Here is a 57671-nt window from a genome sequence, read left to right as displayed (position 1 = left end):
GATTTCGCGCAGCTACTCTTTTGAAGACATCCTTGAAACGGATCTGGATCGGGCAAAAGCCGTTATGCAAATTAACGACTATGTCAGCCTGACAATGGAAGAGGGGCTTCAGACAAGAGGACTCTACTTATCCGGATCATTTGGAACGGGGAAGACGTTCCTGATGGGCTATATGTTGCACCAGCTGGCCAAAGTCGGTATGACAGGTGCAATCGTCTATATGCCGGATTTTGCCGAGGACTTGAAGGGGATGTTCCAGGAGCCCTACAAGCTGAAGGAAACGATTGATCTACTGAAGGAAACGGATCTATTAGTTTTCGATGATATTGGCGCGGAGAATTTGAATCCGTGGCTGCGAGATCATGTCATTGGCGCTATCGTGAATCATCGCATGAATCGTATGCCGACCTTTTTCACATCCAATTATGCACTTTCTGATTTGGAGAAGCATTTTAGCTTCACGAATAAAGATGGTGACGAGGAGTACAAGGGACAGCGGATTATGGACCGAATTCGACCTTTTGTCGATGTGGTTGTGGTAACAGGTACGAACAAGCGTGGGAAATAATAAAAAGCTGTGCAGATGAGTTCATCTGCACAGCTTTTTTGACCATCTAATAAAATATAAGTTTTTCCTAATAACAAACGGTATGAAAAACCGCTTCACACGGCGTGCAAAGCGGTTCTCTTCCAGGCCAGCTTGGACATTCCTATTTCATAACTTGAATCACGGTTGCAATGGCTGCAATTAGAAACAAAAAGCCAAAGAAAGCGCCAAAGCCAATGCCTACATCCATGAAATCATTACGCGGTTCTTCGTACACGTGAAGCTCAGGGTGTTTAGGATCGCTCATGTGGTTACCCCCCAACGTCCGACATTCGTATGTTTAAGTTTAGTATACCCAAATTCGTCGAAAGTTGTAAAGCTTATCAAAGTGACAATTGTGCAAACAATAACGGATAGCAGCGGAAAGGTTAAAATAAGACTTGACTCTAACATTAGTGTCATGGTTTACAATGAAATCATCCTTACTTGATCAAGGAAAAGGAAAAAGGTGAAGGCCATGCGGATTAGTGAGTTATCCAAGCTTACCGGAGCCAGCATTCGTTCTTTGCGGTATTATGAGGCGAAAGGGCTAATCGCGACACAGCGTGAAGAAAACGGATATCGGGTGTTCAACCAGATGGCTGTTGAGCGCGTGAAAACCATTCAGTTTTATTTGAGCTTAGGGTTTACGACCGAACAAATTGAAAGCTTTCTGAACTGCGTCATGAAAAATCAGGAGTCGATGTGCGATGATTTGCTGCCACTCTACACAGAGAAGCTCGAAGAAATCGAACAACAGATGAAGATGCTGCAGCTGCTGCAAGCTAATTTGAAGGATCGTATTGCTTATATCGAGCAGCAAAGACTTCAGGGGCTGCCTGTAGGTTTTCCTGCTAAGTAGATCCAACTTCAACCTTTTTGCTAACTTATGGCTTGGTTGAAATGACCCACTGGTGTGGTATACTTTACATGTTGACGTTCATCGGTAGCTAGGTACTACTTGATGTTATAAATTAAATCCATTCTTAGAAGGAGGAACTATCATGTCAATCGTGAATGTTTCTGATAACAGCTTTAAAGCTGAAGTTGAAGGAGAAGGTACAGTACTTGTAGACTTCTGGGCACCTTGGTGCGGACCTTGTAAAATGATCGCTCCCGTTTTGGAAGAGCTGGATAAAGAAATTGAGTCCTTGAAAATCGCAAAAGTAAACGTGGATGACAATCCAGAGTCAGCTGCTCGCTTCGGTGTTATGAGTATCCCAACATTGATCGTTTTCAAAGACGGACAGCCTGTTGATAAAGTGGTTGGTTTCCAATCCAAAGAAGCGTTGAAAAATGTTGTTTCTCGTCATCAATAATTTGTTACAAACTAGAAACAATTGTTCGTGAGAAAAAGTTCTTTTTCTGCTATGCTGAAAAAGAGCTTTTTTTTGTTTTTCGATAATAGGGGAGCGTTTAAATTGGCTGCTGCTTAGACGATTATGTTGTTTGACATGCAACAATTGTTTGAGTGGATGGACAATTAGGAAATGTGTAAGTTTTTGTGCGAGAGGAGATTGGATGCATGACCGAGCATGAGCATGAGGACGCTGGAGTCCGCGAACAGAGTCTGGAAGTAATTAAACACAAGCTGAGCTTATTACCGGATAAGCCAGGCTGTTATATCATGAAAAACCGCGAGGGTACCATCATTTATGTGGGAAAAGCGAAGGTACTAAAGAATCGTGTGCGCTCCTATTTCACGGGGAGCCACAGTGCGAAGACGCAAAAACTAGTCAGCGAAATCCGCGACTTTGAATATATAATTACCTCCTCGAACATGGAGGCTTTGATTCTTGAGTGTAATCTGATTAAACAGCATCATCCGCGGTACAACGTACTCTTGAAGGATGATAAGACGTTCCCGTACATCAAGATTACACATGAAGAGCAGCCGCGCCTAGAAGTCACGCGGCGGGTGTTCAAGGATAAGGGCAAGTACTTCGGCCCTTATCCGAATGCCTTTGCGGCCCAGCAGACGAAGAAGCTGTTGGACCGGCTTTATCCACTGCGCAAGTGCAAGACGATGCCCGAGAAAGTATGCCTATACTATCATATCGGGCAGTGTCTGGCGCCTTGCGTGTTAGATGTATCCGCCGAGACGAACGAGCGGATGGTGCAAGAGATCAGCCGTTTCCTGAACGGGGGACACGACGTTATTAAGGAAGAGCTGACGGCCAAAATGCTGGCCGCAGCGGAGGAACTGAACTTCGAGCGCGCCAAGGAGCTGCGCGATCATATCATGAACATCGACGCCGTGATGGAGAAGCAGAAGATCACGACGGCAGATGCGCTAGACCGAGATGTCTTTGGTTACGCGGTCGACAAGGGCTGGATGGCTGTGCACATCCAGTATATGCGGCAGGGCAAGCTCATTGAGCGGCACGTCTCGCTATTTCCGTATTACGGTGATGAGTACAATGACTTCATCACCTACGTTACTCAGGTCTACAGCGATAATCCGGCGCTGCCGAAGGAGATCTTCCTGCCGTCGATACCCGTGCATGCGGCTGTTGCTCCCATGACGGGGGCAGAAGGTGCTGCGGATACTCTTACAGCTGCTCCTACAGATGCCCTTATTGAAGCCTCCACTGAAGCATCAATGGACATCTCTGCCGAAATCCCTGCGGAAGTTGTGGCTCAAGTAGAGGCCGAAGAGAAGGATGTCCGCGAAGCACTGGAATCCTGGCTCAAGGTCAAGGTGCATATCCCTCAGCGTGGGCTGAAGAAGCAAATGGTCGATATGGCCAAAGACAACGCCCGCAATGCGCTGGATGAGAAATTTCGTTTGGTGGAGCGCGATGAGCGCCGTACGACCAAAGCGGTCGAGAATCTTGGAGAATGGCTCGGCGTGGGAACGATTCGCCGCATTGAAGCGTTCGATAACTCGAACATTCAAGGGACGAATCCTGTTTCTGCGATGGTTGTCTTCGTGGACGGCAGGCCCGATCGTAAGGAGTACCGTAAGTACAAAGTCAAAACAGTCGTTGGCCCGGATGACTACGAAACGATGCGAGAGGTCATCCGCCGGCGGTATGAGCGTGTGCTTAAAGACAATCTCACGATGCCTGACCTGATCGTCGTGGACGGAGGGAAAGGGCAGATCTCAGCAGCTGTCGACGTGCTTGAGAACGAATTAGGCCTGTTCATTCCGATCTGTGGACTCGTCAAAGATGCGAAGCACAAAACAGCGCAGCTCATGATCGGAGATCCCGCAGAAGTTGTGCCATTGCCGCGTGACAGCCAAGAGTTCTACCTGCTGCAGCGGATTCAGGACGAGGTTCACCGATTCGCGATTACGTTCCACCGCGAAACAAGGGCGAAGTCAATGGTTGTTTCACAGCTGGACGCGATTCCGGGCATCGGAGAGAAACGCCGGAAGGCATTGCTTAAGCATTTTGGCTCCGTACGCAAAATAAAAGAGGCTGAAGTCCAAGACTTCAAGCCTCTGGGTATAGGTGAGAAATTAGCTATCGAAATTCTCAAAGCGCTTCAAGGCGAGGCGGCGGCTCCCCAGGAATAAGGGGACCCCGCCTTTTTCCATGCAGCCAGGCTAGGAGCAAGCCAATCAAACCAGGCAGCAGGATGTAGAAAATGCCAGCAAGCACATCGCTTATATGTCCGAGGTAGAAGAGGGACATCCCCATGAGGATGCTGTCCATGCAGGCATGAGCGAATACGGCGGTAATGAAACCGTACTTAAGGAAGACATAACCAAGAATAATGCCTATGATGGTGACCTCGATTAGCCGAGTATAGACTGGATAAATGGGATACTGGGTATGACTAGCCGCCCAGATCACGCTGGGAATAACAATTGCAATGAAGTTTGAGCGAAACAGCTTCTTGAATAGAATGATGCCAAGCAGCCGGTAGGTCGCTTCTTCCGATATGGCAGCAACCCAGGCCATAAGCGGGAAGAAGCGGGGTTCAATCATATTAAGAACAGAATCGGACGGATCATTCACAGCCCAAACATCAAAATTCACTTCACCTGTATAAAAGAGCACCTGCTGAACGCCTAAGATAAAGAGAGCAAGCAAATAGCCGCGCCCCATGCCGCTATAAACCTCAGTCCCAAATGAGGATTCTTTCCAAGCCGGCCATTTCCGCTCTCCGATTGAATGCCACAATCCATTACCTGCTACTAGAGCTAAGTAGAGAGATATGCCGAGCAGGACAGTCACTACATTCATGAAAATAATAGTTGCCCATGTTGCGAATTCATCGTTCATAGCTCCACTCATAGATCTAAAAGCAGGGTACATATTAAAGTTGTTAGTGATATAAATGGCTAAGAAAATGGCTGTCAAAAGAAGGCCTCTACTGAATTTCATATGTTTTCTATAGATAATGGCGAATACAATCGCGGCAATGGTCATGATGAGAGTAAAGCCCATGGAAATCCAAGTCATGATTGATGCGGAGCGATCCTGCTGATCGATCCAGATTTGATGCGACGCCGGTAAGCTAAACAGCACGTTATAACCGGTCAGATTTTTATCATCGAAATCAACTCGAACTTGTAACTTTGCTTCACCAAGCGGTTTCGTTTGCTTTTCATAAAATAAGGTTGTTCCATGTGCTTGATCGTCTTCGGCAGTCCCCTTATCTATGGGTATGAAGTCATCCGGCTCAAATCCTTGCTTCCGAATTTCCTGCTTGGCCAAAATATCTGCTTTCTGCTTACTGATGATTGCCTGATCGGATGGATTTTGCGTTTCACGCCATCCAATAACGGATGCATTCGTGTAATTAATCTCAACTTCAAACTGACGGTTGGTCTTGGTGTCTTCTACGCTTACTCGATAATAATCAATGGGGTAACGCTCCCCATAGTCCTTCATATAGACTTCTAATAAATGCTCCTTTTGCAAATAACCGCTGCGTTCCTTCTTGGATTGATAAACAACAAAGGTTTGCGGGTTATGCACATCGTAGCGCTCACTTACAAATTGAGCTGCGCGATCCGCAGCCTGCTGCTTCGTGATGGATGGATTGTCTTCTGCCGACGTTTCTTCGGCCTGAAGTCCGTATAAAGCGGATATTCCCAAGTAAAGAGCTACTCCAATGCATGCAAGGAAAAGGAGAAAACGATTTAATTTTGGCCTGATCATAGTGAGTTCCCTTCTACATTCTCGATTCTGAAATCACATCTTTCACGTTATCATAGTTTAAAAAGAAAGCCAATTTAGTGGTAATGAATTAAAAACAATTATATAATACCTATCAATTGGATAACGTTCGGAATTTCTAAATAATAACGGGGGAACCCTACCGTTAATGTATTGGGAATCCTTATGTCTTTTTTTGCAAACACAGGAGGCACTATGATTAAAAAAATGAATATTTGGCGATTGACGCCTCCACAAATTCTCGTTCTCGGATTTGCTGCTATTATTTTCTTAGGAGCAGGTCTTTTGACGCTTCCTTTTGCTTCGGCAACAGGACATTCGATTGCTTTCATTGATGCGCTTTTTACAGCGACTTCGGCAACATGTGTGACAGGTTTGGTCGTAGTGGATACAGGTAGTGCCTACACGATGTTTGGGCAAATCGTCATTGTGAGCTTGATTCAAGTTGGCGGCCTGGGTTTCATGACAATGGCGACTTTAATCGCTTTTGCCTTCCGTAAAAAAATTACGTTAAAAGAACGACTGGTTCTGCAAGAGGCTTTTAACCAAGGCAGTATGGAAGGTATTGTCAGACTTATCCGTAAAGTTATTATTTATTCGTTATCGATTGAGGCCATTGCAGCAGTGATTTTAACGATTCGTTGGTCATTTGATATGGATTTTGGTCAAGCCCTTTATTTCGGAATCTGGCATGCGATTTCGATGTTTAATAACGCTGGTTTCGATTTATTTGGAACTGTCGATGCACCATTTGTCTCCTTTACAGCCTATGCCGACGATTTTGTTGTGAACTTTGTTGTAATGGCGCTTATTGTGCTTGGGGGTATTGGATTCATTGTTATGTCCGATCTGATGGACTTCCGGAACAAGAAAAAGCTTACCCTGCATTCCAAAGTTGTTCTTAGCATGTCGGGTTTTCTAATTGTGTTTGGAGCCCTTGTCATCTTTATATTCGAATTTACAAATAACAGAACCATGGGTTCACTGGATATGGGCGGCAAAGTATTAGCTTCTTTCTTTCAATCCGTTGCTCCGCGTACAGCCGGTCCGAATACAGTAGATATTGGAGCTCTTCGTCAAGCATCTCAATTTTTTATCATCATTCTGATGTTTATCGGTGCATCTCCTGGCTCTACAGGGGGAGGTATCAAAACAACCACATTCACAATTCTTATTAGCGCTATCATTACCATGATTCGAGGGAAAGAAGACATTGTTATTTATCGTTACCGCTTGGCGAAAGACCGCATTCTCAAAGCTATTACTTTAACGATGATGGCATTATTTCTGGTAATCTTAGTGACGATGCTATTATCGACAACAGAGGATTCGCAGTTTTTGAAAATTTTGTTCGAGGTCACTTCTGCCTTTGGAACTGTAGGTCTATCTATGGGGTTGACCCCAGATTTAACGACATTTGGCAAGGTTCTCATTTGTATAACGATGTTTGCAGGAAGATTGGGAACCATCACATTAGCTTATGCCCTGCAACCGAAGCAAGAGAAAGAACTATATAGATACCCAGAGGGTAAAATCACGATTGGATAAGGGGAACTACGAATATGAAAAAAAATCAATATGTTGTAATCGGGCTGGGTCGTTTTGGGGCCAGTATTTCCAAAGAACTCATAAAGCTTGGTTATGAAGTGTTGGGTATTGATAAAGATGAAGAAGTCGTTGACGAGCTGAGTTCTGTGCTTACCCATACGGTAGTTGCGGATGCGACGGATGAAGAGGTATTGAAATCACTGGGCGTACGAAATTTCGACTGCGCTGTTGTAGCCATTGGGGATGATATTCAATCGAGTATCCTAGCGGCCATTGTTCTTAAAGATTTGGGGATCAAAAAGGTTGTCGCTAAGGCATTGTCCGAATTGCATGGGAAAGTACTGAATAAGCTAGGTGTTGACCGTGTAATTTATCCGGAGAGAGATATGGGGATTCGTGTTGCACATCAACTAGTATCACCTAATCTTCTGGACTATATTGAGATTTCCAAAGAGTATACGATCGTGGAATTATCTGTGCCTAAGAATCTATGTGGCTTTGCTCTCAGAGAGCTGGATCCTCGTGCTAAGTATGGCTGCAGCATTGTCGCTATCAATAAAAAAAATGGCATTATCATTGCACCTACGGCGGGTGATGTCGTGAATGAGAATGATGTAATGGTCATCATCGGAACCAACAATCAAATTGATAAATTTGAAAGTGAAGTCATCGGGTGATGTAAAATACAACCTCGATCTAATTGAACATGTTATCATTTTACACTTGCTTATTTTGGATTGGGCATGACAAATAAAGCCCGACGATCCCGATAACCTTAATTAAAATAAATCTCTTTGATCGCCATGCGACTTTTCAATTAATAAATTTGCGAGTACATATACAGCAAGAGAATTTCTAACTGAAGGTGGACTCCCCATGTATAAGGTATTAATAATTGAAGACGATGCCATGATCGGCGATATGGTCACTATGTATTTAAGTGAAGAAGGATTTCATGTCATTAGGAAGGCGAATGGGGCAGAAGGCATTGCCGCTGTCACCCAGTTTGATCCAGATGTCATTTTGCTTGATCTGATGCTGCCTGATATGGATGGTCTTGCGTTATGCAGACAAGTTCGGGAAACCTCGAAAATACCTATTATGATCGTCTCGATGAAAAGTAAAGTCGTTGAACGAGTTAACGCTCTTGGTGTTGGTGCGGACGACTATATGTGTAAACCTTTCAGTATGCATGAGATGAGTGCGAGAGTTCACGCTCTCATTCGGCGCTCCAACTTGTATTTGAAATCGAGTGTGAATACCCGACAAGTAAAGGAAGCAGTTGGAGGATCAACAACTGCGGTATTAGAGGCAGTCTTGGATATCGATAAGAAGATTACGCTCAATCCGAATACGCGCTCTATGCGTGTTCATGGTGTTTTAGTAGAGACGACATATTCGGAATTCGAAATTATGAAATGCTTCGTGAATCATCCAGGTCGCGTCTATAGCCGAGAAGATTTACTGCAAACGGTTCGCGGATTTGACTGTTTAGTAACGGATCGGGCCATTGATGTACATATTGCTAACCTTCGTAAAAAGATCGAGGACAATCCCAAAGAACCTAAGTGGATTCGGACGGTTTGGGGTGTAGGCTACAAATTTATTTATTAGAAGATTTGAATAATGATGAAAAAGCGGTAAGTGGGTGCCCCCCCCCCCATTTACCGCTTTTTTGCATTAACCAATGATGGCGTAAGCGGAAACTCCAGAACGAACGGTACGTGTACGGAATAAGTTACCGTCTTCATCGAAAGTTCTAAGAACCAAGGTGCGTGTTGTCGGAGTGTTAATTGTACTGAATACAGCAGTTCCAAAGGCATCGAAATTAGCTGTAGCGATGAGGGTTCCTCCTGTAGATGAGGCTCTACAAGTAAAGCCCGAAGTAACGAATGGAACACCAGCGTTATTTACCCAAAGGACGGTAAACCTGGTTAGTGTTTGTCTGGGTCCGCTTTTTTTGTTAAGAGGAACCCGAGCGTAAGTTTTGCCTCTTAGACCCAAATCTCTACGAGTAGGGACACTTCGTTTTTTGGTTGGCATCTTAGTGATCACCTCCTTTTTCTCTATCTGCTCCTAGTAGATGTCGAAAAAGGGTTGCCCGTGAAGTAGTTTTACCTATTTAATAGAAAATGTATAAATATAATAGAGACAATTAGTAGATTGAGAGGTTTTATTTTTGTTTGGCGAAGTAATTGACCGCTTGAGTTATAAACTTCATAGACGCCATATTATCCGCTGTATGGTCGGAGTAAATGAGGGAAGTCGTTCGTTTCGTCTGTTCTAACTCGACCAGATTACGCAAAATCAATTCATTATTACGAATTAAATCTTCACGTAAATAGGATCTTGGAAGCAAGGTTGCTGTTTTACAGGTTGAAACGAGTCGGATGATGGCTTCGAAGGAATCGATCTCCATTTGCACGTTGGGTAATATGGTAAAACGGTTAAATAACTCATCCATCAAGATGCGATACCAAGTGCCTTTGGAAAAGAGGATCATTGGCAATTCATTTAAATCGTTCATTGTGATGGTGGCGCGATCGATAAGCGGATGCCCCAGAGGAAGCACCAGACATAAGTGATCATCAAATAATGGTTCGCAATGAAGGCTGGAAGCATTAATCTGGGAAGCAACGATGCCGATATCCACTTTATTTTCTTTCGCCATGGTAACGATCTCGTGCGTCTTACCTGTAAGAAGCTTAATTTCCGTCAGCGGGTAATCCTGCAAGTAATCTGTGATAAGATCTGGGAGTGTTGTTTGCAGCGTTGTCAGGCTCGCTCCTATGGTAATCGAAGTGTGGCTGCCAGCTGCTTTGTAGGTTTGGATCGCTTGCTTGAACTTTCGCTCGAGATGACGCAGTTCCAAAGCATGGTCATAGCAAATTTGACCGACTTTGGTCAGCTCCAGCCTTTTACCTTTGCGGATAAATAGTTCTACACCCAACTCTTCCTCGAGCTTCATTATTTTGCGAGAGAGAGCTGGTTGAGAGATGTTTAATAGCTGAGATGCTTTATTGAGGCTTACTTGTTCGACAACAACAGCGAAAACATCCAAGAGTTCCATGCTTCTATCGACTCCTTTTGCGCCATGCATATGTGTGTAAGTTATAAGTGTATATAAAAAAACGGCACTTCCATTATAAGCGTGAAAGAGGTACGATGTACATGTCACTTTTTATTCACATTTCTTGGACGAAGGTGTATAATCATTCACTGGTTTGGCAAAATAGGCTTGGATGATTATGGGTTGACGCTCGTTTGCGGCGAGAGTACAATGATATGTGGCTTGTCTTGTCTGATAATGTCGGATAAATGATGAATAAATTTTTATGAGGGGGGAATTGGTTCAATTATGGGTAATTCGTATTATTTTCGGAAGATCCACTCTTTGCTTGGCGTAATTCCAGTGGGCTTCTTTCTCGTCGAGCATCTGCTCTCAAACTATGAGGCAACAAAGGGTCCGGCTGCTTTCGTAGAAATGGTGATGTGGCTGAACAGTTTGCCGCTAGTGCTTTTTCTTGAAATTTTCGGCATCTGGCTGCCGCTTCTTTACCATGCGGTTTATGGCTTGTATGTAGCGTATCAAGCTCGCAATAACGTGTCGCAGTATGGTTACTTCCGTAATCAAATGTTCTTGCTCCAACGTGTTACTGGTGTTATCACCTTCTTGTTCGTTGCTTGGCATTTCTTCGAAACGCGTTTGCAGGTTGCTTTCGGCAACGTAGCGCATGAAGAGCTTGGCCGAACGATGCATGATATCGCGACGAATCCGGTTATGTTCACGATCTATGTGATTGGTACAGTCTCCGCGGCATTCCACTTCAGTAACGGTATGTGGTCGTTCCTCGTTAGCTGGGGAATCACGGTTGGCCCTCGCGCACAACGCTTTTCCTCGTATATCTGGATGGCTTTGTTTGTCGTGATGTCCATTATGTTTATTATGACTCTGGTCGCATTTACAGATACTCAATTTCAGCAGCTTCCAGTAGAAGCGCATACGGGGAAATAAGGGAGGGTGAACAGAAGTGGCTAATTCAAAAGTTATCGTCGTCGGTGGAGGCCTTGCGGGACTCATGGCGACAATTAAGGCAGCAGAGGCCGGAGTTCACGTGCAATTGTTCTCCTTGGTTCCTGTTAAACGTTCCCACTCCGTATGTGCGCAAGGCGGCATTAACGGAGCGGTGAATACGAAGGGTGAAGGTGACTCCACGTGGGAGCACTTTGATGATACAGTTTACGGTGGAGATTTCTTAGCAAATCAACCACCTGTTAAAGCTTTATGCGATGCGGCTCCAGGTATTATTCACTTGATGGACCGTATGGGCGTTATGTTCAACCGTACACCAGAAGGTCTTCTCGACTTCCGTCGTTTCGGTGGAACGAAATATCATCGTACGGCATTCGCAGGCGCTACTACAGGGCAGCAGCTCTTGTACGCACTTGATGAGCAAGTACGCCGCTGGGAAACAGCTGGTCTAGTAACGAAATTCGAGCATTGGGAGTTCCTAGGTTCCGTTCTCGATGATGATGGCACGTGCCGTGGTATTGCAGCTCAAGATTTGCGGAGCATGGAAATTCAAACATTCCCATCCGATGCGGTCATCTTAGCTACAGGCGGTCCTGGTATCATTTTCGGCAAAACAACGAACTCGGTTATTAATACAGGCACAGCAGCAAGTGCTGTTTACCAACAAGGCGTTAAATATGCGAATGGCGAGATGATTCAAATTCACCCAACAGCGATTCCCGGAGATGACAAGCTTCGCTTGATGTCTGAATCTGCGCGTGGTGAAGGCGGACGTATTTGGACATACAAAGACGGGAAGCCTTGGTACTTCCTCGAAGAGAAATATCCGGCATACGGTAACTTGGTGCCACGTGATATTGCAACTCGCGAGATCTTCTCGGTGTGCGTAGACCAGAAGCTTGGTATTAACGGCGAGAACATGGTTTACCTCGATCTTTCTCATAAAGATCCGAAGGAGCTTGATATTAAGCTCGGCGGAATTATGGAAATCTACGAGAAATTCATGGGCGATGATCCGCGTAAAATTCCGATGAAGATTTTCCCTGCGGTTCACTATTCCATGGGCGGAATCTGGGTCGATTACAACATGATGACGAACATTCCCGGCTTGTTCGCTGCTGGTGAGTGTGAGTATCAGCATCATGGTGCGAACCGTCTCGGAGCGAACTCGCTCGTTTCGGCCATCTATGATGGGATGGTTTCCGGTCCTAAAGCGGTTGAGTATATCCGCGGCTTAGAGAAGCACGCTGATGATACTTCCTCGATCGTATACGATCGCGAGAAGAAGCGTCATACAGATCGTTATGAGAACTTGCTCAAAATGAACAATGGTACGGAGAATGCCTATGTTCTGCATAAAGAGCTTGGCGACATGATGAATGCCAACATGACGGTTGTTCGTTACAATGATCGTCTCGAAGATACCATTGGTAAGATCAAGGATTTGAAAGAAAGATACAACAACATCAACATCACAGATACAGCTCGTTGGAACAATCAAGGGGTTGCGTTCACACGTCAGCTCTGGAACATGTTCGAGTTGGCTGAAGCGATGACACTTGGCGCCTTGCTGCGTAACGAGAGCCGCGGCGCGCATTACAAGCCAGAATTCACTGAACGTGATGATGAGAACTTCATGAAAACAACAATTGCCGATTGGACGCCAGATGGTCCGAAAATCAGCTATGAAGAAATCGATGTATCTTTGATTGCACCGCGGAAACGTGACTACTCCACGGAGAAGAAAAAGGGAGGACATTAATCATGGCTGAGACACTAAGCGCACAAAAGACAGTGAAGTTTATCGTGACTCGTCAAGAGAGTCCAGATTCCAAACCTTATACCGAGGAATTTGAAATTCCTTATCGCTCCAATATGAATGTCATCAGCGGTTTGATGGAAGTACAGCGTAATCCGAAGAATGCCAAAGGTGACAAGACGACACCTGTATGCTGGGAATCCAACTGTCTCGAGGAAGTATGCGGAGCTTGTTCCATGGTGATCAACGGTAAGCCGCGTCAAGCTTGTTCGGCTCTGGTTGATAAATTGGAGCAGCCGATTCGCGTAGCTCCAATGAGCACGTTCCCTGTTATGCGTGACCTTGTTATCGACCGTGGGCGCATGTTCACTGCTTTGAAGAAAGTAAAAGCATGGGTTCCAATCGACGGTACGTATGATCTTGGACCAGGACCTCGTATGGCGGAGTCGAAGCGTCAATGGGCTTACGAGCTTTCCAAATGTATGACATGCGGCGTTTGTCTTGAGGCTTGTCCGAACGTAAATGATAAGAACTCCTTTATCGGGCCAGCATCGCTTTCTCAAGTTCGACTGTTCAATGCGCATCCAACGGGTGAAATGAACAAAGACGAGCGTCTGGATACGTTGATGACAGATGGCGGTATCGAAGGCTGCGGTAACTCGCAGAACTGCGTACGCTCCTGTCCGAAAGGCATTCCGCTGACGACTTCAATCGCAGCACTGAATGCAGATACAACGAAACATATGTTCAAAAAATGGTTAGGCGTGTAAACGAAATCGCCCAAGCCCGATGCCCTGATCTTTTCAGGGTGTCGGGCTTTTTTATAACGCTAAAAGTATTAATTCAGACTCTCAATGGATGATGTTGTATAAAGTGCAACAATAGCTGCCTATATCGCGCCTCGCTCCCTTCGTTGTTGCATAATATACAACAATTGGGCCCTATACAAGCCATTTTGCAACAAAAGGGCTCAAAGTGTTGTACAAACTGCAACTTTAACATGCAAAGTAGCCTTTGGGAGTGGGAATTGTTGCAGAAAATACAACTTTGGTAACCACGGAGAGGGGGATACGGTATTTTCGATGGAAACCCCGCTCACAGAAATAGACCATCAGGAGGATAGCCCTGATGGTCTCTGTAAGATTAGAGGCTAGTCAGCGGGCAGGCTATCAGCTTGAGTGGCTGCTTGATTATTTATAGGGGAAATCAGGAGAGGATGCTCGGATAAAAGGTGTCCTTCTTGAATACCAGAAATAGAAGGGCTCGTTGATGTAACAGGTTTAGGTAGAACAAGTTGATTATCTAACATCGTAATATGGAAATGAATCGAGTACATCGTATACACCTCCGGTTAGTAGTTATATATGTTATATATTATTACACATACAGCTATTTTGGCAACCAATTATTAATTTGTGTTATATATATTGACATACAACTCGGATGTAAGTATGATTAAGACAAATGTAAGACATCGAAGTACCAACCTCATAGCAAACTTGTTTTCTAGGGTTCCGCGACAGAATGAAGGCTGTTGGTCAGGTCCAAGAGAAGACACACGGTGAGCTTCATCGTGCACACGGAGGGATAAAAGCCCGGGAGGATATCAGAATATGATATCGTTCCGGGCTTTTCTTTTTACCATTACAAATGGAGAGGGAGATCGGAATGAGACAAAGAGTGGTATTCCTGATGATGGCGTTGTTATTGATTTTTACAGTAGTTAGCGGATGTACGAGCAAAGGGGCAACTGGCACTACAGGAAAAAGCGGAGAACCGATTAAATTAGCACTCAGTCCATGGCCAGGTTGGTTTGTGTGGTATTTAGTGAAGGAAAAGGGGTTCTTTGAGAAAAATGGGGTTAATGTTGATCTCATTTGGTTCCCGGTATATAGCGATTCCTTATCAGCATTAGCGTCTGGTAAAGTCGATGCGAACAGCCAAACGTTAAGTGATACACTTGCTCCAGCAAGTAAAGGAATTAAACTCAAGGCAGTGCTGGTGAACGATAACTCCAATGGCGGAGACGGTGTTGTTGTGAAGCCGAGCATTCATTCATTGAAGGATTTGAAGGGGAAGAAAGTAGCGACTGAGCTGGGAACGGTTGATCACCTTCTGATGCTAACTGCACTTGAAAAGGCCGGGCTTGCCGAGAAAGATGTTGCTTATACGAATATGACAGTTAACGATGCAGGACCTGCTTTCATTTCAGGCAACCTGGACGCCGCGGTACTATGGGAGCCATTCCTAAGCAAGGCGATTCAAGAGGGCAAAGGTAAGTTATTATTTTCCTCCAAGGATACACCCGGACTTATCCCTGATCTGCTAGTTTTCAAAGAAGAAATAACGAAGAATCGTCCGGAAGATGTGAAAAAAATCATCAACGCTTGGTTCGACGCTTTGGATTACTGGAAGGCCAATCCAGAAGAGTCATTGAATATAATGGCAAAAGCAGCAGAGACGCCGGTTGATGAATATAAAGCTGGCGTGGATAGCGTGAAAATTTTCCAACTTGAAGATAATGTGAAAGCTTTCCAAAAGGGCGATAACTTAGAATCCCTACACTTTACTTCGCAGAAGACGGCCGAGTTCTTAAAGGGATTAGATATGCTGACTTCCATTCCGAAGGCGGAAAGCTTCTTAGATGGACACTTTGTAGAAGAAGTGCTGAAGGAACGTAAGAAATAACAACTGGAGAGCGAGGGCTCTAAATGGACACCATGGTGAAAAAAAGGCGCAAATCAACTTTGTTTGCCATACGGGGCGATATTAGCCGTAGAACTTATACATCCGGTGTCGTGCTCATTGTTGTGATAGCTCTGCTCTTCTGGAGTGTGCTCAGCTATGGCGGCTTTGTAAATCGTACGTTCTTACCTACACCGGATCAAGTACTTCGTCAGTTTGCAATTCAACTTCAGAGTTCTGTCTTCTGGAACCATGTTGGCATAAGTATTTTTCGAGTAGGGGCGGGCTTCCTGCTTGCTTGTTTACTGGGTATTCCGCTTGGCATCCTGGCTGGTACGTTTCGCTTCGCTGAAGCGCTGCTCGTTCCTCCAACAGAGTTTATCCGGTATATGCCAGCGACGGCTTTCATCCCGCTTATTATGGTATGGGCAGGGATTGGTGAATGGGCGAAGGTGATCGTCATCTTCATCGGCTGCTTCTTCCAGCTCATGCTGATGGTTGCCGATAATACACGTTCGGTATCCAATGATTTGCTTCAAACCTCCTATACCCTTGGTGCGAACCGCTGGCAAGTGATCGAAAAGGTGCTTATTCCTGCACTACTGCCGGATTTAATGAACACCATGCGATTAATCATCGGTTGGGCTTGGACTTATCTCGTTGTAGCTGAATTGGTTGCGGCTAGCAGTGGACTAGGGTTCTCTATTATGAAAGCACAGCGGTTCCTCAATACGGATCTGATTTTCGTAGGAATTATCGCCATTGGCTTGCTTGGATTACTAACGGATCGCACATTTGCTTATTGTCACCGCAGATTTTTCCCGTGGTTGGAAGGAGGGCGTTAAATCATGCATGCTTTGAATAGGGAGCCCTCTAATGACAGAGCTATGGCTGTGAGCAAAATTATGGCGACGGATGTAACGAAAGTGTATAGCACAAAGAAATCCCAGTTTGTTGCGTTGGATCGGGTTTCATTCCATGTGGATGCGCATGAGTTTGTCAGTTTTGTAGGTCCATCAGGCTGTGGCAAGTCCTCTCTGCTCCGAATTCTTGCGGGTTTAGAGCCATTGACGACAGGTACGTTAAGCATTTCCGGTCATGAAATTGATGGTCCTGGCGCTGACCGTGGGATGGTATTCCAATCGTACACCTTATTCCCTTGGCTTTCTGTGAGGGAGAATATCGAGTTCGGACTGACACTCAAAGGCGTTCCTTTATTCGAAAAGAGGGCCATTTCCGATCACTTCATGGAGCTTGTCGGGCTGCAGAAGTTCGCCAGATCGCTGCCGAAAGAGCTTTCGGGCGGCATGAAGCAGCGGGTCGCCATCGCTCGGGCCCTCGCGAACAATCCGGAAGTCCTGCTGATGGATGAGCCATTTGGTGCGCTCGATCCGCAGACGAAGAATTCGATGCAGGAGCTGTTGCTGCGTATTTGGGAAAAGGAAAAAACCACCGTCGTTTTCATTACCCATGACATCGAGGAGGCTATTTTCTTATCTCAGCGCGTGTATGTGATGCAGGCGCATCCAGGAAGGATTCGCCAAGAAATCGTGATTCCACAAGGACTTCGAGAGACCTTGGAGTGTAAAGATACGGAGTCGTTTATTAAACTGAAGAAACAAATTATTTCACTTATAGGGGATCATGAGGACTAACCCGCACTGAAATCGTAGGCAAAATAAACGAAAAAAAAGAAGGTGATGAATAATTCTCATCACCTTCTTTGGCATGAATCGCGAATTTATAGTGAATTTATCTTACAGCTTTACGAATATGAGACCTGCGAATAGAAGTGTTAAGGCGAGACCTTGCAGGATTGTCAGCTTTTCTTTATAAACGAGCACAGAGCCGACAACGACGACAAGACCATAGGTCGAGAAAATGGGTGCGACGATGGAACCTGGCCCCATTTGCAGCGCAACGGAGTAAAGCTGAAGGCCACCGTAAGAGAAGCAGCCAGAAAGCAGTCCCCATAGAAGTCCTGTACGACTTGGTGACCCATCATAGGTTGCGATGAGTCCTTGTTGGACAGGCTTTTGCTGCTTCTTGGTGTGGCTAGCTGCGGCAATGGCGAACCAAATGGCGGAGAGCAGATAACTGATGAGTAGAATAGGCGTATTCGCTAATGCTAGCTCGGCAGTAACTTTTAAGCCGCCGTTGCGGAAGAAGAAAAGAAGTCCGCCGAGTGCAACGAGTGCGAACCATTTCTTCTCTTTGATGGTAAGAGGCTCTTTGAGCTTAATGGATACAAGTACCGCTGAAGCAATGAGCAGGACGATGCCGCCGGCTTCCGTGCTATGTATACGTTCACCGTAGATTGTGACGGACATGAGAATGACTAACAAAATATTTAAGTTCATTAGCGGTGCTGTCAAGCTTGCCGGACCGTTATCGAGCGCCTTCATGAACACGACATTGCCCCAGCCTGACCCCACGCCAATGATGATGCCAGCTAACCAAACACGCCAATCGTCTAAGAAGAGGGAGCCTTCCCATAGACTGTTCACAGTGAAGCCAAGTGTTCCTGTGAGATAGAGTCCGAGCAATAGATGCGGTGTGGAGCCTTGGCGCATTTGACTCGCTTTCATAAAAAAGCCGGTTAGACCAAATAGTACGGCACTGCCGACTGCAGCAATAAACCACATGATGTGTGAACTCCTTACGTTTTCGTTTCATAGGGCTGCATGCACCCCCAAGCAATTGCTTTTTCGAATACACGAATCTATTCATTATAGCGAATTGCTGTAGGAATGCACAGATTATCGAAATTTGACGAGCGATTTGCTTATCGATAAAATGAGTTAAAGCATTTCAAGAATGAGGGATTTCCTATGAAGAGAAGTAAACAGCCCACCATTGTAGATGTTGCTTCCGAAGCGGGCGTTTCCATTGCGACAGTTTCTAATGTTTTAAATCGGAGAAAGGTGCCGATGTCGCCGGAGACGATACGCAAAGTGGAGGATGCCGTCATACAGCTGGGTTATCGCCGCAATGTGATGGCAACGAACCTTAGCCGGCGCCGATCCTATGAGCTAGGGCTTATCATACCGCATTTTGGCGGCTATTATGGCCGATTTGCAGAGAAGCTTGAGCAGAAAGTACATAGTTTCGGCTACCATTTATCCGTATTTTCAGCAGCGGGTATGGATCCAGTGATCGAGAAGCGTCACCTGGAGCACTTGCTGCAGCGAAGAGTAGACGGTTTAGTGAGCCATGGTTTAGCGATGAGTATGCAATCGACCCAGCAATTAGTCGGTGAGGGCACGCCGCTGGTTATCTTTAATGGCTGGGGTTGGCCTAGCGACATCGTCAAGCTGGCGATTAATTTGGATTTTGCGAAGGCTTCGACGGAAGCTGTGCAGCATTTCCTCACAAACGGCTGCCGCTCCATCATTTATGCCGGCAGGCGTAAAGGGATGGGGGCCAATGAGCAGCGTATTCAAGGGTTTATGGCAGGGTTAGGCGATAAAGCCGAGTCGACAGTTCATGCGCTTCTGGATGCGGGAGAGCTCGGTATCGAAGGTACACTGGAGGAAGCTCTTCGCATAAGCGGCGAGCAGCGACCTATCGGCATTTACACCTTTAATGATGCGTTAGCGTTGGAGCTTCTAGCTGTGTGTCATGAGCGAGGTATTCGCGTGCCAGAGGATGTGCAGTTGATTGGAATGGACAATGAACTGTTTTCTAAAGCCAGCTTTCCCTCTATCACAAGCTTTGACATGCCTGTCGATTTGCAAACGAGATTAGTTGCCGCTTTTCTGATGCGGCAGATTGGTGAAGACTTGGACGAGGAGAATACACAGCTGCTGGACGAGCACCTACCGCGTATTCATGGACATGAGCTATTTATTGATTTGGAGATGATTGTCCGGAAGTCTACAACAACATGAAAAGACCGTTATACTCTCGTTAAGATGAGAAGTATAGCGGTCTTTTTGGCATATCCCTTATTAGATTTGAAGCCCATTTCCATTCGATTGTCTTTGATGCTTCAAGAACTCTTTGCCATAATCCCCATGTGGATTAATGTTGGCATGTTCAATTTGGATGGTTGAATGCTCGATACCATATTTACTTTTCAACGTTTCATTAATTGCAAGAATAACACAGAAGGGCTGAATGTTAGGATTAATGAACACATGCGCAGTTAAAGAGTAATGATCAGTCGAAATCGCCCACAGATGCATTTCATGCACATCTTCGACACCTTCAACACGCGCGATCTCGCTGCGTATTTCATCTAAGTTGAAGCGCTCAGGCACGGATTCCATCAGAATCAGATATGATTCTCGAATGATTTTGCTTCCACCAGTAAAAATAATGCCGCCAATCACCATCGAAATCAGAGGATCGAACAAGAGAAGACCTGTGTAATAAATGATAATAGATGAGATAATGACACCTACCGAGCTGAGTAAATCGCCAAAAAAGTGCCACAGCGCACTTTTCACATTCAGATTGTCTTCTTCTTTCACACTGTTATGAAGAACCAAAGTAAGCACAAGATTGACAACGAAACCGATGGAGGCAATTCCAAGCATAAGCGCCAGGCGAATAGGCTGCGGGTCAATGATACGTTGAATCCCCTCGATGAAAATTCCCAAAGCAATGATACAAAGGGCTAATCCATTCAGAAAAGACGCGATAATCTCAAACCGAAGGAAACCAAAGGTGAATCGAGCATTAGGCTGACGAGTAGCCAGCTTCAAAGCGACCATACTTAGTCCCAAAGCAATGACGTCGGAGATCATATGGGCAGAGTCGGATAGCAAAGCAAGGGAATTCGAGAGCACCCCACCTACAATTTCTACAATAGTGAAAAAGGCGGTCAGTATGAGAGTCACCCATAACGTTTTTCTGGATTTGCTCTGTTCTTTAACATGATGGAGATGATGATAGTCGTATTCGATACTCATACGTTCCCTCCTTATTTATAATAATTCTAATTAAGAATATTATATGCCAGACCTTCGTAAGGTGCAACTGATTTTGTATAAAGAGTATATGAAGACCCTTGAGAGGTCGTGTTTGGCATAGTAAAAGCCTGATTTCTCAGGCTCATCTGTAACTATGTTTCCAGTTGGGATCTGCATGGGAAGTTCTCCTTTATCATCCATGAATTAAAGATTCGGCGCCGTCGATGACGGAAGTTCCGGTAATGTGGTCGGATTGATTCGAAGCGAGGAACAGCACCAGATTCGCGACTTGACTAGCTGTTCCGGAATTGTGTCGGAGCGGATGTTCTCCTTCGGGAAATTCAATAGGGATCGTGATTTCTTCCAGCTCGGGTCTGCGTTCCGTATTCTCATCAATATTCGTTTCGATCGCTCCCGGACAGATGGCGTTTACACCTGCACTTTGGCCACCGCTGCTTCAAGTTCACCGCCAGGGCGGTTGAGCAGCCAGATTTTGAACCCTTTTTTCAGCCAAACGTACAGCGGAAGCCAAACCAATGCCGGAGGATGCGCCGGTCACAATGGCGACTTTCTTCGAAATATCGTATGAGTCTGGATGGTTTTGTTCTTGTGCGGTCATTGGAAAAAACCTCCTAAATGAATGGAATACATTTATTAGGTCATTACCCCGGCTTTGCGGGATCGAATCTTAGTGGTGAAATTGTAGGAAAGGTAAGGAAATAAAGCGCTTTCTAATTTGTAACATAATTGAAATGTTCCTGTTATGGTTTCATAATGTTGGCGAGGTATTATAATAACCAAGACCCCCTTTTTAATATAAACTTTTGAACCCGGCCCCGTTGGCTGGGTTCCTTTTTTTTTTGTGTATGACAAATAACCCTTATATGGGCCATTTGGTTGTAGTTTTTCATTCCTGAAGGGAGTCTTGGTAGGATTTTGCAAATTCCTTTCAGAGTCCATGATATGCCTCACAGATATAATCCCCTTTTTCAGATCGATATCTGAAAATCTCAACGCATGAATTTCACCCATACGCATACCGCAACGAATTGCTAACACTAAAATAATTTCATGTCTGTGACCATCAATAGCTCTAAAGAAAGTTTTAGCTTCTTCTTCCGTCCCAAAAAATCAATTCATACATTTAACTCTGTGATAACATGGAAAGACTAAGTTTAAAAGAATAGAGAGGATGTACATATGAAAATAAATCGATTAATTTCGAACAATATTAACCTATTAGATGCAGCACTACCAGTAGATAAATCGTTAGGTATTGCTGGTTTGTCTGGATCTGGTAAAACAACTTTTTGTCAAACCATTGGTGAAGAATCCAAGAAGCGTCTCGTTTCTTTATTGCCAAAGGCAGAATATCAGTATTTATTTCCTGAAATTATGGAAACCAATTTCAGTGCCATCAAGATGGAAGAAATGCCTTTAGTCCTTTTTCTCGGAAAATCATCAATTTCATCCAATCCTCGTTCAACCATTGGCACACATACTGGCGTGTTTAAAGAGATTCGTGTTACTCTTGCTGAAAAATTTAATCTTTCTCCAGAAGTTTTTTCCTTTAATAATGCCTTAGGCTGGTGTCCAGATTGTAAAGGGCGCAGTATGACCCAAAATGTCGATTGTCCAAAGTGCAAGGGTAGGCGCTACAATCAAGAAGTTGAGCAATATAAGATGGAATTATTGAATCAACCACATAGTATTTCCGATATCAATAACTTAAGCATTGAAACGATTCTTTCTCTCGCAGAGGAATTACACATTAGTGAAGCGAAGCAGCATATTCTCCAAAATATTATCAATATGAATATAGGCTACTTAACACTAAATCGCATAATGGGTACTTTGTCAGGTGGAGAAATAACACGAATGTACTTGGCAGAATTCATGGCAACTAGTGAAAATACGGTTATTATCATTGATGAAATCTCCGTGGGTCTTGATCACCAAACATTATTGAAAATTTTAGATGAGATTAAACAATTGGGGTATAAGAATCAAATTTGGCTCATTGACCATTCTGACACGGTGCTGGACACATCGGATGAACAATTGTTCTTTGGACCTGGTAGTGGTAAATACGGTGGGAAAATTGTAGAAGAATCACCACGTCCACAACCCATCCATTGTGAACTAAATAAGGCAATGCCAACAGACTACTATCAGTTTCATGATCTTTATTGTCGTAATATTCAAATGGCTGAAATTCAGATTCCCCAAAATAGACTTGTAACCTTTACGGGTGAGTCGGGATGTGGTAAATCTACACTTGTTAATGAGTGTATAGTGAAAGATTTTCAAAAGCGTTATCCAAAAGATAAACTGGTCGTGGTTGGGCAAGATCGAAACCAATCGATTTCCAGTCGGTCAACCATTGCGACGTTTCTTGATATAAAAAAGAAACTCACGAAATATAGTGAGGATATTGATGATATTTTTCAGCGCTCGATTGAAGATATTATTGATGAACTGCCGGGTGAAGACATCGCTCATAAACGCTTGAGCTTATTGATCAAACTTGGGCTTGGTTATTTGACGTTGGAAAGAAAAACACAGTCCTTATCGACAGGAGAATTTCAATGTGTCCATTTAGTATCTGAGCTGTTTGCCAACTCAAGAAACCCGCATACGCTTTTTATTTTCGACGAGCCTTCAAAAGGTTTATCGCAAAATATTTTAAACCAATTCATTGATAGTGTTAGAGACATTCTGCAAGATGAATCGGTCTCCATCCTGATGATTGAACATAATGCCTATATGCTCGAAAGCTCTGATTTTATCGTTGATTTTGGCAAAAGACAACTTGCACCTGTAGAACATCTGGATGTTCTCAGTCATGATGATTATTATCGTCGTCACAAGTATAAAGAAGATAGCAAGGCCCCCTTGCATATTTCTTCCACACTTAAGCAGCAAAATGGTATTCACTACTTACAAGAAAATCAGTTGGACTATTTTAAAAAGGCTGAAAACGTCTATAAAGGTGGTATCCTAAAAAGCTTATCATCCATGGCACATCTGATTTATGGTGAATATGAATCTGATAAGATTGCACCTGTCATCGCCATCGATCTTGAACGACACCTGTATAGTCAATATAGTTTTCTATATGAAATAGGGGGACTGATCAACCATATTGTGGCTGCTCATCCGACCAATAAAGATACAAGAAGCTTCGATTTCTATTATCAAGATAATCATTGTCCAAGTTGTTCGGGTCGTCGAGTTATAGAACGATTTGATATGGATGTTCTCATTCAAGACAAAACAGTGCCATTCTGGGACGGCATGTTACTTCCAGAAGTCATGGATGTCTTGAAATATTATCAGCACGCCAAATTGCACTTCTTATTTGAAGAGATAAAGAACGAACTTGGCCACGATATGAGCAAAAGCTATAATGAGATGTCAGAGGCAGAAAAAAATACGTTCTTATATGGGTATTGGGAAAAGTCGTTTTATGATAAAGCAGGGAAGGCTTCAAGAACATGGGAGGGTTTTAATCTCATCCTTGGGCGTTATATGGTTATTTCGAAGAACATTCCACTTAAAGAGCAAATGAAAGCCTCAAAAGAAATGATTAACTGCCCAGTTTGTCAAGGGACCGTGTTAAATCATCATAAAAAGCTAAAATTTGGTGACACGGATATTCGTGAGATTATTCAACAATCGATTGATCAGGTCATTAAAACTGTAGGGAAGTTACCGGAACTAGAAAAACTAAAATCAATTGTTGGCGGCGATCTTGCACTTACGGAAGATGTCTCCTTACTTCCTAGGGAAACACAAGTTGCGCTGAAAATGCTTGAACTGGAGCTTGCAAGCTTTGTGGGCTATGAAGTGGTTTTACAAAATGCCGTACCATTTTGGGACAAGATTAAAGGTAACCTCGAGGCGATCAGCAGTAATAACTTGATTACCATCTGTGATTTTGCCAATATTGCTGAAACTAGAGAAACCATTATTGATAAGTATTTCACCAATGGGAAATATAAAAAACTAACTTATGTCTATGAAGTGTTTGGCTACAATAAAATTGTTACCCAAATTAATAAAATTAAAGCAAGTCATCCATGTCCATTCTGTAACGGGAAGAAAGTAATTTCAGAGGATGGTCTCCATGAAGGCGTATTTAAATTATCGGTGCCATGTGTTAGCTGTTATGTAAGTGGCATCAATGATGAAGGGCGCAAGGAAATCGTCGATCGTATAGATGTACAAACATGGCTTACTGGCAAAGTAAGTGATGTTGTTGCTGAAAGCTTACTAACTGAGGCAGTTGCAGATATTCCTATCTTCAATCGTATTCGTGAGTTGAATAAACGAGATATGATGGCGGTTTATCATTGCCTGAAGTGAAATACTCTAGCATAGCGTGAAATGATTGCAGATAGACGGATCGTTCGATTAATCATCAAAGTCTCGTAACCCACGCCCCGTTGGCTGGGTTCCTTTTTTTTGTTAAGCACAAAAAGTCTCATTTCATATCTAGCGATATATTTCAAGCTTCCGATTACCAGCACAGCAAGGTATACTAGAAATAACTGCTTAGTCCTTTTGGGATGAACGCCACAACAGATTGCAAACGCATACAAAAATGCAAATCATGCACAATGATTACTCTCAATATGATCGCAACATGGAATCGTGAATGAAATGGGGGACATTTACTATGCTGTTCAAGAGAGAGAGAAGCGTTAATGTTAACGTTAACAAAAGAAGGCACCGCGTGTTTGCGCGTATTCTCGTTCCTTATCTTATTTTTCTGATGCTGCCGATGATTATTGGCTGGGTCATTTATCAGAAGACGACGGCGCTAATCGAAAGCGAAGCAACCGCGAGTCATATGAACCTGCTGGAGCAGAGTAAGGATATCCTCGATCGAAGACTGGAGGAAATCGCCTCCATCACTCAGCAGTTATCGGCCGATACGAGAATTATGCGGTTTCAGTCTGTCACTGATCCTTTTGAGGGGACGAATACGTACCGGGTTTTGGATACGAATAAAAGCTTGTACGATTACAGGATGTCTAACAATTTCATATTTAATTATTATGTCTTGTTCAAAAATAGTGAAATGGTATTAACCCCGGGGGCTACTTACTCTTTTCAGCATTTTTTTGATCGGGTAGCTCATTACAGCAAGCATGATTATGATTCATGGTATGACTTCGTCGCTAAGCAATTTCATACCCGCAAAACTTTTGCGTCTGAGGAAGTCATCGTACAGGGTGTACCCTATTCCATGCTGACATATATGCAATCGCTTGGGTACCCTGGCAATCCCCAGGGCGCTATTGCTGTCATGATTGATCAGAAGGAAATCCAAAAGCTGTTTCAAGGGCTCAACATTTCCGAAGGGGGATGGGCCTATATTGTGGATGGTGAGGGGAAAATCATCAGTGAGCTTTCGGCGAGTAAAGCCCCCTTACCGATCGAGATCGGCAATCTTATTGGTGATAAGGGCGTAATCGAGCAATCGCTGCAATCGAAGCAGATGATGATTACTTATACCAAATCCTCCTATAACGGTTGGACGTATCTGGTGGGACAGCCAACTTTTGTTGTACTAGAGAAGGTCCGATATATTCAGAAAATCATCTTCTCTTTGACGTTCGTCTTTCTTATCGTGGGTGTCTTTATCGCGTATGTGCTGGCTTATCGCAACAGTAAACCGTTACGAAATATCGTAAACTTGATTCTGGAAAAAGCGGACGTGATCTCGCACCAGAGGGATGCTTTTGGATTAATCGGAGAAACGGTAACCGGTTTGTTCCACAATAACCATAGGATGAAGTCGGAGATAGAGCAGCAGGTTCCTTTGCTGAGGGCAGCGTATTTTCAGCGGCTGTTGAACGGGCAATTTATTTCGGCACGTGATGCAGATGCACTGTTAAAGCATGTAGGTATGGACCTTCAAGGGATGTCCTATCGGGTCGCGGTTGTTCATTTGCGAGGCTTCGATAACGGCTATAATGATGACCTGTTGGAAGAACTGGATATGAAGCGTTTACTGGCTAAAGAAATGTTGAGAAGGACGATCGATCAGGAAGGCTTTGTTTACGATATCGCGGAGGATCAATTCGGGGTGCTTTTCTGTTATCGAACTGAGCAACCGGAACTCTACAAGGAGCCAATCGAGCAAAAGCTGAAGGAAGCCAATGAGGAGATGAAAAGCCAGTTGAAGCTGGTGTCCGTCTATGGTGTAGGCGGTATATGTGATAGTCTCACCAGCATCTCCAGATCTTATGAACAGGCCAGAGAAGCATTGAACGTGCAGTTATGGAAAAATGAGAATGAAATCGTATGGTATGACGAGCTCCCGACGGATATGAACAACTATTATTTTCCGCAGGATGTGGAGATCCGCTTAATCAATTTAGCCAAAGCGGGGGATCATCCTGAGGTTCAGCATACGCTTGGTGAGATATACCATGAAAATTTCGAGCTGAGGCACCTTTCCTTCGCGGTTATGCAGTTGTTCTTGTTCGAAATGTGGGGTAGTCTTGTGAAGCTGCTGCCGCAAATGGAGCTCGATCAGCAGGAGGTTTACAGGCGGATCCAGTCACTGAGCAGCGAGATTGATTCCTATGAAAATATGCGCAAAAATTATCAATCGATCCGCGCAACTTATCAATGGATATGTGAAAGCGTGAACGATCATAAGAAAAGTCAAAATGTACAGCTGATCCAAAGTATTCTTGGCATGCTGCAGAACGTATATATGGACAGTGAGCTTTGTCTGGATGTAGTGGCCGATCGGTTTCGCATTTCGAAGGTGTATCTCTCCCAATTCTTCAAAGAGCAAACGGGCATTAATTTCTCCGACTATTTGGAAAATCTGCGCATGGATCGGGCCAAAGATCTGCTGCAGACAACGGAGCTAACCATTCTTGAAATTTCCGATAAGGTTGGCTATAGCTCCTCCAATACGTTTTGTCGGGCATTCAAGCGGCTGCATGGCGTCAGTGCGACCTCCTATAAGAAATTGCACGGATAAGAATACGGCACTCAGGTGCCGTATTCTTTACTTTTGCACATCAATTTCGAAGTGCACATGGCTGATTCTTAATATTTGCACATAAAGAAAGCGCTTTCTAATTTACGGCTTGAGGCAATTCCTTGTATCGTTAAGGTATCAATTGAAAGGGGGAAGAGCGCACAATGAAAGAGGTTGTATTAACCAAAACAGGCACGGGTACAAACAATCTGCTGCTTGCCGCTAGGAAGCAAATGAAGAAAAGCTGGCAATTGTATGCCCTGCTTGCACTTCCAGTCATCTATGTCCTCGTGTTTAAATATTATCCGATGTATGGGGCGCAGATTGCCTTCAAGGATTATATTGCATCCAAGGGAGTCGCTGGGAGCGAGTGGGTCGGCTTGAAGCACTTCATCCGATTTTTCAACTCTTATGAATTTGGAAAATTGATGAAAAACACGTTGATCATCAGCTTGTACAGCTTACTTGCCGGAATTCCCTTTCCGATTATTCTGGCCCTATCATTAAATTATGTGAAAAACCAGCTGTTCAAAAAATCCGTACAGATGATCACTTACGCTCCCCATTTTATATCCATCGTCGTGATGGTAGGGATCGTTATGGAGCTGCTCGACCCCCGCAATGGATTAGTGAACATGCTGCTCGGTCAATTGGGCATCGATCCGATCAATTTTATGGCCAAGCCGGAATATTTCAGCTCGATCTATGTCTGGTCTGGTATTTGGCAAAATGTAGGCTTTTCCTGCATCATTTATTTAGCAGCTTTAGCGGGTGTTGATCCCGCACAGCATGAAGCGGCTGTCATTGATGGAGCAAGTAAATTTCAGCGTATGCTGCATATCGATCTGCCGAGCATCATGCCAGTTATGATTATTTTGCTTATTTTGAACACCGGTCATATTCTGGATCTGGGCTTCGAGAAAGTGCTGCTATTACAGAATCCGCTTAATGTGCGCACCTCGGAAGTCATTGATACGTTTGTTTATAAGGTCGGGCTTGCCTCCCAGGCGATGAATTACTCTTATTCCACGGCCATCAATTTATTCAAATCGGTCATTGGTTTGATTCTACTGATTTTGGTCAACCAAATGGCGAAGAAAGCTAAACAGGAAAGCCTATGGTAAGGCATATAGGGGGAGGTCGTCATCATGGAGCATGCTAACATTCGTGAGGCTAGCAATGACCGTTGGTTTAATGTTATCAACTACACGGTGCTTACCTTGTTTCTTATTATTGTGATGTATCCGCTAGTGTTTATTGTAAGCGCATCCTTCAGCAGCCCAGATGCGGTCATCTCGGGGAAGGTGTGGCTGTGGCCCGTTCAACCTACACTTGACGGTTATGAGGCTGTATTTAAACATAAGCTGATCTGGAGCTCGTTTCGTAATTCTGTTATTTATACGGTTCTGGGTACGGTAATCAATGTCGCGCTAACGATAATGGCGGCTTATCCACTTGCACGTAGAGACTTGTATGGGAAAAATGCTGTCATGCTTTTACTGGTGTTCACCACCATGTTTTCCGGCGGACTCATTCCGAGCTACCTGCTGGTCAAAGATCTCGGCATGCTCAATACGATCTGGTCGATGATTTTGCCAGGGGCGATGAGCGTATTCAATGTCATTATTACGAGAACCTATTTCAAAACGACGATACCGGATGAACTGCTGGAGGCCGCTCAGCTGGACGGCTGTAACGATTTCAAGTTTGTATGGAATGTTGTTATTCCGCTGTCCGGTCCCATCATTGCTGTCATTACTCTGTATTCGGCGGTAGGCTATTGGAATCAATATTTCAATGCGCTGATCTATTTAAAGCAGCCGAGCTTATATCCGCTCCAGCTTGTACTTAGGGAAATACTCATTCAGAATGAGGTAGATCCCGCCATGCTGTCCGATCTGGGACAGGAAGCGAATCGGGAGGGCTTACGTGCACTGCTTAAATACTCTCTGATTGTCGTCTCATCGCTGCCACTCATGATGATTTACCCTTTTGTACAGAAGCATTTTGTTAAAGGGGTCATGATCGGTTCGTTGAAGGGTTAGTTATTAAATGAAAAATTTATAACGAATAAATTCTAGGGAGGGTTCTTTTAGATGAAAAAATGGATGGTAGTAAGCTTAGGGTTAGCCTTGTGTACAGTCTCGGTATTAAGCGGTTGTTCAGATAAGGAAGCAGCGCAATCAGATGCGACTCCTAAAGTGTCAGAGGATCGGGTGACTGCAGCAGGGGAATTACCTATCACGAAGGAAAAAACGACCTTAAAGGTTCTAGTAAAGGGTAGTGCATTTGTTGAAGACTTTGCAACGAATGAATATACGAAGTACCTAGAGGAGAAGACGAACATTCATATTGAATGGGATGTTGCCCCGGAGAAATCAGCGGTAGAAAAGCTTAATTTGGTGCTAGGAAGCGGAGATTTGCCTGATGTGATTATGGGCTTTGACGTTAGCCCTACGCAGCAGCTGATCTATGGCAGCCAAGGGGATTTCCTCGATCTAACGCCCTATATTGCTAAGTATGGTGTCGAGACCAAGAAGATGTTTGAGCAGGTTGTTGGAGTGAAAGATGCTATTACGGCGCCGGGTGGTAAAATATATGGGCTGCCGCTCGTGAACGAGTGTTTCCACTGTTCGATGGGGCAAAAAATGTGGATTTACAAGCCATGGCTGGATAAATTGGGGCTTGCTGTGCCAACCACGACGGATGAGCTGTACAAGGTGCTAAAGGAGTTTAAAACAAAGGATCCGAATGGCAACGGAAAAGTCGATGAGATTCCGCTTGCAGGTGCAGCGGTGGGACCAGCAGTAAATATCGATTCGTTCCTTATGAATGCTTTTATACTAAACCCTAATAATACCAATCGTTTGTACCTTAATAACGGCAAGGTCGATGTGCCTTATAACAAGCCGGAATGGCAAGAGGGCCTGAAGTACTTAAACAAGCTGTATGCCGAAGGTTTGATCGCGCCGCAGTCCTTCACACAGGATCGGGATCAAGCGAAGCAGATGGGGGAGAACCCCAATATTAATATATTGGGTGCAGCGATAGCCCAGCATAATGGGACGTTCACAGCTTTTAACGGACCGAGCGGAAGATGGCTTGAGGTTACCGCCGTTCCAGTGCTCAAAGGGCCGAAAGGCTTGCAAGTTGCGCCGTATACCAATAGCGTCTCTCAAGGGCGTTACGTCATTACGAAAGCGAGTAAAAATCCAGAAGCCGCTTTCCGCCTAGCGGATCTGATGTATACGCAGGAGATGACGCTGCGTAACGCAGAGGGGCGTCCAGATGTGGAATGGAAATATGCGACTCAAGGTGAGATCGGTATCAATGGCAAGCAAGCCATTTGGAAATATACCGAAGCCAAGCTGCAAAATGTGCAAAATGTGAAATGGTCTCAAACCGGACCATCGCTTAGAACGAATGATTTCCGCTTAGGCTTGGTCGCCGATCCGAAAAATCCATTGGAAGTTATTTTGTACAATGAAACGAAAAACAAATACGAACCTTATAAGCAGAAGCTGGATACTGTTCTGCCACAGCTGTTCTTCACGAACGAGCAGGCGATGGAGCTAGCCGATCTAGAGAAGACGATTACCGATCATGTCAAAGAGATGACTGCACGTTTCATCATCGGAGATGCGAATCTGGAGAAAGAATGGGATGGCTACCTGAAAAATTTGGATAATATGAACCTGAAGCGTTATCTGGAAATTTACCAAGCTGCCTATGACGCGAAGAAGAAGTAGATTTATTGGCGGTTCGTATAAAGCGAAGCACATAACGCTCACTTAGGGAAGTTTGAACGATTGCAGAATCGGGGATCAATGGCGATTAAGTTCGCCTTTGATCCCCGGTTTTTTAATTCTGTCCATAGGTTCTTTTTTTATATCTTTGGTTTAACTTTTTCTCCTGGTTTGATGATGGCTAGTAAAAGCAGGATAATAATTCCGATTTCACCGATTATTCAGAACCAGTTTAACTATCGCGGCCATCTCCGGTGAACGGGAAGAAGTATGGGGAAATCCGCATGAGGCTCCATCTGATACCAATAGGCAACGGAGGAAACATCGTCGGTTCGTTCGAAAAGCTCTCTGCTGTTATGTCCAATCTGTTGAATCGTGACGCGCAGATCGTTCTCAAAATGGATGGGGTCTGGAAGATGCCAGCGATACAGTCCATGCATAGGTACGGAATCTTCGCCGAACTTCTCTTTGAGGGTCGAATCCGTTTTGGAATAGAACGGGTATCCTAGATAGGGAGTGCTGTACGGCACCTCGACGGGGATCCCGTTTTCTTTTTCGTAAAAGCACCAGGCTCCACCGAAATAATCCTCCGTCCCAGTCCCGCAGAGCGTCGGCCATTCTTCATCTCCGTCCAAATAAAATTTAATTTCCCCCTCACCCCACCAATAACGTTCTAATGCCGCCCATGCCAAATAGGTGCCAACATATTTCCCCTTGCCCTTGACTCCGTCCAAAATCGTGTAATCTTTGCCTTCCGTTGTGATATTCTCTCTTCTCCACTGAGCGTGAAAATAAGCCGTATTCTCCGGGAGCAAATCTACGAGTGTATAATGAAACTGATAGAAAAAGCCGTGAATATCCTCGGCGTGCTGATTCTCAATCGTAATTTTGGCTGATTGTCGGAAAGGCATAGGGAAGTAGCAGTTCATGCCGCCTGTGGGATTCACGACGATCGGCTGCGAATTCACCTTACAGCGTTCACCGAACCCGTTGCAAAAGAAATCGCCAAGCGGCACCTCCACGGAAGGTGAGGCTTCATCATCCCAGTAGAAGCGGAGCACTAAATCTCTTAGGACAAAATTCCCCTTGGAGGTAGCGTTCGTACATGTGATCCAGAAGTGCTGCAGGATACCAGTTCCTTGAATATCGGCTAAAACGATCGTTTCTCCTTGAGGTAAAGTGATGCACGGCCTGCCTTTGCGGGCAATACCTAAATTGCTTGCTGCTTTCCCTCCTTCTCCCTTCTCTCCGGTCGGATTCTCCGCCGTGATCCAGCGGGTTCGGCCTTGTGTCAGGAATGGAGCTGCAGAGAGTTCAGGGATAAAGCCTTGATATTGCGACATAGGAACATCCACCTCTATCATTATAGTTATGCGAGCTTGAAAACATTATATAATGAAGGTAAGCGCGTTCATTTAGCCAAAGTTAGTTAAAAGTTAACCATTATTGCTGAAAAGGAAGGATTCTTTCTGTGAGCTTTCAAACTGTCTCCCCATACGTACGTATTGCGATGGATAGTATCATACAATCTCCTTGGATGTTAAAAGAAAGAATGCTTTGGGACTACGAGCTGTTATATCTAATGGAGGGTCGGGCTGATGTAACTATCGAGGACAAGACCTATGAAGGCAAACCAGGAGACTTGTTTCTGTTTAAGCCTGGACAGAGGCACTCCATCCAGCTCGTAGGTGGTAAGCCGATTCGGCAACCGCACGTGCATTTTGATTTATTCGAGCAGGAGGATAGTGAGGACGTCAAGGTATCGTTTAAAATGTTACAAGATATGGATGAGACGGAGCGAAGTTGGTTTCGTAAGGATGAACTGTCGGGCGCACTCATTGATCTCCCGAATCATATTCGATTAAGGGAGCCGAGTCGCGTGGAGCAGCAGCTTTTTGGAATCATAGCGGAATTTGAAGCGAAGCTGCCATTATATGAATGGCGTCTAAAGGGCAGTCTGCTGGAGTTAATTACAGCTGTAGTGAGGGAGCATGCATGGAACGGACGATTATTTGAAAACAGTCTTCAGCAAGAGCTCTTATTGGATATGGAACGTTATATCGCGGCTCACGTTCACCGAGAGTTGAAATTGGATGAGCTATCGGAGCGATTCCATATCAGTAAATATTATTTGATCCATTTGTTTAATAAAGTATTCGATGTAAGTCCGATCCAATATCACCAGAGAATCCGGCTGGAGCGAGCCAAGAATATGATCAGGCATACCTTAATGCCGCTTCAGGAAATCGCAGATCAATTAGGATTTTCCGGTATTCATGCATTCAGTCGAGCTTTTAAGAAAAAAGTGGGGGTTTCGCCTGCTGGCTTTAGGAAGGAATTCCGTGATGAGCATCGCTCAGAATCAGTAAGCTCTTCTATTTAAACCAGCCCTTTTTCCAAAACCAAGCGAACATGCCGAATCCAATTCCGAACATGATCAAGAGAATTCCAAAATAACCCCCTTGCCACTTCAGCTCAGGCATATAAGCGAAGTTCATCCCATAAAGACCAGCAATGAACGTTAATGGCATGAAGATCGTTGTGATTACGGTCAACGTTTTCATGATGGTATTCATTCGGTTGGAATTTAGGGAGATGTAGCTATCCCTCATATCAGCCGTCATTTCTCGGTTTGAATCAATCATTTCAGACAATTTGAGCAGATGATCATGAATATCCGTGAAAAAGACTAACTGCTCGCGAAGATGCTCGATTCGATCTGTATTGATGACCCTGTACAGCAAGTCGCGCATGGGCACGATGGTGCGACGTAATTTTAGCAATTTGGCCCGAATACCAAAAATATGTTTCATTAAGGTCTCAATGGATTCGGCATCAAAATTATTTTCGATATCATCCAATTGATCTTCGATTTGGTAGACACTAGGGAAATATTGATCCACCAAATTATCAAGAATTAAATAAGCCGCATAAATATGACCTTCATTCCGCAAGTGTTCTTGTTCAGAGATTCGGCTCCAAGCATCTTCAATTTCCCTTGATTCATGCAAATGAAAGGTCACAATGTAATTGCTTCCTAGAAACATGTCCACTTCTTCCGCGTCCAGTGTCATGGCATTAATCGCATGCATGACAAAAAAGTGAACGTTCTCGTAGTGATCCATCTTTGGTCTTTGCAGTAAGAAAAAGCAGTCCTCTATGGTCAGCGGATGAAAATGGAAATGCTCTTTCAGATGCAGCGCTTCCTTCTCGTTCGGATTATGAAAGTCGACCCAATACCACTTAATGTTCGGGCCTAGAAGCTCCTCGAAGGGGACATTATGGAGCACATTGAAGTCCATGGTAATAGCAAGGGAACGAATCATAAATAAAACTCCTTGGATCATATTTTCATCTGCTTAATTTTACCATACAATAGGGAGAGTTCAGAAATGCTTGGTCCCCAGCACAAAAAAGTATATTTGGAAAGAAGGATGACAATGAGGCTCTCCGTTTGTATGGATGCGGTTTATAGCAAGCATGATTTTGCTCAAAGTGTTAAGGAAGTGAAGCAAATTGGCTATGATACCATTGAATTCTGGTCATGGTGGAATAAAGATTTGGATGAAGTCGCGCGTGTTGTGAAGACTACTGGTGTTTCGGTTGCTGCCTTTTGTACCAAATTTGTGAGCTTAGTCGATGAAAGCATGCGTGAAACTTATCTAGTTGGACTTGCCGAATCCATTGAGGCAGCGAAGCGATTAAATTGCACTCAGCTCATTTCACAAGTGGGTCAGGAACTAGAAGGCGTGTCCAGAGAAGCGCAGCGTCAGTCATTAGTTGATGGACTAAAAGCATGCGTGCCGTTGTTGGAGCGGGAAGGGATAACATTATTGGTAGAGCCGCTGAACACACTTGTGAACCATCAAGGATATTTCTTAGCTTCATCTGAAGAAGCATTCGATATTGTGAAGCAGGTGGGGAGCCAACATGTGAAAGTGCTGTTCGATATTTATCACCAACAAATTACCGAAGGTCATCTGATTACGAATATTCGTGAAAATATAGCTTGGATAGGCCATTTTCATGCAGCTGGCAATCCAGGGCGACATGAGCTGAGTAATGGCGAGTTGAATTACGAGCAGATTTTCAAGGCCATTGATGAAACTGGGTTCACTGGCTATATCGGTTTAGAGTATTTTCCGTTGGAGGAACCGAGTGTTGGATTAAAACGTCTTATTAATGACAAGTGAAAGGCTGCTGGTTGTGTGTTAGAGACTGTCGATTGATTCATTATGCCTCCTCACAACGGATATCAAAACTCCAAAGTTCGATTTTAGAGTCATTCAGCTTTCTTGAGGGCAAATAGGCTATTGTGGTTACCAATGTTGTATTTTCTACCAATTCACAAGCCCAAAGGCTATTTCGCAACTTGAAGTTGCAGTTTGTACAACATTTCTGAACACATTAGGGATTTATTCATCCAGCAACCTCAATTGTGCATAGTTGACGATTGATCCCGATTTAACATACCTCAATGCAGAGCAAGATTGGATGAATGAATCGACGGTCTCTGTTATGGAACATTTGCAGGGGGCATGTGGAAATAGCATCAATAAAGTTGTATTTATAGGTGTAGCTGTAGGCGGATATGCTTTTGTTATAGGTAGTGCTTGTGTGAGTTCACACAAGCACTTTTTTTAGGGTAAGCGGATGAAGCGCATGGCTTTCATCCACATGCACGAAGGCGTCGTACCGCCGAGCCATAAGAGAGGGAACATAATTCCCTCTCTCATGAGCAGGGCGGTACACGACCCCGATGGCACGGTGCCCCAGCACCTCGTGCCCGAGAATAGGATCCTCCTTGTGCAGCAGGAGGATCTGATCATGCGCGCCGGCGCGATGCATAAGCTCCTCCCAGCTGCCCGGCTGGGCAGGTGGTACTTGCATCGTCGCCATCGGCGCGCCCCAGGATGTCGCGGCGATGACCGTGCCGCGGTAAGTGCCGAAGCCGATAGCGAACACATCGGCTTCGCCGTGCGCTTCGCGCAAGAGCTGGCCGACGTTCACCATACCGTCGGCCATCATATCTGTTGCACGCGCGTCGCCGACGTGCGTGTTGTGCTCCCAGACGATGACTTTGGCGTCTGGGCCGTGGTGGTCGACGAGGCGGCGCAGCGCGCTGACCATGTGTCGGTCGCGGACGTTCCACGAGTCCGCGTCGTGACGAACCATCGTGCGGTAGTAATCCTCAGCGTTCACAGCAACAAGCGCGTTCAATTCCGCGCTTAGAGCTGCTTCGCTGTCTTCTTCGTACCGCACGCGTTTCGCGTGAAGCGCTTGAAGCAGCTTCACAACCTCATCCTTACAGCTTTCGCCGTAAAAAGCCGCCGAAACCCCATAATTTTGTCCTTCCTTCTCGTAAGAGTCGAAGCACTTAAAAGCCTCCCGCGCTAAAGCTAATTGCTCTGGCGTGCCTTTTTCCTTCAAATAACGTTCGATCTCTTCCAGTGACTCCCATAAACTATAGACGTCTAGACCATAGAACCCGACTCGCTGTTCCTGCGGTTTATCTTCATTGTGCTGTTTAAGCCAATCCATCAACTCGAGAACTTCTTCATTCGCCCACATCCACGTTGGCCAGCGATTAAAAGCTTCTTCCAAGACCTGACGGGAGTTCGGCTTAGTATCTTTGTATTGCTTCACATAACGGTTAACCTCATAGCAGGAAGGCCAGTCGCCCTCAACAGCAATAAAAGAAAATCCTTTCGTTTCAATCAACTTACGGCTTAATTCCATACGCAGCTTATAAAATTCCGAGGTTCCATGCGTAGCCTCACCCAGTAAAATGTACCTTTTATCTCCGATTGCTTCCACCAATACATCCAAATCTTCGAAGGTACTCAGCTTCACAGCTTGCTGTTTGATTTGTTCCACAATTGCGTCATTAACTTTCACTTGTTTAACCCCTATTCCTAAAGATTTACATTCTGTAGTATGTACAAAAAATCCATTACAAAAAAGCGATTCGAATAGAATCGCTTTTTTGTAACACAATTGGAACATTCCTGTTACAGTTCTCTAACAAAGTAGGTGTATTATAATTAACAAGACCCCCCTTTTTTAATATAAACTTTGGACCTGGCCCCGTTGGCTAGGTCCCTTTTTTTGTTTGAGGATCGTATATCATTCGATCGGCAGGAAAAGTGTTATAACTGACTGAAGTAATCTTGCATCAGGATCGTAACTGTCTAAGTTTATTTCGCGATGTAACTTATATGTTATGTTTATGTAATATATTTGAAAATCATGTTAAATAACATAACACAAATGTCTTGACTAATTGTATTTTTTGGATAGAATAATAAATATAAAACACCTACGAGGAACAGAGTAGTTAATATTTAGTTATTTATGTTATGAATAGTAACATAGGTGATGTTGACAATTAGGTCGGCATTACTTAGGGCAATGGAGCCCTGCATTCACTTTTTTTCAATTCGCGTCGCATGATTGGCTATGGGACAGAATGGGGAGAGTTTGTGCAGGGCTCTTTTTGATCTAGGGGGGCGGATAAGAGCGCTTAGAGAGAGATTTTTCGGTCGATAGGAAAGGGGATTTCACAGGAAGGGAACAAATGAAGCTTGCAATTTTATTTAAGTTTATAAACGAAGAAATCAAATTGTTTCACTTGACGATGATGAGGGAGAGATCCGATGAGCGAGAATAAGATGACGAGACTAGATTTCTTGAAAAAGACGGGTATGGCTGGAGCCGCATTGCTGGTACCTAGCGCCCTGCTTGCCGCATGCGGAGTAAATAAGACTGAACAGATAAAGACTGTTTCAAACAGCGCAACCCCAATGCTGGGAAATAAGATCAAGATTGGTTTCATTCCGCTGACGGATTGTGCTTCGGTCGTCATGGCTAAAGAACTCGGCCTCTTTAAGAAATACGGCGTGGACGTGGAAGTTACCAAGGAAGCTTCATGGGCTGCGGTACGTGATAAATTGCTCTCCGGAGATCTGAATGCGTCTCACTGTCTCTTCGGTATGCCGTTCTCCGTCTACACTGGGGTCGGCGGTACGGCCGGCAGCGAGTTGCCGATCGCGATGATGCTCAACACGAACGGACAGGCGATTACACTTTCCAACGAGTTCAAAGATGCCGGCTTTCGAGACCTGAAGGCGGCCAAGCGTATTATCGAAAAGAAAATGGCAGAGCGCGAGACGACTTTTGCCATGACCTTCCCCGGGGGAACGCATGACCTGTGGCTTCGCTACTGGTTGGGGGCGGCTGGAATAAACCAGACCAAGGTAAAGATCATCACGATCCCGCCGCCGCAGATGGTTGCCAACATGAAAGTGGGCAATATGGATGGGTACTGCGTGGGTGAACCTTGGGGTGGAGTGGCTGTCGCGCAGAAAATAGGATTCACTCATATTTCCACCCAGGACATCTGGAAGGATCACCCCGAGAAGGCTCTCGTCCTCAACAAGGCTTGGAGTGGCCGCACCGATGAGGTGAAGGCCGTCATGAAGGCCATCCTCGAAGCGTCGAAGTGGCTCGATAATTTGGATAACCGCAAAGAGGCTGCCAAGGTGATCGGCCATCAGGCCTACGTTAACGCCCCAGCCGAAACGATCGAGAATCGCTTGCTCGGTAAATACGATCTTGGCGCTGACCTGGGCGAACACGTCTACAAGGACGACTACATGCTTTTTCACAAGGACGGTAGTGTGAACTTTCCGCGCAAAGCTCATGCCATGTTCTTTATGAGCCAGTACGTCCGGTTCAAATACTTGAACGAACACCCGAAATACGAGGAGATTGCCGACAAGCTGATCATGAAAGACCTGTACCGCGAGGTCGCGGGCGAAATGAAGATAGCCATTCCCGACGACGACATGAAGCCGTTCCAGCTTAAATTGGATGGCGCTACATTTGACCCGAAAGATCCGGCTGGTTCGTTAAAACAATACGGAGGTTGATCGCGATGAGTAAGCAAATGGAACAAAGTGTCACGCATACGGTGTTATCAGCGAAACGTCTCGCTTTCCCCCCCCACTGGAAGAACGGCCTGACGAACGGGCTGCACAAGACAGGTTACTTGATCGGGAGCATGGCGCTCCTCATTCTGTTGTGGGAGGTGACGAGCCGCTTCTCAGGTAAAGCACTTCCTGGTCCCATGAGTACGCTAGCCACTTTCTGGGAGCTTGTCGCCAACCCGTTTTATAACTACGGACCTAACGATAAGGGGATTGGGCTGCAGTTTGTCGCCTCGCTGATGCGGGTGTTCACCGGATTCCTATTGGGCGCGCTAGTTGCGGTGCCGCTAGGGATCGTCATGGGTGCGACGCCATTCTTTAGAAATCTCTTAGGCCCGATTGTCCAAGTGCTCAGACCAGTGTCCCCGTTGGCCTGGTTCCCCATTGGGCTGGCCGTATTTCATTCGGTTGGTCCGGCCACGATCTTTATTATCTTCATCACGTCGCTGTGGCCGACGGTCGTGAACACTGCCCTCGGCGTCGCGTCGGTTCCTAAGGACCACCGAAACGTAGCTGCGGTCTTCCGCTTTTCGAGATGGAAGTACCTGACAAAGGTGCTTATTCCCTTCTCTTTGCCGTATATCCTTACCGGTCTGCGGCTGAGTCTTGGAATCGCCTGGATGGTGATCGTCGCAGCAGAAATGCTTTCAGGCGGAACTGGTATCGGGTTCTTCGTCTGGGATAGCTGGAATGCGCTCAGTCTGGAACGGGTCATCTCCGCTATCGTGCTCATCGGCCTAGTCGGTCTTGTTTTGGATCGAGGCTTTCATTATATCGAAAAACGATTCAACTATGGGGGGTGACGGAATGTCCTATCTGAGCTTAGAGAACATCAGCAAGGTATATCCAACAAAGAAGGGCGATTTCCAAGTCCTCCAAAATATCAACTTGAACATCGAAAGAGGAGAGTTCGTTTCCTTGATCGGACACTCGGGGTGCGGTAAATCGACGATTCTCAATATCGTCGCCGGACTGGAGAAACAAACGACCGGTAAGGTACTCCTGGGCGGGTCGCCTGTTACCGGTCCCGGTCCCGACAGAGGCGTCGTCTTTCAGAACTACTCTCTCTTGCCGTGGCTCACGGTATGGGGGAATGTTTACGAGGTTGTAGACGCCGTTTTTCCCGATCGTTCACGGGTTGAAAAGAACGCTATTGTCGAGCATTATCTCAGTGTGGTCGGATTGTGGAAGCACCGGCATAAGCGGCCAGATGAGATCTCCGGCGGTATGAAGCAGCGCGCAGCCATTGCACGCGCATTCGCGGTTGGCCCCCAGGTGCTTCTTCTTGATGAACCCTTCGGCGCGTTGGACGCACTCACGCGGGCCAGTCTTCAAGATGAGCTTGTCAGCCTGTGGAAGCCCACGGAAGACGGTAATGGCGATGACAGTTCTAAGGGCGGTACAGATACCGTTATCATGGTGACCCACGATATTGATGAAGCGATTCTTTTATCCGACCGGATCGTAGTGATGACTAATGGCCCGTCCGCAACCGTGGAGACGGTCATCACCGTTCCGATCAAACGTCCCCGTGTACGGCGCGAAGTGATTCATCAGTCCGTTTATAACGACCTGAAAGATGAATTGCTGGAGTATCTTCACGGCAAATCGGCCGTTGAAATGAGGTAAGACACCAGTAAGTCTAGATGACATTATACATGGAGGGGTGACAAAATGATAAGTAATATAGGGGTTCCCGGTCTGATATTAATTCTCATTATTGCTCTTGTCATTTTTGGGCCACGCAAGCTGCCTGAGATTGGCAGTGCTTTCGGAAGGACGTTGTCGGAATTTAAAAAAGGTTCCCGTGAGGTCTTTCAGAGTCTTGATGAAAAGGAAATAGAAGGGAAAACATCTGATCACAAAGTATGAAAAATGACTTAAAACATGAAAAATGTGGGGACGGAATCATAAGTCCCTTCATTTTTTTAATGGTAACGTTTAAAGCTAGCATGACTGGAAAAGAGATGGGGGCGACAGATGATGGATAAAACAATGTCATTGGTTGATCACATGGAAGAGCTTCGTATACGTATCATCGTTAGCGGAGTTGGCTTTCTTGTGTTTTTCCTCTTTTCTTTTTTATTCGTGGGGGATATTTATCAATTTCTCATAAAGGGTGTCAATGGAAAATTAACGATTCTCAGTCCAGGTGATGTGGTTTGGGTGTATTTCGCAATAGCTGCCACTTCTGCACTGTGTTTGACGATCCCTTTAATCACATACCAAGTATGGAAATTCATGGTTCCGGCGATGCCTGAGAATGCAAAAAAAGCCACGCTCGCGTTTATTCCTGGTTTGTTTTTTTTGTTTATTACGGGCTTAAGTTTTAGTTTCTTCATCCTCTTTCCAATGGTCATGAATTTTTTGATGGGGTTGGCGGAAAATCAGTTTCAAACGATGTATACAGTGAGCGGATATTTTACATTCATGTTTCGATTAACGGTTCCCATCGCTGTATTATTTGAACTTCCAGCGGTTGTCATGTTTTTGACATACCTTGGGTTACTCAAACCACAACTGCTAAGAAAATCACGGAAATATGCCTACTTCATACTCATCGTAATGTCGGTTGTTTTGTCACCTCCCGATTTATTGTCCGATGTTCTCGTTATTTTACCGATGTTATTACTGTATGAAATCAGCATCCTGTTATCTGTAGGGGTAATTCGTAAACAAGTCAAAACGGGACTAACCCAAAAGCAGTTGGTATAACCCTTATCTGTTTATATCGGAGGTTGTGTGAAGATGGACAGAACAAACAGCACAATGATTATTTTGCAGGCTAAAGCCGAGAAGAAGCTATCTTGGCAGGAAATTGCTGAGCGAGTCGGGGCAGCTGAGGTTTGGGTTGCGACTGCTTTATTGGGTCAAGCGACGATGGCACCTGAGCAAGCAGCCAAAGTCGGTGAAATCTTGGCGTTGAGTCCGGAAGTTACTGCTTCGTTGACGACACCTCCGTTTCGCGGGAACGCCATACAGATGCCCCCTTCGGAGCCAGCGTTATATAGATTATATGAGATTATCATGGTGTATGGTCCTGCTTTCAAAGAAATTCTGAACGAGAAGTTCGGGGATGGTATTATGAGCGCCATTGACTATGAGATGCATATTGACAAGAGAGAAGATCCGAATGGCGATCGTGTAATCGTCACATTAAACGGCAAGTTTCTGCCGTATAAGAAGTTTTAAAGCATAACGATTATGTGTCTCATGGCACACCGAGTAGAAGCGCTTCTCGTCCAAATGGATGAGGGCGTTTTTGGCATAGTTATTATAAATTAAACTTGGTGGCAAATATTCATTGATCTATTAAACAAAAACAATGATAATGAACTCACTTACTTCAGGTGGGAGGATTATACGTGATTAGGATGATTATTGCTGATGATGAGCCGATCACTCGAATGGGCTTGCAGTCTTTAGATTGGGAAGAAGAAGGCTTTGATTTAGTAGGGTTAGGGGCTAATGGATTGGAGGCACTTGAGCTGATTCGAGCTGTTCATCCAGATCTAGTATTGACTGATATTAAGATGCCTGGTATAGACGGACTAGCATTAATGGAGCTGATACAAGTAGAGAATCCATCCATCAAATGGGTGTTTATTACGGCGTACCACCAGTTGGATTACGCAATGTCAGCAATAAAATTGGGGGCAGTCGGTTTTGTATTAAAACCTACCGATCCAGATGAAATCATGTTGGCTTGCAGAAAAGCTAAACAAGTGATTCAAGAAGACCGTCAGCGAAATGCGTTAGAGCTTGGTCTGCGGCATCAGCTGAAGGAATATTCGTTTACCCTGCAAGGCATGTTGGTACCGGATAGTGATATATCAAAATTAAATGAAGTGATTGCTCAAATCATTGAATATATAGAATTAAATTACATGCAGGAAATGACCATTGCCAAAGTTGCGGACATGCTTCATTATCATCCAGATTATTTGAGCCGCTTATTTAAGAAGGAAACGGGAGAAAACTTCTCGGATACACTCACCCGAATTCGTATGCAAAAAGCTGTGGATATGCTAGCAGACCCCCAGGTTAAAGTATTTGAAATAGCCAGTCGGGTGGGAATTCGAGATTCCAGGTATTTTGGACAAATGTTTAAAAAACATTATGGGCAAACGCCAAACGATTTTCGTAAGCAATTATTTGTTAGGCATGATGAACGAGGTGGACACTTAAATGATGCGTAACCAGCCAGCAAGCAGGTTGCGGCAATGGATACTAGACATGAAGATTCAAAAAAAATTACTAGTGTCCTTCCTTATTTTGAACCTTATTCCATTAGCTGTGATCGGCACGTTAACTTATCAAAAATCTCGATCGCTCATACAGGAAAAAACAAACGCTTACACCACTGATTTGTTAACCGAAGTAAGCAAAAATATTGAATTCAAGATGAAGGAAGTCAAGCGGGTGTATTATTCCCTTTTTACGAATAAAGAAATAAGGGATGCTCTTAAAAAAGCCAATCTAGGCTTTCAGAGTCAGTTGGAATATTTAGACGAAATCAACAAAATTAAGCTCTTGTTGGATGGTGCCATCATTGATAGCGAAGACATACAGGACATCAGCCTTTACGCTTTAAATAAAGATGTCTTTCCATCCGGAAATGTCTTGAAATCCAATGATTTGGACATACACGATTGGGATGTACTGAAAGAGAATGAGGGCAATTTAGTTTGGATGAATACGAACCCCAAGCAGCTAACGATTACAGCTAGAAGTTCTATGTTTGATGTAGGAAACCTGAAGAAAATCGGTTATTTTGAACTTCATCTTAAAGAAGACGCTTTATATTCGGTTTTTGCGCAAACGAAATTAAACAATGAAGGCGAAATGTATATTATCAATCAGAATGGAAGAATCATTTCACATTCGAATAAATCCTTGATCAATACGACCCCCGATTACCCGTATATAAATCGCGTGTTGCATGGACCTGAACAAGATCATACTAGCGAGATGATGGACGGGATTAACTATATCATTACTTATCATGCCATCGGGAATACCGATTGGAAGATCGTCAGTGTCATTCCGGATGCTAAATACTCCCAAACGTCTATTGAATTGAAAAATTGGATGTTTGTTATCTTCATTATCTGTATTGTCGTTGCTTTATTAATCGCCTATTTTGTGTCGAACAGTATATCTAAACCTATTCGTCAGCTCTCCGCGATGATGAAAGACGTGGAGAAAGATCGCTTTGATATTCAATTTAATTACAATTCCCGCAATGAGATAGGGGTTATGAGTCGAAACTTTAACCGGATGATTGATCGTATTCATCATTTAATCAATACCGTTTATCAAGAGGAATTGTTGAAACAACAGTCGCAGTTAAAATACTTAATGTTCCAAATTAACCCTCATTTTCTCTTTAATACACTAGAAACAATCAATTGGCTTGCGCGCATGAATAACGTTCCTGAAGTAGGGAAATTATCCAAAGCGTTGGGTGATTTAATGCGGGAAGGAATCAAGGGAAAAGAGTACATTCCCCTCGACAAGGAATTGGACAACGTCAATAAGTATGTCTATATTCAGCACTATCGATATGGAGATAAAATTACCATTTCTATCGACATAGATGCGATGGCGCTGCCCTTGTTAGTTCCGCGATTTATTCTGCAGCCGTTGGTGGAAAATGCGATTATTCATGGTATGGAAATGAAGATTGACCAAGGGCTTATTGATATTCGCGGTTTTTTTGAAGATGACTTATTTATCATCTCCATAAGTGATAACGGAAACGGTATCGAGGCTGAAAGACTAGCGCAGATTCGGGAAAATTTGCAAGTGACTGTTGATGATTCAGGTATGGGGATTGGATTGATTAATGTCCATCAGCGGGTTCAATTGCATTACGGAAAGAGATTCGGCTTGCAGATTGATAGCTTTATAGGGCAAGGCACAGTGATCACGTTAACCTTACCGCGAAAAGATGAGAAGAGGTCGGCAGATTCAACCAAGAAGTAGGCAATACCGCATACTCGTTTGAACCCATTTCATCTAAGCTTAGATTGTAAAACATGATAGAGGAGGGTTTAAATGAAAAAGGTTAAAAGGCTTTCAGCATCAATCACTACTATTTTTGCACTCACTGCAGTATTGTCTGCTTGCGGGACCGAGAAAGTAAGTGAGGCACCCAAAGCTAGTGATGCTCCAAAAGTAACAGAAGCGGCTGCAAAGCCAAAAGATAAGATAAAAATGAAAGAATTTGATTGGTTAGAGCCGGAAAACAAGGGGATCAATATTCAGAAAGATCTGCTTGCAGAATTTAATGCAAGAACAGATGTGAACGCGACTTTTGAAGTATCACATCTTCCTAGTACAGCTTTTTATCCGAAATTAAATGCTCAAATCGCTGGAAATGAAGCGCCGGATGTGTTCACTCTGCATGCTGCCGGTAAATTAAAAACGTATGCGGATTCAGGAAAAGTGCTGGCGCTTAATGAATATCTGGATAAAGATCCAGCGTGGAAAGATCGCTTTATCTCTGGAGCGTTTAATTTATTAACATTCAATGACAAAATTTATGGTGTTCCGGTTAATTTCGCGGCAGCTACTATGTACTACAATAAAGACATTTTCAAAAAGTATAACCTTGAGGTACCTAAGACGTACGATGAGTTAAAGCATGTGATTGATGTGTTGGTTAAAAATAAAGTGACACCGATTGCCATGGGTGCCAAAGATGCTTGGGTTAGTGCCTTATTTAGTGAATTTGTAGCCAATCGGATTGGCGGCGACGCACCATTTAATGCATTAATGGAGGGCAAAGGAACTTGGCTTGATCCTTCTTACATCGAAACAGGGCGTGTATTGCAAGAATTAACAAAAATGAAGGCGTTCCCAGAAGGGTTCCTTAGTATCGACAACAGTGCAATGACGAGCATGTTCCAAAATGGGCAAGCGGCCATGATGGTTACTGGCAGTTGGGCAATCAATACGTTGGTAAATACCGATTCCAAGGTGAAGGATGTCGTGGGCATTGCTAAATTCCCAACATTTCCGAATGGAAAAGGGGATATTGACACTTGGTTGGGTCAACCTGCATTTAACTTAGTGATAAGTTCAACGGCAAAAGACAAAGAAGCAGCTGTTAAATATCTGAAAGTATGGTCCGAGGACAAAACACAAAAACGTGTTGGTGAAGAGCAAGGAGACATTCCAGCTACTAAAGTTACTTTAGATCCAGCTAAAGTGCCAGCGTTAAGTAAAGAATTAAAAGATCAAATGTCCACAATGAAAGGGATGTTCATCTTTTATGATGTGGGACTGGGTGCGAAGATTGGGGACGAATATAACAACACGATCCAATCTATCTTAGCAGGCAAATCACCGGAAGATGCGTTCAAGAGCTTGCAAGCTTATACGGAGAAAAACCGCTAGATCAATAAAATTTTCTTAATGGGTGGGGGAAGATATTCTTCTCCCTTTTTTCATCAAAACAATAATGGAGTGGTTGTTTATGGATAAAATGCTGAGAAAAGTCTCGACTATTGCATTCTTTATAACCCCTGCCCTGTTTCTATATTCGGCTATTGTTTTCATCCCCATCATCGCATCGATTTATTTGAGCTTTTTTGATTGGGATGTTCTGAATCCGATGAAGTTTATAGGGTTGGACAATTATACGCGTATGTTTTCAGATGATGATATTTTTTTTATAACGATCCGTAACGTGTTATTTCTCTTGGTGACAAGTTTGGTGATTCAACTGCCATTTGGTTTTTTTCTGGCCTTGATTCTGACAGGAAACGTACGAGGGAAAGATTTCTTTAAGCTTGTTTTCATTATGCCAGCATTCCTATCGAGTGTCGCCGTGGGTATGATGTGGACATTTATATATCATCCGCAGATCGGTATTATTAATAATTTACTTGATTGGCTGGGGCTAGATTCACTAAAGCACCTGTGGTTGTCTGAACCCAAAACGGTGATGTGGGCAGTTACAGCGGTTGTATCTTGGCAATTTATTGGGTATACCATGATCCTGTTCATTGCTGCGATACAGAATATTTCCGAGGAAATCTATGAGGCCGCGCGTCTTGAAGGTGCTATCGGATGGAAATTGGTATGGCATATCACCATGCCATTGCTTAAACCGATTATTAAAGTGAATGCCATTCTCATTTCTATTGGTTCCTTAAGGTTTTTTGATCTTGTTTATGTCATGACGGGTGGGGGACCTGCCAATGTATCACAAACACTGGTCGGTTATTTGCAAAAACGTTCTTTTGGTCAGTTGGAATATGGCTACGGTAATTCATTAGCTGTCATCTTACTAGTTATGTGCTTAATCGTTACGTTTGTTATTAATAAATTAATTTCTACCAAAGATATCGAAGATTAAGGAAGGAGGTACGCGTATGGAGCAAGGTTCAAAAATGATTCGCCCCATTCAAAAGCTGTTCACTTATTTATTTTTGGGATTAGGAACGCTTGTCTATATTTATCCTCTGTTTTGGCTTATTGTAAATTCACTCAAGAAAACACCGGAAATTTTTGAACGTCCTTGGGAACTTCCACTGCATTGGCTGTGGGGAAACTACATAAATGCATGGATTACAGGGGGGACAGGCCGTTATTTTTATAATTCGGTACTCGTTACGACGGTCACTTTACTTCTAGTCTTACTAATAGGTTCAATGGCCTCTTTTGCGATTATTAAATTAAAGTGGAAAGCATCGAAAGGCACATTAGTTTATTTTCTCATCGGTTTGATGGTTCCGCTGCAAGCAACACTCATTCCTTTGGTTATATTCTTCTCTAAATTAAATCTGATGAATTCGCAAATCGGCTTGATTCTTATTTATGTTGCCTTTGCTCTACCTACATCGGTGCTGGTGCTAAGCGGTTTTATGAGTTCCATTCCCAAAGAAATTATGGAAGCGGCCATTATTGATGGCTGTACGGTTTACGGTGTTTATTGGCGAGTTTTGATGCCTTTATTAATACCGGCGCTTATGACGGTTGGCATTATAAACTTTGCTGGAATCTGGAATGAACTACTGGTTGTACTAACATTCATTAACGATGCCAATAAAATGACACTTCCTATTGGACTTTTGAGTTTTCAGGGTCAATACGCAACGGATTTTGCACCGATGTTTGCGGCCATTGTGATGACAACCCTTCCGTCAATCCTTGTAATCTCCATTTTCAATAAACGGATTATTTCTGGTATAACAGCGGGATCACTCAAAGGCTAGTACATACAAACGGGAAGCAAAAAAGACGTTCAAAACCGGGTGATTGCCTGATTTGAACGTCTTTTCTACGATTTTACTTTTTAGTAGTTAATTCTTAGATCGATAAATCTCCTTCACCAATCGGTAAGCCAGCTTAGGCTTGCGATATTCATTAAGCAGCCCCTTGTTGTTAAAACTCCGCGCCCGATCTCGGAAGTAAGGACGGTCACTGCGCACATCGACGCGAATGTCGGCGAAGTGCCAAATCAATGTGCCGACGATGCGGGGATCCTCGCGGAAGATCTGTAAAGCCTGCTGCACAACGTCAGCTTGATAATCTTCACTGAACAAGCGAGGCTCCCATCCAGCATCTCCGAAGATGCCTGCAGCGCCAAACTCGCTCATGATGACGGGCTTACCACTGGCGCCTTGTGATTCTGCATTTTGATAATACTGCTGAAGCATGTCACGGAATCCGTTCACGTTTCCTTGATACCAGCCGTAATATTTGTTGATTCCGATGACATCGAAATAGGATAGCACAATGTCTTCCTCAGGATGCATCGTGGCGTACGTAACTAGGCGGCTGGTATCCATGCTGCGAATTTTGCTAACGAATTTCTTAGTAAGCGTAAGTGCTTCATCCGTGCGAGTATCTATTTCGTTATGGGCCCCCCAGAAAATGATCGAAGGGTGATGATAATCACGGCTTATCATTTCGTCTAACATTTGCAAGCCGCGTTCTGCGAATAGGGGACTAGCCAGCGTTTCTTTGCTCATAAAACAGCCCCACATCGGGATCTCGCTCCACAGGAGCATTCCATGTTCATCAAGCAAATCGATCCAGAACTGGCTTTGTGGGTAGTGCGAGCCGCGAACGATGTTGCAGCCCATATCGGTCAAAATATCCAAATCCTTCAGCATAAGCTTAGGCGGAAAAGCAAATCCCCATTCGGGATGCTCTTCGTGTCGATTCACTCCTTGCAAATACAGCGCTTTGCCATTTAGGAGGATTTGGCTGTTATTGACTTCAATGGTACGGAATCCTGTCCGATCGATAAGATCATCTTCTCCTGCTTGGACCGTGAACATATATAATTCGGGATGTCCAACATCCCATTTACGGATGTTTTCGAGGCTTCCTCGGAGCGAAAGCTGTGAAGATTGGCCCGCCGCGATATGGACAGGTGATTCTGAGAAAGCTAGTCCTTCTGTAGAGGCACTAACAATAATTTGACTATCAACCGAGCTCAAGGAGTTTAACTTTACTTCCAGCTGGATATCTGCGGTATCGCCCTCTAGTTGATAATCGATTTTCAAAGATTCAATATAAACATCAGGAAGCTCCTGAAGCTCGACAGAACGTATGATTCCACCATAAGAGTACCAATCTGCGATATCTGTGGGCAGTGTCTGCCAATCAAGGGTGCTGTCTACACGAATAATTAATTCATGCTTTCCCTTCGCTAGATGAGGGATGACCTTGGAGAACTGGGTGTAGCCGCCAAAGTGGTAACCGAGGTGATGACCGTCAACATAAACATCGGCATGATGAAGAATTCCTTCAAAGCACAGTCGAATATTGGCTTCCTGTGCGGTGTCGAAATACGTGCGATACCACGCAGCGCCGATATAATCGTAATAGCCTAATTCGTTATTCCAGCAAGAAGGAACCACAAGCTTTCGGGAATCGGATGGAAACTTGGCATGCCATTGTTCCATTATCCCTACATTTCCTGGATCCGTTATGAAGTCCCACAATCCATCAAGAAGTCGGGTATGGCGTAGAGAGTGTTGTTGAAAAGTACGAATCAAAGGAAAAGCCCCTTTCATGTATGTTTAGTAAAGCGTATCATGGAAGAAAGGCTATTTTCTATGGATAAAGAACTTTAATATTTGTCAAAATCGCTTTGAAGGTGGTGAATGAATGGAAACGAAAGAGCACCGGATGTATCATCTTCGTCTGACCTATGAGAAGCTTCCTGTTCCAGGCTGGAAAGACATTCGGAATACAACAGATGTTCATTCTTTTTACTGGATTATGAGTGGAGAAGGAGAATTTACACATTCATTTGATGAAGAGATACTGAAGGTACAATCGGGTATGCTCTTCTACTTAAAGCCGGGTTTTACGTTGACCATGACATCATCTGTGGAAAAACCGCTCTATATTCGTATGCTTCTGTTTGATGCTTTCGACATCCCCTATGAGAACCAAACCTGGCTGCAGCCCGTTCATTTGGACTCACTTCAATTGCCTTTTAATAAGTTGTATTCTCCGGAGCAAGCAGTCTGGATTCAAGAGCAGTTCAAGCAGATAGGGACGTTACAGAGCCCAGACCCGCACGAAAGACAGGCTGAATTCCAATATGTCCTTTCACGATTGATTCATTTCATGAGGGATACGAACACGTCAACGGACCCGTATATGAAAGCATTTCAACAAGCGAAGTTTTGGATAGAAACCTGCTATAATCGGCCCCTGAGGATGGAAGAACTCGCGCGAACATTCCATATCTCCGTCTCCCAGTTACGAAAAATGTTCATGCAGCAAGTAGGCGTTTCACCCAAAGAGTACTTGAACCGGATTCGCAATGAGAAAGCCAAAACACTGCTGCTGCTAACAGAAGAACCCATGAAAGCTATTGCAACTGCATGCGGATTTGCCGATGAATTTCATTTTGGTAAAATGTTTCGGGCGTGGAATGAGGTATCTCCAGCTCGATTCCGATCTTTGAATCAGTCTAATCGATGAGAAGGGGGAAAGCTTCCTTTAGGGGAGTCTTTTTCATGATAGCGTGGTAAAATGATGAAGAAAACATGATTTATTTGGAAAGGGGTCACACCAATGAGTGCCGAAATCGAAAGAAAGTTCCTATTACCCGCGTTCCCTGCGGCTGAACTGGACAATAATGAGATAACGCTAGTTTCAAAGCAGTACATCTATCAAACCTATTTGGCCTTCTCGGAGGATCAAGAAATCAGAGTGCGCCAGCTGGTGGATAGTTCTGGATTGTCGCATTTTACACATACGTACAAATCGGGACATGGCTTGGTTCGGGAAGAGATTGAATATAACATATCGGAGCCTATCTATAAGCAGCTGCTTGAACGTACGGGGTTAATCCCAATGGAGAAGATTCGCACCACGGTTGATGTTCAGGGGCTCCATTTTGAAATTGATGAATATAAACAAGTAGATCTCCTGGTTGTCGAGGTCGAGTTTCCAGATGTTGAAGCTGCGCGGCTCTTTAAAGTACCTTCATGGTTTGGGAGAGAGTTGGGAGCGGAGGAAGAATTCCGAAATAAGTCTATGTGGGTAAAACTGCAAACGAAACCATAAGAAATAACGAAGTTGTTTCGATTTCCTTAAATGATTGCCATGAATAGCAAGCATGTCTGAGAGAATATGTAACAACTATAAGATAAAGGCCTAGTTTATGACCCGAGTGCGGTCAGAGCTTGGTCTTTTCACTTTTTTCAGAAGAGTGGAAGTGTTAGATTCATTAGTGAACTATTAGGAAAAATAATGTTTAGCACCGGTAGAAGCAAGCGAAGTACCCGAGATTTTTGATAGATTTGCATGCAATCGAATTGCGAATACATAAGAGTCATCCTAGCGCCATGACAGGGACTATCGGTTCTATGGCGTTTTTGTTTTTCATATTTCTGGTAAAAAATAGTCTAGACCTGCCATAATTCGACATATTATAATAGGTGAGAGAAACAAAATAGGTATAAAGGAGGGGTATTAGTGATTAAGGTGCTTATTATCGAAGACGACATCATTATTGGACAAATGATAAGCATGTATCTTTCGGAAGATCAATTTGAAGTGAAGCAATCCGTAAATGGACATGACGGTTTGAGGGAAATCATTCATTTTCAGCCTCATGTGATTTTATTAGATCTTGTTTTGCCAGATTATGAGGGGTTAGAGCTATGCGGGGCCATTAGGGGGCTAAGTTCCGTTCCTATTATTGTGATATCGACAAAAACAAACATTAAGGAGAAGGTAGAGGCCTTTAATATTGGGGCTGATGACTATCTTTGTAAGCCATTTAGCATGCAAGAGTTAAAAGCACGGATCAAAGCCTCGCTTCGTATGGCGGACATACAGGTTCCTGCTTGCGGTGTGTCGGAAGGGACAGAATCAGAGTCACAATATCCTGACTTTACTCTGGATGTAGAGCGCAGGTTGATTGTGATCAAAGATCAAAAAATTGATATCACCAATTCGGAATTTGAAATTATGAAACGTTTTATTCACTATCCTGGCAGAGTGTTTAGACGCGATGAGCTTATAGATACTTTATATCGGATGGGCGAAATCGTGAATGATCGCGCCATTGATGTACATATTACGAATCTCCGTAGAAAAATAGAACAGAATCCAAAGGAACCTCAGTATATTAAAACCGTCTGGGGTGTTGGTTATAAATTTGTGCATCTTTCAGCGATTTAAGGTGTGTAATTAAGCGGTGAGGTGAATAGTTGTGCTCAAAGATCTACTGAACAATTTCTCGATACTGGCTGTTTTTATTTTCTTGTCTATCGAGATTTTCTATTCTCCTAGATTAAAAGCCACATCAAGATGGAAATTTCGCCTAATAGCAGGTCTGATGCATGGGATCTATGGTGTCATTCTAACTTTTCTTGGCGTACATGTTACTGCAAGACATATATTGGATTTAAAAGCGATTGCCATTCTGATGGCTACATTCATTGGTGGAGGAATCTCTGGTTTTATTGCCACCATGATTATGATTATTGGCAGGACGCTGATAGATCCTTCTGTTTTCTTTCGAATCTCTACACTGGGACTGCTCATATTTGCGGGAACTGCGCTAACCAATCATTACATTCATGGCTATTGGAGAAAATGGACATTTTTAATTATGTGTCCTATCAGCGTTTTGTTCGTTGATATGGTACTCATCTATCATATTCCTGTTGCCCGGTTAGTCATTCCAGCTTTACTTCTGCATTTGGGAGGGGGCTTATTCGCAGCAGCGCTAATCCGCTATTTCCTAAAGGCAGAGGAGCTAAGGAGTCAGGTAAGTCATATTCAACAAGAGTTAGTGGACATTCTTCGGCTGCAGCCCGGCATTACATTTAAACTTAAGAAAATTCATAATCAATTCATTTATTCTATGGTTGATGGCCGGTTGTTACGAAATCTCGGACTACATCCACAAGATTTATTAGGTAGAAATATACAATCAATCAAAGGTTTTACCACTGAATTCACAACATTTGTAGTTGGGAAATTTGAAGAAGCATGGAAGGGGAACAAAGTTGCTTATGAGTATCAAATAAAGGGTAAGATCGCCTTTACAACTTTACAGCCTATATTTGAAGGTGAGCAGGTGGTCGAAGTCATCGGCTCTACGACAGATATTACAGAGAGAACAGCAGCAGAGCGGCGGATTCGGGAGAGTGAAGCACGTTATCGTATCCTCGTTGAGAATTCACAGGAAGGAATTCTTGGGTTCACGAAGGAAGGCAAGATTACCTCCGTTAATCAAATTGTATCCCTGATGACCCAGGCGACAGCTGCAGACATGTTGGGCAAAAAAATAACCGAGTTTCTCCCGGATGCCGAGCAAATTCGTTGGGATTCCCATTTCCAAGAAGTTATCCTGAATAGTGGTAACGTACGATTTGAAATGCGTATTCCGTCCTCTACGGGTGAGCTTCGAGATTATTGTGTCACCCTTTCAGCCTACCATGATGCGAGTGGTGAATTGGAAGGTATTGTTGGAACGGTTCATGATTTCACAGAGGTAACCATGCGGCATGCCGCCGATCAAGCGAATCAAGCTAAAAGCCAATTTATTGCCAAAATGAGTCATGAAATTAGAACTCCTCTGAACGGTATCATTGGTCTTTCCCAACTTCTCGGGAAAACCACGCTCTCAGACCATCAAAAGGATTATCTGTATAAAATAAAATCTTCTTCCCATACGCTGTTAGGCATTATTAATGATGTTCTTGACCTTTCCAAAGTAGAAGCGGGAAAACTCGAAGTAGAACGTACCAGCTTTCAGTTAGATGAGCTTCTTAAGGATCTCTCCAGCATACTAAGTGTCTTATCCGATAGTCGCCAAATCGAGCTTATTTTTAATACAGCCGCTGAACTTCCCAACCATATTCTCGGGGATCCGCTAAGATTAAAGCAAGTACTGCTTAATCTTTGCAGCAATGCGATCAAATTTACTTCAGAGGGCTATGTGATGCTCCAAATTGAGTTGGAACCACACACGTCCAAAGAAGAAATTAAGCTTAGCTTTACCGTAGAGGATAGTGGAATAGGTATATCTTCAGATCGTTTAGCCTTTATTTTTGATCCTTTTTCTCAGGCAGATGGATCTACGAGCCGTGAATATGGGGGAACTGGTTTAGGACTTACGATCAGCCAACATTTGATTGGGCTTATGGGCGGGTCTTTAGCAGCTGAGAGTGTAGAGGGTAAAGGAAGCAAATTTAAATTTACACTGCCTTTTCAAGTCATAGAACTCGCTGATCCTGATGAATGGGACTTAACAAAAGAGCATATAACGTATCAAGTTTTACTGGTCGAAGATCATCCCCTGATGCGCAGCAGCTTACGGGACACGTTAGAGTCGTTTGCCTTAATCGTTTCAGAGGTGCCTACCTGGAAAGATATGTTTGAACGGATGAAGGGGTTGGAGAACGAGGACGACAAGTACGATTGTATCCTGCTTGATATGGAAATTGAAGATATGTATGGCATAGATACATGGAACACATTTATCGAGTCGATCCAAAGAGAACAAACGCTTGTTATATGCTTAACTTCACCGCTTGGTAAAGAAGAAATGCTGAAGCTTCCGATTAGCGCAAGACCAGATGCCGTCATGGTTAAACCGATTTGCCGTTTAGAGCTTTATCAAACGTTGGAATCCCTGTTTAATCCGCACAACCAATCTCCCAGAAGCAGGAGATCTTTGCAGGCCAAGTCTTCCAGAGTTAGTAAGAAAGGGCGAATTCTTCTCGTGGAAGATAACGAAATTAATCAGCAGGTTGCCATGGAGTTTCTAGAGGAGCATGGATTTGAGATCACGATAGCGGAAAATGGTCAGGAAGCCATTGGAAAATTGGAAATCGACGAATACGACTTGATTTTGATGGATATTCACATGCCGATCATGGACGGTGTTGAAGCGACAGCACACATTCGTCAAATCCCGAACTATATGAATATCCCCATCATTGGACTGACGGCCAACGTTGTTAAACAGGATCATGAGGATTATATCCGATACGGCATGAATGACGTCATTAGTAAGCCGTTGGATATAAAGCGTCTCTTTAGTGTGATTAGTAAATGGATAGAACTCTCTACTTCAATAGGTGCTAGTCAGACGAACACAATCCATTTTTATAGGCACATTGAAGCGATAGATTGGCAAGCTGCACTTGCCCGTTTAGAAGGAAAAGAAAGCATTCTGATTGTCATGCTTCAGTTGTTTAAGAAAAATTATACAACTTTTGTCGAGCAACTAACGCTAAGTATCGTTGATGAGGATTGGAAGGCTGTCAAAAGGGCCATACATACACTTATCGGAGTTGCCGGAAGTATTTCCGCAAATCGTTTGCATGAAGCTGCAAGTTACCTAGAACTTGCCGTTGTGCAAAAAGAAGATTTCCATGATCAGCTCATTGAAGTGGCAGAGGAAATAGAGCGTATTATCACATTTATCCCAAATGAAGCCTCTTAGTGAGTGGAACTGCTAATATCAATTTCAGATACAAACGTGATAATTCCAGCCATTGTTGAATGATAACCTCGGCAGTATGATGAACAAATTAGCTGCTCATCCATTCGTCCAATAAGAATCGAAGCAAGGACCGTTGGCGACGTTCCTATGTGTGTCATTACATTCGCGAGGATTCGTTTGTTACTCAGAGGGAAGATTTGAGAGAAAAATCATTCATTATGATTTTCAACTGGATAACAATTTCTGGCATGCAAGTACGTCGCAATTTCATGATTTTGATTATGATGATGCTATGAATCATTGGTATGCGATGGATATTGTTGCAGCTCTTGCCGACGTGTTGGATAATACAGAGAGGGTTTTCAGCAGTCAGATAGAATGCTTTCTGAGAGGCTATACGGCGATATGTCCATTAGACAAGCAAATGATAGAACACTTTCCAAAGTTCCTAAGGTTCTCTAAGCTCTATAGCTTATCGAGAATCTTAACAGCTTTGGAGGACAGTGATCTATCCAATACGCCACCATGGTATGCAGGATTGAGATTAAAGCTCAAGACAATGACGGACGAAATGAGACTTGGTTTCAGCAACCCATGGTGACCTACTTGGTCAGTGGAACATGAGGAGGATTACAAACTTGGAAATAAGGCGTTTATGGCAACAAGATATACCGCAAGTGCAAGCATTAATGATGGACGTGGTGTCACGTCTTCCTTCTGATGCGCTTTATTCGATGGACCGCTTGGAGGCACTATACGAATATGTCCAAGACAAGGGGGAGATGTATGGCACTTTTCAAGGTGAAAAGCTTGTTGCCTATACGGTTATCGCATTTCCCGGTCTAAGTGCCAATAATCTCGGACGAGAGTTTGGAGTGCCGGAAGCAGATCTACCAAGAGTTGCTTCTCTAGAAGGATCTATTGTCCATGAATCGGTCAGGGGACAAGGACTGCAGCGGCATTTTCATGCTTTGAGGGAACAGCGGGCGCAGGAACAAGGTATGTTATACCTCTACGCGACCGTTCATCCTGACAATGAGATAAGTCGGAAAAACTTAGAAGCTGCAGGTTTCACACTTCAATTCACCCGCCCGATGTATGGCGGTCTTCTAAGGCATTGCTATGCGAAGAAGCTTGGAGTACTTGAATTGCAGGACTAGGATGTTAGTGGGTAACGGCAAGTTCTCTAACTTTTTTCCACGCATCCAAATGCTTTTCCAAATTACCGACTAAGGTATTGAGATCATTCAGAAATTGTTCTTTATCATGGACATCGACGTCTAAGGCTTCAACTTGAATATCACTAGCTGCAGGA

Annotated in this window: 49 protein-coding genes, 2 pseudogenes and 1 riboswitch (2 of these 52 running past the window's edge); of the genes and pseudogenes, 38 read left to right on the top strand and 13 right to left on the bottom strand. The window is 44.0% G+C overall.

What is annotated here, in order from left to right; genetic code table 11:
• Positions 1-568, top strand: the 3' portion of a protein-coding gene (dnaI, locus tag QFZ80_RS26610) for a primosomal protein DnaI (protein ID WP_307553037.1). It extends 383 nt beyond the left edge of the window; only the last 568 of its 951 coding nucleotides appear in the window; its start codon lies off the left edge, out of view; it ends in the stop codon at positions 566-568.
• 142 nt (positions 569-710) lie between these two features.
• On the opposite strand, the gene QFZ80_RS26605 is transcribed toward dnaI, so the two are convergent.
• The gene (locus QFZ80_RS26605; RefSeq protein ID WP_082562634.1) at positions 711-854 is read right to left on the bottom strand and encodes a YqzM family protein; all 144 of its coding nucleotides are present in this window, start codon (positions 852-854) and stop codon (positions 711-713) included.
• A 210-nt stretch (positions 855-1064) separates the two neighbouring features.
• On the opposite strand from QFZ80_RS26605, the gene QFZ80_RS26600 reads away from it, so the two are divergent.
• From QFZ80_RS26600 to uvrC, 3 genes are all read left to right on the top strand, one after another.
• Positions 1065-1448 carry a MerR family transcriptional regulator gene (locus tag QFZ80_RS26600; RefSeq protein ID WP_307555952.1) on the top strand — a complete coding sequence of 128 codons (384 nt, stop codon included), beginning with the start codon at positions 1065-1067 and terminating at the stop codon, positions 1446-1448.
• Between the two features lie 142 nt (positions 1449-1590).
• A complete protein-coding gene (gene trxA, locus QFZ80_RS26595) occupies positions 1591-1905 on the top strand; it encodes a thioredoxin (RefSeq protein ID WP_057307540.1) in 315 nt (104 codons plus the stop codon).
• A gap of 206 nt (positions 1906-2111) precedes the next feature.
• A complete protein-coding gene (gene uvrC / locus QFZ80_RS26590) occupies positions 2112-4109 on the top strand; it encodes an excinuclease ABC subunit UvrC (RefSeq protein ID WP_307553039.1) in 1998 nt (665 codons plus the stop codon).
• Here uvrC and QFZ80_RS26585 read toward each other — a convergent pair.
• Positions 4069-5640, bottom strand: coding sequence for a CPBP family intramembrane glutamic endopeptidase (locus tag QFZ80_RS26585; protein ID WP_307561886.1), 1572 nt, complete (start codon positions 5638-5640; stop codon positions 4069-4071). The two genes, uvrC and QFZ80_RS26585, sit on opposite strands and share 41 nt — an antisense overlap.
• 276 nt (positions 5641-5916) lie before the next feature.
• Here QFZ80_RS26585 and QFZ80_RS26580 point away from each other — a divergent pair, with 276 nt between their 5' ends.
• From QFZ80_RS26580 to QFZ80_RS26570, 3 genes are all read left to right on the top strand, one after another.
• Positions 5917-7269, top strand: coding sequence for a TrkH family potassium uptake protein (locus tag QFZ80_RS26580; RefSeq protein WP_307553043.1), 1353 nt, complete (start codon positions 5917-5919; stop codon positions 7267-7269).
• Positions 7270-7283: 14 nt separating this feature from the next.
• The gene (locus QFZ80_RS26575; RefSeq protein WP_307553045.1) at positions 7284-7946 is read left to right on the top strand and encodes a potassium channel family protein; all 663 of its coding nucleotides are present in this window, start codon (positions 7284-7286) and stop codon (positions 7944-7946) included.
• Between the two features lie 199 nt (positions 7947-8145).
• Positions 8146-8883: a response regulator transcription factor gene (locus QFZ80_RS26570; protein ID WP_307553047.1), complete on the top strand. Its 738-nt coding sequence runs from the start codon at positions 8146-8148 to the stop codon at positions 8881-8883.
• Positions 8884-8949: 66 nt separating this feature from the next.
• Here QFZ80_RS26570 and QFZ80_RS26565 read toward each other — a convergent pair whose 3' ends face one another.
• Both QFZ80_RS26565 and QFZ80_RS26560 read right to left on the bottom strand, forming a co-directional pair.
• Positions 8950-9312 carry a hypothetical protein gene (locus QFZ80_RS26565; protein WP_307561884.1) on the bottom strand — a complete coding sequence of 121 codons (363 nt, stop codon included), beginning with the start codon at positions 9310-9312 and terminating at the stop codon, positions 8950-8952.
• 130 nt (positions 9313-9442) lie between these two features.
• On the bottom strand, positions 9443-10339 hold the full coding sequence (locus QFZ80_RS26560) for a LysR family transcriptional regulator (protein ID WP_307553050.1): 897 nt from the start codon (positions 10337-10339) through the stop codon (positions 9443-9445).
• Positions 10340-10627: 288 nt separating this feature from the next.
• Between QFZ80_RS26560 and QFZ80_RS26555 the strand changes: the two genes are divergently transcribed.
• The 6 genes from QFZ80_RS26555 to QFZ80_RS26530 all read left to right on the top strand — a co-directional run bounded on the left by QFZ80_RS26555 (position 10628) and on the right by QFZ80_RS26530 (position 17401).
• Complete coding sequence (locus QFZ80_RS26555; protein WP_307553052.1) at positions 10628-11284, top strand: succinate dehydrogenase cytochrome b558 subunit; 657 nt, start codon at positions 10628-10630, stop codon at positions 11282-11284.
• A 16-nt stretch (positions 11285-11300) separates the two neighbouring features.
• A complete protein-coding gene (gene sdhA, locus QFZ80_RS26550) occupies positions 11301-13064 on the top strand; it encodes a succinate dehydrogenase flavoprotein subunit (protein ID WP_307553054.1) in 1764 nt (587 codons plus the stop codon).
• Positions 13065-13066: 2 nt separating this feature from the next.
• Entirely contained in the window at positions 13067-13831 is a 765-nt protein-coding gene (gene sdhB / locus QFZ80_RS26545; RefSeq protein WP_307553056.1) for a succinate dehydrogenase iron-sulfur subunit, read from the top strand.
• A gap of 725 nt (positions 13832-14556) precedes the next feature.
• Positions 14557-14665: riboswitch (guanidine-I (ykkC/yxkD leader) on the top strand.
• Positions 14666-14729: 64 nt separating this feature from the next.
• Positions 14730-15749 carry an ABC transporter substrate-binding protein gene (locus QFZ80_RS26540; protein WP_307553058.1) on the top strand — a complete coding sequence of 340 codons (1020 nt, stop codon included), beginning with the start codon at positions 14730-14732 and terminating at the stop codon, positions 15747-15749.
• A gap of 23 nt (positions 15750-15772) precedes the next feature.
• On the top strand, positions 15773-16591 hold the full coding sequence (locus QFZ80_RS26535; protein WP_307553060.1) for an ABC transporter permease: 819 nt from the start codon (positions 15773-15775) through the stop codon (positions 16589-16591).
• A 3-nt stretch (positions 16592-16594) separates the two neighbouring features.
• Positions 16595-17401: an ABC transporter ATP-binding protein gene (locus QFZ80_RS26530; RefSeq protein ID WP_307553061.1), complete on the top strand. Its 807-nt coding sequence runs from the start codon at positions 16595-16597 to the stop codon at positions 17399-17401.
• Positions 17402-17503: 102 nt separating this feature from the next.
• On the opposite strand, the gene QFZ80_RS26525 is transcribed toward QFZ80_RS26530, so the two are convergent.
• On the bottom strand, positions 17504-18391 hold the full coding sequence (locus QFZ80_RS26525) for an EamA family transporter (RefSeq protein WP_307553063.1): 888 nt from the start codon (positions 18389-18391) through the stop codon (positions 17504-17506).
• A 186-nt stretch (positions 18392-18577) separates the two neighbouring features.
• Between QFZ80_RS26525 and QFZ80_RS26520 the strand changes: the two genes are divergently transcribed.
• Positions 18578-19636 (top strand): LacI family DNA-binding transcriptional regulator, encoded by a 1059-nt coding sequence (locus QFZ80_RS26520; RefSeq protein WP_307553065.1) that lies wholly within the window; start codon positions 18578-18580, stop codon positions 19634-19636.
• A gap of 60 nt (positions 19637-19696) precedes the next feature.
• On the opposite strand, the gene QFZ80_RS26515 is transcribed toward QFZ80_RS26520, so the two are convergent.
• From QFZ80_RS26515 to QFZ80_RS26505, 3 genes and pseudogenes are all read right to left on the bottom strand, one after another.
• Positions 19697-20662, bottom strand: a complete 966-nt coding sequence (locus tag QFZ80_RS26515) for a cation diffusion facilitator family transporter (protein ID WP_307553067.1) — start codon at positions 20660-20662, stop codon at positions 19697-19699.
• Positions 20663-20855: 193 nt separating this feature from the next.
• Positions 20856-21095, bottom strand: a pseudogene (locus tag QFZ80_RS26510) (SDR family oxidoreductase); the annotation flags it as partial.
• A 221-nt stretch (positions 21096-21316) separates the two neighbouring features.
• Positions 21317-21772: pseudogene (locus tag QFZ80_RS26505) on the bottom strand (site-specific integrase); the annotation flags it as partial.
• A 90-nt stretch (positions 21773-21862) separates the two neighbouring features.
• Here QFZ80_RS26505 and QFZ80_RS26500 point away from each other — a divergent pair.
• The 5 genes from QFZ80_RS26500 (at position 21863) to QFZ80_RS26480 (ending at position 31420) form a co-directional block, all read left to right on the top strand.
• Entirely contained in the window at positions 21863-25030 is a 3168-nt protein-coding gene (locus tag QFZ80_RS26500; protein ID WP_307553069.1) for an ATP-binding cassette domain-containing protein, read from the top strand.
• Positions 25031-25343: 313 nt separating this feature from the next.
• Complete coding sequence (locus tag QFZ80_RS26495) at positions 25344-27671, top strand: helix-turn-helix domain-containing protein (protein ID WP_307553072.1); 2328 nt, start codon at positions 25344-25346, stop codon at positions 27669-27671.
• A 164-nt stretch (positions 27672-27835) separates the two neighbouring features.
• Entirely contained in the window at positions 27836-28795 is a 960-nt protein-coding gene (locus QFZ80_RS26490; RefSeq protein ID WP_307553073.1) for an ABC transporter permease, read from the top strand.
• Between the two features lie 24 nt (positions 28796-28819).
• Positions 28820-29716: a carbohydrate ABC transporter permease gene (locus QFZ80_RS26485; protein ID WP_307553074.1), complete on the top strand. Its 897-nt coding sequence runs from the start codon at positions 28820-28822 to the stop codon at positions 29714-29716.
• A gap of 51 nt (positions 29717-29767) precedes the next feature.
• Positions 29768-31420 (top strand): ABC transporter substrate-binding protein, encoded by a 1653-nt coding sequence (locus tag QFZ80_RS26480; protein ID WP_307561881.1) that lies wholly within the window; start codon positions 29768-29770, stop codon positions 31418-31420.
• 233 nt (positions 31421-31653) lie between these two features.
• Here the strand turns inward: QFZ80_RS26480 and QFZ80_RS26475 are convergent, their stop codons facing one another.
• Positions 31654-32760 carry a glycoside hydrolase family 172 protein gene (locus tag QFZ80_RS26475; RefSeq protein WP_307553076.1) on the bottom strand — a complete coding sequence of 369 codons (1107 nt, stop codon included), beginning with the start codon at positions 32758-32760 and terminating at the stop codon, positions 31654-31656.
• A 128-nt stretch (positions 32761-32888) separates the two neighbouring features.
• Here QFZ80_RS26475 and QFZ80_RS26470 point away from each other — a divergent pair, with 128 nt between their 5' ends.
• Positions 32889-33800 carry a helix-turn-helix domain-containing protein gene (locus QFZ80_RS26470; RefSeq protein ID WP_307561879.1) on the top strand — a complete coding sequence of 304 codons (912 nt, stop codon included), beginning with the start codon at positions 32889-32891 and terminating at the stop codon, positions 33798-33800.
• On the opposite strand, the gene corA is transcribed toward QFZ80_RS26470, so the two are convergent.
• Positions 33793-34743 carry a magnesium/cobalt transporter CorA gene (gene corA / locus QFZ80_RS26465; protein WP_307561877.1) on the bottom strand — a complete coding sequence of 317 codons (951 nt, stop codon included), beginning with the start codon at positions 34741-34743 and terminating at the stop codon, positions 33793-33795. The genes QFZ80_RS26470 and corA overlap by 8 nt on opposite strands.
• A 66-nt stretch (positions 34744-34809) precedes the next feature.
• Here corA and QFZ80_RS26460 point away from each other — a divergent pair, with 66 nt between their 5' ends.
• Positions 34810-35610: a hydroxypyruvate isomerase family protein gene (locus QFZ80_RS26460; RefSeq protein ID WP_307561875.1), complete on the top strand. Its 801-nt coding sequence runs from the start codon at positions 34810-34812 to the stop codon at positions 35608-35610.
• Between the two features lie 430 nt (positions 35611-36040).
• Here the strand turns inward: QFZ80_RS26460 and QFZ80_RS26455 are convergent, their stop codons facing one another.
• Complete coding sequence (locus tag QFZ80_RS26455; RefSeq protein WP_307553080.1) at positions 36041-37414, bottom strand: erythromycin esterase family protein; 1374 nt, start codon at positions 37412-37414, stop codon at positions 36041-36043.
• Positions 37415-38073: 659 nt separating this feature from the next.
• On the opposite strand from QFZ80_RS26455, the gene QFZ80_RS26450 reads away from it, so the two are divergent.
• The 11 genes from QFZ80_RS26450 to QFZ80_RS26400 all read left to right on the top strand — a co-directional run bounded on the left by QFZ80_RS26450 (position 38074) and on the right by QFZ80_RS26400 (position 48632).
• Positions 38074-39348 carry a CmpA/NrtA family ABC transporter substrate-binding protein gene (locus QFZ80_RS26450; RefSeq protein WP_307553081.1) on the top strand — a complete coding sequence of 425 codons (1275 nt, stop codon included), beginning with the start codon at positions 38074-38076 and terminating at the stop codon, positions 39346-39348.
• 5 nt (positions 39349-39353) lie between these two features.
• Entirely contained in the window at positions 39354-40208 is an 855-nt protein-coding gene (gene ntrB, locus QFZ80_RS26445) for a nitrate ABC transporter permease (protein ID WP_307553082.1), read from the top strand.
• A 4-nt stretch (positions 40209-40212) separates the two neighbouring features.
• Entirely contained in the window at positions 40213-41034 is an 822-nt protein-coding gene (locus QFZ80_RS26440; RefSeq protein WP_307553083.1) for an ABC transporter ATP-binding protein, read from the top strand.
• 45 nt (positions 41035-41079) lie between these two features.
• Entirely contained in the window at positions 41080-41277 is a 198-nt protein-coding gene (gene tatA, locus QFZ80_RS26435) for a twin-arginine translocase TatA/TatE family subunit (RefSeq protein WP_307553084.1), read from the top strand.
• A 108-nt stretch (positions 41278-41385) separates the two neighbouring features.
• Positions 41386-42120 carry a twin-arginine translocase subunit TatC gene (tatC, locus tag QFZ80_RS26430; RefSeq protein WP_307561873.1) on the top strand — a complete coding sequence of 245 codons (735 nt, stop codon included), beginning with the start codon at positions 41386-41388 and terminating at the stop codon, positions 42118-42120.
• A gap of 33 nt (positions 42121-42153) precedes the next feature.
• Entirely contained in the window at positions 42154-42597 is a 444-nt protein-coding gene (cynS, locus tag QFZ80_RS26425; RefSeq protein WP_307561871.1) for a cyanase, read from the top strand.
• Between the two features lie 182 nt (positions 42598-42779).
• On the top strand, positions 42780-43604 hold the full coding sequence (locus QFZ80_RS26420) for a response regulator transcription factor (RefSeq protein WP_307555954.1): 825 nt from the start codon (positions 42780-42782) through the stop codon (positions 43602-43604).
• Entirely contained in the window at positions 43594-45393 is a 1800-nt protein-coding gene (locus tag QFZ80_RS26415) for a cache domain-containing sensor histidine kinase (protein WP_307561869.1), read from the top strand. Before QFZ80_RS26420 ends, QFZ80_RS26415 begins: the two co-directional genes overlap by 11 nt.
• A 72-nt stretch (positions 45394-45465) precedes the next feature.
• Entirely contained in the window at positions 45466-46809 is a 1344-nt protein-coding gene (locus tag QFZ80_RS26410; RefSeq protein ID WP_307561867.1) for an ABC transporter substrate-binding protein, read from the top strand.
• Positions 46810-46888: 79 nt separating this feature from the next.
• A complete protein-coding gene (locus tag QFZ80_RS26405; RefSeq protein WP_307561865.1) occupies positions 46889-47773 on the top strand; it encodes a carbohydrate ABC transporter permease in 885 nt (294 codons plus the stop codon).
• A gap of 16 nt (positions 47774-47789) precedes the next feature.
• Positions 47790-48632 carry a carbohydrate ABC transporter permease gene (locus QFZ80_RS26400; protein ID WP_307553090.1) on the top strand — a complete coding sequence of 281 codons (843 nt, stop codon included), beginning with the start codon at positions 47790-47792 and terminating at the stop codon, positions 48630-48632.
• 87 nt (positions 48633-48719) lie between these two features.
• On the opposite strand, the gene QFZ80_RS26395 is transcribed toward QFZ80_RS26400, so the two are convergent.
• Positions 48720-50333, bottom strand: a complete 1614-nt coding sequence (locus QFZ80_RS26395; protein ID WP_483874736.1) for a glycoside hydrolase family 2 protein — start codon at positions 50331-50333, stop codon at positions 48720-48722.
• Positions 50334-50538: 205 nt separating this feature from the next.
• Here QFZ80_RS26395 and QFZ80_RS26390 point away from each other — a divergent pair, with 205 nt between their 5' ends.
• The 6 genes from QFZ80_RS26390 to QFZ80_RS26365 all read left to right on the top strand — a co-directional run bounded on the left by QFZ80_RS26390 (position 50539) and on the right by QFZ80_RS26365 (position 57516).
• Positions 50539-51366, top strand: a complete 828-nt coding sequence (locus QFZ80_RS26390; protein WP_307553092.1) for an AraC family transcriptional regulator — start codon at positions 50539-50541, stop codon at positions 51364-51366.
• 93 nt (positions 51367-51459) lie between these two features.
• A complete protein-coding gene (locus QFZ80_RS26385; RefSeq protein WP_307561861.1) occupies positions 51460-51954 on the top strand; it encodes a CYTH domain-containing protein in 495 nt (164 codons plus the stop codon).
• 411 nt (positions 51955-52365) lie between these two features.
• A complete protein-coding gene (locus tag QFZ80_RS26380) occupies positions 52366-53076 on the top strand; it encodes a response regulator transcription factor (protein WP_307553094.1) in 711 nt (236 codons plus the stop codon).
• Positions 53077-53107: 31 nt separating this feature from the next.
• Positions 53108-56356, top strand: a complete 3249-nt coding sequence (locus QFZ80_RS26375) for a response regulator (RefSeq protein WP_307561859.1) — start codon at positions 53108-53110, stop codon at positions 56354-56356.
• Positions 56357-56507: 151 nt separating this feature from the next.
• Positions 56508-56957: an aminoglycoside phosphotransferase/kinase family protein gene (locus tag QFZ80_RS26370; RefSeq protein ID WP_307561857.1), complete on the top strand. Its 450-nt coding sequence runs from the start codon at positions 56508-56510 to the stop codon at positions 56955-56957.
• A gap of 37 nt (positions 56958-56994) precedes the next feature.
• Positions 56995-57516 (top strand): GNAT family N-acetyltransferase, encoded by a 522-nt coding sequence (locus QFZ80_RS26365; RefSeq protein ID WP_307561855.1) that lies wholly within the window; start codon positions 56995-56997, stop codon positions 57514-57516.
• A gap of 4 nt (positions 57517-57520) precedes the next feature.
• Here QFZ80_RS26365 and QFZ80_RS26360 read toward each other — a convergent pair whose 3' ends face one another.
• A protein-coding gene (locus QFZ80_RS26360) for a ParB/RepB/Spo0J family partition protein (protein WP_307553098.1) crosses the window boundary here: on the bottom strand, positions 57521-57671 show its 3' portion. The gene runs 890 nt beyond the window's last position; 151 of the gene's 1041 nt are visible here — the last part of the coding sequence; its start codon lies off the right edge, out of view; its stop codon occupies positions 57521-57523.

The organism is Paenibacillus sp. V4I7, assembly GCF_030817275.1.
Classification (GTDB): domain Bacteria; phylum Bacillota; class Bacilli; order Paenibacillales; family NBRC-103111; genus Paenibacillus_E.
The sequence above is the reverse complement of the archived record's forward strand: the minus strand, read 5'-3'. Positions and strand labels throughout refer to the sequence as shown.

Bases quoted from the DNA above. Each gene is read 5' to 3' on its own strand.
- QFZ80_RS26605 (WP_082562634.1), bottom strand. From the start codon at position 854: ATGAGCGATCCTAAACACCCTGAGCTTCACGTGTACGAAGAACCGCGT.
- QFZ80_RS26600 (WP_307555952.1), top strand. From the start codon at position 1,065: ATGCGGATTAGTGAGTTATCCAAGCTTACCGGAGCCAGCATTCGTTCT.
- trxA (WP_057307540.1), top strand. From the start codon at position 1,591: ATGTCAATCGTGAATGTTTCTGATAACAGCTTTAAAGCTGAAGTTGAA.
- uvrC (WP_307553039.1), top strand. From the start codon at position 2,112: ATGACCGAGCATGAGCATGAGGACGCTGGAGTCCGCGAACAGAGTCTG.
- QFZ80_RS26580 (WP_307553043.1), top strand. From the start codon at position 5,917: ATGATTAAAAAAATGAATATTTGGCGATTGACGCCTCCACAAATTCTC.
- QFZ80_RS26575 (WP_307553045.1), top strand. From the start codon at position 7,284: ATGAAAAAAAATCAATATGTTGTAATCGGGCTGGGTCGTTTTGGGGCC.
- QFZ80_RS26570 (WP_307553047.1), top strand. From the start codon at position 8,146: ATGTATAAGGTATTAATAATTGAAGACGATGCCATGATCGGCGATATG.
- QFZ80_RS26565 (WP_307561884.1), bottom strand. From the start codon at position 9,312: ATGCCAACCAAAAAACGAAGTGTCCCTACTCGTAGAGATTTGGGTCTA.
- QFZ80_RS26560 (WP_307553050.1), bottom strand. From the start codon at position 10,339: ATGGAACTCTTGGATGTTTTCGCTGTTGTTGTCGAACAAGTAAGCCTC.
- QFZ80_RS26555 (WP_307553052.1), top strand. From the start codon at position 10,628: ATGGGTAATTCGTATTATTTTCGGAAGATCCACTCTTTGCTTGGCGTA.
- sdhB (WP_307553056.1), top strand. From the start codon at position 13,067: ATGGCTGAGACACTAAGCGCACAAAAGACAGTGAAGTTTATCGTGACT.
- QFZ80_RS26540 (WP_307553058.1), top strand. From the start codon at position 14,730: ATGAGACAAAGAGTGGTATTCCTGATGATGGCGTTGTTATTGATTTTT.
- QFZ80_RS26535 (WP_307553060.1), top strand. From the start codon at position 15,773: ATGGACACCATGGTGAAAAAAAGGCGCAAATCAACTTTGTTTGCCATA.
- QFZ80_RS26530 (WP_307553061.1), top strand. From the start codon at position 16,595: ATGCATGCTTTGAATAGGGAGCCCTCTAATGACAGAGCTATGGCTGTG.
- QFZ80_RS26525 (WP_307553063.1), bottom strand. From the start codon at position 18,391: ATGTGGTTTATTGCTGCAGTCGGCAGTGCCGTACTATTTGGTCTAACC.
- QFZ80_RS26520 (WP_307553065.1), top strand. From the start codon at position 18,578: ATGAAGAGAAGTAAACAGCCCACCATTGTAGATGTTGCTTCCGAAGCG.
- QFZ80_RS26515 (WP_307553067.1), bottom strand. From the start codon at position 20,662: ATGAGTATCGAATACGACTATCATCATCTCCATCATGTTAAAGAACAG.
- QFZ80_RS26500 (WP_307553069.1), top strand. From the start codon at position 21,863: ATGAAAATAAATCGATTAATTTCGAACAATATTAACCTATTAGATGCA.
- QFZ80_RS26495 (WP_307553072.1), top strand. From the start codon at position 25,344: ATGCTGTTCAAGAGAGAGAGAAGCGTTAATGTTAACGTTAACAAAAGA.
- QFZ80_RS26490 (WP_307553073.1), top strand. From the start codon at position 27,836: ATGAAAGAGGTTGTATTAACCAAAACAGGCACGGGTACAAACAATCTG.
- QFZ80_RS26485 (WP_307553074.1), top strand. From the start codon at position 28,820: ATGGAGCATGCTAACATTCGTGAGGCTAGCAATGACCGTTGGTTTAAT.
- QFZ80_RS26480 (WP_307561881.1), top strand. From the start codon at position 29,768: ATGAAAAAATGGATGGTAGTAAGCTTAGGGTTAGCCTTGTGTACAGTC.
- QFZ80_RS26475 (WP_307553076.1), bottom strand. From the start codon at position 32,760: ATGTCGCAATATCAAGGCTTTATCCCTGAACTCTCTGCAGCTCCATTC.
- corA (WP_307561877.1), bottom strand. From the start codon at position 34,743: ATGATTCGTTCCCTTGCTATTACCATGGACTTCAATGTGCTCCATAAT.
- QFZ80_RS26460 (WP_307561875.1), top strand. From the start codon at position 34,810: ATGCTTGGTCCCCAGCACAAAAAAGTATATTTGGAAAGAAGGATGACA.
- QFZ80_RS26450 (WP_307553081.1), top strand. From the start codon at position 38,074: ATGAGCGAGAATAAGATGACGAGACTAGATTTCTTGAAAAAGACGGGT.
- ntrB (WP_307553082.1), top strand. From the start codon at position 39,354: ATGAGTAAGCAAATGGAACAAAGTGTCACGCATACGGTGTTATCAGCG.
- QFZ80_RS26440 (WP_307553083.1), top strand. From the start codon at position 40,213: ATGTCCTATCTGAGCTTAGAGAACATCAGCAAGGTATATCCAACAAAG.
- tatA (WP_307553084.1), top strand. From the start codon at position 41,080: ATGATAAGTAATATAGGGGTTCCCGGTCTGATATTAATTCTCATTATT.
- tatC (WP_307561873.1), top strand. From the start codon at position 41,386: ATGATGGATAAAACAATGTCATTGGTTGATCACATGGAAGAGCTTCGT.
- cynS (WP_307561871.1), top strand. From the start codon at position 42,154: ATGGACAGAACAAACAGCACAATGATTATTTTGCAGGCTAAAGCCGAG.
- QFZ80_RS26420 (WP_307555954.1), top strand. From the start codon at position 42,780: ATGATTATTGCTGATGATGAGCCGATCACTCGAATGGGCTTGCAGTCT.
- QFZ80_RS26415 (WP_307561869.1), top strand. From the start codon at position 43,594: ATGATGCGTAACCAGCCAGCAAGCAGGTTGCGGCAATGGATACTAGAC.
- QFZ80_RS26410 (WP_307561867.1), top strand. From the start codon at position 45,466: ATGAAAAAGGTTAAAAGGCTTTCAGCATCAATCACTACTATTTTTGCA.
- QFZ80_RS26405 (WP_307561865.1), top strand. From the start codon at position 46,889: ATGGATAAAATGCTGAGAAAAGTCTCGACTATTGCATTCTTTATAACC.
- QFZ80_RS26400 (WP_307553090.1), top strand. From the start codon at position 47,790: ATGGAGCAAGGTTCAAAAATGATTCGCCCCATTCAAAAGCTGTTCACT.
- QFZ80_RS26395 (WP_483874736.1), bottom strand. From the start codon at position 50,333: ATGGAACAATGGCATGCCAAGTTTCCATCCGATTCCCGAAAGCTTGTG.
- QFZ80_RS26390 (WP_307553092.1), top strand. From the start codon at position 50,539: ATGGAAACGAAAGAGCACCGGATGTATCATCTTCGTCTGACCTATGAG.
- QFZ80_RS26385 (WP_307561861.1), top strand. From the start codon at position 51,460: ATGAGTGCCGAAATCGAAAGAAAGTTCCTATTACCCGCGTTCCCTGCG.